Source organism: Bradyrhizobium sp. Mp27 (assembly GCF_029953005.1).
In the GTDB taxonomy this organism is placed as follows: domain Bacteria; phylum Pseudomonadota; class Alphaproteobacteria; order Rhizobiales; family Xanthobacteraceae; genus Bradyrhizobium; species Bradyrhizobium barranii.
In genome coordinates this window covers 1-57,671 of the sequence record NZ_JASAUS010000048.1, presented here as the reverse complement: position 1 = coordinate 57,671, position 57,671 = coordinate 1, and the positions used below count along the sequence as shown (strand labels likewise).

Here is a 57,671-nt window from a genome sequence, read left to right as displayed (position 1 = left end):
TTCTTCCACCGCGCGCCCGGCGATGACGATCGCGAATTGATGCTGGTCCCGGGCAGCGATCCCATGGTGATCGGCGTTCATATGAACTGGAAGGGCGATCGCGACGCGGACAAATTTCTGCGCAAGGAATTCTCCGGCATCGCCGACGCCGCAGCGGCTTTCCGCCGCCATGTCGCCAAGCTGGTCGCGGCCGGCTATGTCGAGACGGACCATACCAACTACACGCTGCGCGACCTCGGGCCCAATCCGCGAGCCAAGCCGGACTGGCAGAAGGGGCTCGATGAGCTGATGATCCTGGCGCTCAGCGCGCCGATGGCCGAGCAGGCCGCGCAGCTCGACGTGCTCAAGGGCACGCCGGCCGAGCACGAGCCGCTGTATCTCTGGCACGCCGCTCGCTGCGGCAAGGTCGCCGGTGAAGATCTCGCACAGGCGGTACGCCTTGCCGAACAGGCGCGCGATACGCTCGTTGCGCGGCGCGCTGCCGGGCAGCCGCATTATGCGTGGTCCATCTATGAGAACGACCTCGAGGGGCGCATCCTGGAATTGTTGAGCGACGTCTATCTTCAGGCCGACAATCCTGACGCCGCGCTGAAGACGATCGAGCATCTTTGCAAGACCGCGCCGAACCACACGCGCATCCTCAAGCGCGCCGAGCTGCTCTGCGGCTATTTTCCCGAGCGGCGGGAAGAGGCCTTTGACGACGCCTTTCAATGGTCGCGGTTCGGCGGCTATGAGGACATCATGGCGTTTCCCGGCTATGAGGACTACGAGGCCCAGCGCAAGGCGGGAACATCAAGCAAAGGCTGGCGCTGGAAACCCGGTACGCCGGCGAGCGAAGCGGATGTGAGCAAAGTTGAGCAGGTGCTCGGCGTCCGATTGCCCGATGACTATCGCAAGTTCCTGCTGACGCGCGGCGAGACCGAATTGCTGGTGCGGCTGCCTGAATCATCCTCCGAGCTCGCTTCTATGCGCCTGACGAACTCGCCACGCAGCTTCGCAATGTCCTGGACTTCATTGCCCATTCCGAGGACGAGTTCGAAGAGGCCTGCGCCTATTTCCGTCAGGAATACGGCGTCTCGCTGAAACATCTGGTGCCGGTTGCCGAGCCGTCGCAGCTCAGCCGCTGCCTGCTGCTCCATGTCGAGCCCGGCGAGCGCTATGGCCAGTGCTTTCAGTGGGACCATGACGGCGCGTGGGAGCTGGAGCAACAGCAGCCGAGTTTTGACGTTGCGTTGAAGGCGCTGACGGATGGCATCGAGCGGCGCGACGCGGCGCAGCTGGCGTTCTTCGATCTGTAGAATCTTATTCTGACGCGTTTTCTTGACGCGAACCGGCAACCACTTCGCTCGAAAACGCTCTGGCTCACTCCGCCACGCGCGCGGACTTGTCGGTCGAGGCTTCCGACCATTCGCCGACGACGCGATCGAGATCGCAGAGGTTCTGGTGCATCTGCTCCAGCGAGAAGCCGATCGCGAAGAAGCGCTCGGCGGTGTCGCCGGGCTGGCCGCGGATCAGGCCGTCATGACGGACGGCGGCGACGGCCTCGGCATAATGCTGGAGCGCGACGTGGACCGGATGGATCGCCGGCGCGCCGACGCCCTCGCGCAAGGCAGCAGCGGCGGAGCGAAGGAATCGCGCGATCACGGTCGAGACTTCCGTCAGCGGGGCTGCAAGCCGCATCTGCACCTCGGCCGGCAGCGGCACCACCGTGGCACGACCGATCATCACGACGTCATGGCGCAGCCGCAGCACGGTGCGCAGCAGCGGGCCGGTGTCGGGCCCGCTCAACAGTCGCGCGGAGCGCTCACGCTCGGCTTCGGCGCCGATGGCATTCATGCCCACCATTGCCGTGCCGATGCCGTCCTGGATCCGGTGCAGCGCGTCGTTGTCGCGGCCGCGCGTGAGCCCCGCGAGCAGTTCTGTGAAGGCATCCGCGATCAGCTCGAGCAGCGTGGCCGCGCTGGCGCGGATCTGCCGCACGGCGCGCGACGGTAGCACCAGGAATGAGACCAGCAGGCCAGTGATGGCGCCGACCCCGACCTCGCTGACGCGGTCGATCGCCGACGCCAGGGGATCGGAATGATGCATGGTCGGAACCAGCAATACGATGATCGCCGTCACTGTCGCCGCGTTGAGGCTCGGATTGATCGCGGCCACGAAGGCGAGTGGCGCGACCGCCAGCACCAGTAGCCCCAACAGGCCCGCCTCGGTCGAATAAGGGAGCAGGATCGCGATGGCGCCGCCATAGAGGGCGCCGCCGATGGTGCCGAGCACGTAATCGCGCGTCGCCTTCAACGAGCGGCCGACGCTCATCTGGGTCACGATCAGCGAGGTCAGGACGGCCCAGAGCGGCAATAGCAGATGCAGCGCGGTGGCGATCGCATAGGCCGCCACTGCGGCCACCGTGACCCGGATCGCCAATCCGAGTTGCGTCCGCCGTGATCGGATCCGGTCGAACAGCTGTTTTGCAAATGCCATCGTCAGACGTCCCGATCCTTTTGCAGCTAGGCAAAAGCATGGCTGATGCCCGCGGCCCCAAGGCCGCTTGAAAGGCCAAATCAGCCCGCCTAACTTGCGCGCCAAAACGAGGAAACACGATGGCTCACGAAACCGCAACGCTCGCCGCCTATGTCGTCAATCTGAAATACCAGGATATTCCGGCGGAGGTGCTGGATCGCGCCAAGGTGCTGACGCTGGACTTCCTCGGCAGCGCCATCCGGGCCCGCAGCGAGGCGGAATCCACCCCCTCGATCCTGAAGATGCTGAAAGCGCTCGCGCTCGACACCAAGGGCGAGTCCACCGTGTTCGGCGACAGCAAGACCTGGACACCGGCGGTCGCCGCCCTCCTCAACGGCGCGCTCGGCCATTCCCTCGACTTCGACGATACCCACGCCGATTCCTCGCTGCATCCGAGCGCGCCGGTGGTTCCGGCCGCCTTCGCCGTCGGCGAGATGGTCGGCGCATCGGGCCGCGACGTGCTGACCGCGATCGTGGCGGGCTATGAGGTCTGCTGCCGGCTCGGCAACGCGCTCGACCCGACCTCGCATTATGCGCGCGGCTTCCATCCGACCGCGACCGCCGGCACCTATGGCGCGGCGGCTGCGGCCGGCAAATTGTTCGGCCTGTCCGAGCAGCAGATCATCGCCGCGTTCGGCGTCTCCGGCAGCCAGGCCGCGGGCTCGCTGCAATTCCTGGTCAACGGCGCCTGGAACAAGCGCTACCAGGTCGGCGCCGCCGCGATGAACGGCGTGATCGCCGCGACGCTGGCGCGCAACGATTTCGTCGGCGCGACGGAATCGGTCGAGGGCAAGCACGGCCTGCTCGCCGGCTACACCGACGATGCGCATCCCGACAAGGCGGTGGCCGAACTCGGCAAGACCTATGAGACGATGAAGATCGGCGTCAAACCGTATCCGAGCTGCCGCTACACCCATGCGGCGATCGACGCGCTGATCGCGATGCGGCGCGAGCACAATCTGACGCCAGATCAGGTCAAGCGCGTCGAGATCGGCTTGCATCGGAACGGCATCACCCTGACCGGCGATGCCGCGACCAAGCGGCATCCGACCTCGATCGTCGGCGGCCAGTTCTCGATGTTCTTCACCGGCGCGCTCGCGCTCGACCAGGGCTCGTTCGGCTGGGACGACTACAACCGCCTTGGCGACGCCGCCATCGATGCGCTCGCGGACAAGTTCGACGTGGTGCAGGACGACCGCCTCGAGGTCGGCCGCACCCATCCGTTCGGCGCGCGCGTCAGCATCACGACGGACGATGGCGTGCATGAGCGGCTCTATGCTGATCCCTCGGGCGAGCCGAATTCGTTCCCCGATGCGCAGGCGATGCAGCAGAAGTTTCTGACGCTGGCGCGCCCGGTGCTGAACGCGCGCGCGGAGAAGTTTGCCGACGCGATCATGACGCTGGAGCGGTTCGACCGCGTGGCGAAGGCCACCGAGCTGGGGCGGTAGGAGATTCCCTCCGCGCAGACGGTGCACCCCCGCCCCTTGTGGGAGAGGGTGGATGCGCGAAGCGCAGCCGGGTGAGTGGTTCTCTCCGCGCGCGACTCTCTAGCGGTCTAATTCGCGGATAGAGACCCCTCATCCGGCGCTTCGCGCCACCTTCTCCCACAAGGGGAGAAGGGAAGAGGAGCTCGCAGCTCAATCCACCCCCGCCATTTTCCCCTTCTCGCGCGTGGCTGCCACCACATCCCGTACCAGATCGAACACGCCGTCCGCTTCCGGTGGCCAGTTCGGCGAGCGGCCCAACCGCACGATCACAAGCCGTTCCGAGGGAATGATGATCGTGTACTGCCCGATCGTACCCTTGGCGAAGAACGCATCGCGGGGCCAGCCGTGCTCCACGCGGAAATTCGCGCCAAAACTGTCGCCCTGGTTGGTCCAGAAGCCGGCGCCAATGCCGACCCAGGCATTCGGCGTGGCTGACGCCGCGTAATTCACCCAGCCCTCGGGGAGGATACGCTTGCCGCCGGCGACGCCGTCATTGAGATAGAGCTGACCGAAGCGGGCCCAGTCGCGCGCGGAGGCCAGCATCTCGCTCGATCCCTCGATCGTGCCGGCGCCGTCGAGCTGGAGCGTGACGTGGCGCATGCCGAGCGGCGCGAACAATTCGCGGCGCGCGAAGCGCAGCGCGTCAGCGGGGTTGCCGCCGGCGGCGTTGCGGATCAGGTGCGCGAGCATGATGGTGTTGCCGTCGTGATAATTCCACACCGTGCCCGGCGCGGTCGCAAGCGGCATGCTCGCGGTATAGGCAGCCATGTCGTCCTCGATGAATTTCATGCGATTGACCGGTTCGAAGGCGGAGCCGAGCGAAGCCTGCAGCGAGCTGCCGAGCGCGAGGCCCGCGGTGTGCCGCAGCAGCTGGTCGACGGTGATGGCGTGGCGGGGATCGTCCGGATTTGTCCAGGCGGCGACAGGCGCGGGCCCGTCGAGCTTGAGCTTGCCCTGACGCACGAGAATGCCTGTTAGCGCCGAGATCACCGACTTCGTCATGGAGAAGCCGAGCAGCGGCGTCTCGGGCCCAACACCATCCGCATAACGCTCGGCGATGACGCGGCCCGACTTCATGACGACGATGGTGCGGGTGCGGCGGGTGGGCGGCTGCGCGGGTTCGGCGAAGGCGCGATCGAGTGCGGCTGATAGCCCCTCGCTTTGCGGCGGCACGGTTGAAGGCCCCGCGATCTCGGGGAGCAATGCGGGCTGCTTGTCGTCGGCCGGCGGCGCGACGTCGGCGATATCAGCGCCGTGCTCGAGCGTGCAGCCCAGCCCGTCGCGATAGACGGCATGGCTGCGGCCGAGGCCGAACAGCGTCACGGTGACGTCCTTGCGCAGCCGGTCGATCCGGTAGTCCATCGCCCAGGTGATCAGGTTAGTCCCGGGCATCGCGTCGGTGGTCTCGGTGAAGGTGCGCTGCGGATCGAGGCCGGAGACAAATGTCTCGGCGCAGAGGATGTCGGCGAGGAAGCCGGTGGCGACCTGCGGCGCGTTGCGCGCGCGCGCCGCGCCGAATGCGAGGCCGATACAGGCGACGGCGGTGGTGAGGAGGATGATCTTGCGGCGGCGGGTCACGGGCTTTCTCCGGCGTCGGGGGACGTGTGCCGGGCAGGAAGCCGGAGCGGGCTGAGGAGTGCTCGCCGGATTTGGAAAATGGACTGGCTGAAACTGAACCGGGCTGGTCGATTCTGGAATTTCGGCGTGATTAGAAAGGGTTAGAACTTACGCCGCACTCACCTTCAGCCGGCGGTATTCCGTCGGCGTCACGCCCGTCACCGCCTTGAAGGCCCGGTTGAAGGGACCGAGCGACTGGAAGCCGGCGTCCATCGCGATGGTGATGACGGGGACCTCGGCCTGCGCGGGATCGGCGAGCGCGGCCTTGGCTTCCTCGATCCGGTGGTTGTTCAGGAACACATTGAAATTGCGGTAACCGAGCCGCTGGTTGATCAGCCGGCGCAGCCGGTATTCGGGAATTTTCAGCCGGCCCGCCAGCGCGCCGATGGTGATGTTTTCCTGGCGATAGATCCGCTCGTCCGCCATCAGCCGCATCAGGGCATCGATCAGCTTCTGATCGGCGGATTCATCGGTGGCTGCCGGATGGCTTAGAATGACCGCTGGCGTGATTCCGGCATTCGCCGGAAACAGGTCGGCGCCATCGACACGCATCATCGCGTAGGCGATGGCCGCGACGACGCAGGCCAGCACGCCGGCATTGATGGTGTTGGCGGCATCGCCGACGTCGCTGCCGGCGACGGCAATCTGGAGCAGCGCGTTCAGTCCGCCATAGAGCGCGGCGGCGCAGACGATGAAGACGCGGGCACGCCGCCGGCGCTCGACCAGATCGGCCGGCCACGAAGCGATCGTCTGCCCCACCGCGAGCGCGATGAAGCCGAGCACGATCAGGTTCACCACGGTGACAGAGAACCGCACATGGCCGCCCGGCGCGATCCAGACGCACCCGGCGAAGCTGAACGCTGTCACCAGAGCCCAAATCAACCCATGCCACCAACGCAGGCGAAAATCGTCGTCGAACAGCGCGCGCGTGAACAGCCAGAACACCACGATATTGCCGGTCGACAGTGCGATCAGCGGCGCATGCCAGGCCGGCACCAGCGACGTCACGCCGACCGAATAGCTCACCGCATGCGCGGCCGAGCCGAGCGCGAAGGCTGCGCCGAGGCGAGCCGCCAGCACGTTGCGGAAGTCCGAGAACAACGATGCCGCCAACACCAACAGCAGCGCCACGGCGCCGGCGCGAAAGGCAAGTTCGAGATTGGCAAGCAGCATCCGGTCGACCCGATCGCGCACGCACGCGCGTGACGCGAACCTAATTCAGATCAAAAACCGATTCAATTTCGCCGGGTCCATGCGGCGCGCGACGTGATCCAGGCGTCGGCCGGCTTGCCGAACAGATCGATCTCTCGCTCCTTCCGGGCTCCCAGGCTGCGCGCCACGCCCTGCGACGGCGTATTCGTGCTCTCGATACAGTGCATGATCTCGTCGATCTCAAAGCTGTCGAACACCCAGTCGATCGATGCGCTGGCCGCTTCCACCGCATAACCTCTGCCGCGAAATTCCCTGGCGATGCCCCAACCGACCTCGAAGCCGGGCCAGCCCGGCGGGCACCACGGACCAACCCGCCCGATGTAGCTGCCGCTCGATTTCTCCTCGACAGCAAACATGCCGAAGCCGTGGAGCGCCCAGTGCCCGGAGATCACGGCTGCGTTACGCCAGCCGGCAATCTCGGTCGTGACCGGCTTGCCGTCGGCGGCGATGAAGCGGGCGGTGCCGGGATCGGACAGCATCGCGGCGTTCGGTGCAATATCGCCCGCGCACCATGGCCGCAGGATCAAATGTTCCGTCTCGATTCTGGGGCCTGTGACCTCGAGCAGCCTGGCGCCTGGCTTGAGCGGTGGGATCATCGGTCTTCTCCCGTTCCCAACATTGTTCTGTTACGATCATACCAGCAAGAAACAGGAGACCACCATGAGCTGGCAACCCTCGAATGATCCCGTGCTCGGCGATCCCATGTCCTGCGACGCGCTCGATCTCGTCATCGTGCCGCGCACCCGCGACCTCGGCGACGGATTCGTGGTGCGGCGCGCGCTGCCGCATGGCAGGCGGCAGATGGTCGGGCCCTTCATCTTCTTCGATCATTTCGGCCCGGTGCAGTTCGTCTCCGGCAAGGGCATGGACGTGCGGCCGCATCCGCACATCGGGCTTGCCACTGTCACCTATCTGTTCGACGGCTCGATCATGCATCGCGACAGCGAGGGTAACGTCCAGGAGATCGCGCCCGGCGCGATGAACTTGATGACCGCCGGCCGCGGCATCGCCCATTCCGAGCGCACCCCGGACGCGCAGCGCGCCTCGGGCCAGCAGATGCTGGGCCTGCAAAGCTGGATCGCGCTGCCGGCCGGATCCGAGGAGATCGCGCCGTCGTTTCAGCATTACGGCGCCGGCGATCTGCCGATGATTTCCGAGCGCGATTTTACCGCGCGGGTGATCGCGGGCTCCGCCTTCGGCATCACCTCGCCGGTGACGATGGTCTCGCCCTGGTTCTACACCGAGGTCACCGCGGTCGCGGGCGCCAGCGTGCCGCTCGACCCCGACCATGAGGAGCGCGCGATCTATGTCGTCGACGGCGAGGTCGAGATCGCGACCGAGCGGTACGAGGGACCGCGGCTGCTGATCTTCCGGCCCGGCGACCGCATCACCGTGAAGGCGCTGAAGGCGACGCGCATGATGTTTCTCGGTGGCGATGCATTGGAAGGCCCGCGCCACATCTGGTGGAATTTCGTCTCCTCCAGCAAGGAGCGGATCGAGCAGGCCAAGCAGGACTGGAAAACCGGCCGCTTCGCCGCAGTTCCGCAGGAACATGAGTTCATTCCGCTGCCGGAATAGGCTATCCCGATTTAGGCCGTACCATCCAGTGCGGCCCGAATCTCCTGTCCGATGGACTTGTCTGCGAAGGCCCTGCCGATGACCGCCATGCTCTCCAGCGACCTGCCCCTGCCCAAGATCGGACGCGGCAAGGTGCGCGATATCTACGCCGTCGACGACGGCCGCCTGCTGCTGGTCACCACCGACCGCATCAGCGCCTTCGACGTCGTGATGGGCGAGACCATCCCGATGAAGGGCGCGGTGCTGACCCAAATCAGCGCATTCTGGTTCAACGAGCTCGAAGGCGTGGTGCCGCATCACATGATCAGCGCCGACGCCGACGAGATCATTGCCGCCGTGCCGGCCTTGAAGCCGCATCGCGCCGAGATCCTCGGCCGCGCCATGCTGTCGCGCCGCACCACCGTCTTCCCGATCGAATGCGTGATCCGCGGCTATCTCTCGGGCTCCGCCTGGAAGGAATATGTCGCCAGCGGCACGCTGGCCGGCGAGAAGCTGAAGGCGGGCCTCGTCGAGAGCGAGAAGCTGGAGCCTTCGATCTTCAGCCCGGCGACCAAGGCCGAGACCGGCCATGACGAGAACATCACCATCGCGAAGATGCGCGAAGTCGTCGGCGACGAGGTCGCCTACACGCTCGAGAGCATGACGCGCGCGGTCTATACGCTCGGCGAGGAGCTCGCCCGCGAGCAGGGCATCATCATCGCCGACACCAAGTTCGAGTTTGGCCGCGACAAGGACGGCCGTATCATCCTGATCGACGAAGTCATGACGCCGGATTCTTCGCGCTTCTGGGCGGTCGATGCCTACAAGCCCGGCCAGCCGCAGGCGAGCTTCGACAAGCAGCCTTTGCGCGATTATCTCGACGTCGAGCGCCACGCCGGCCGCTGGAACGGCGACGCGCCACCGCCCCCGCTGCCCGCCAGCGTCGTGGACGCAACCAGCAAGCGCTATCTCGAAGCTTACAGGCGCGTGACGGGGAAAGAGCTGAAGATCTAAGCCGGCTGTTTCGTCTCGCTCCGTCATTGCGAGCGAAGCGAAGCAATCCATGGTCTTTCCGCTGAGGGATTCTGGATTGCTTCGCTGCGCTCGCAATGACGATGGGGAGACAGACTCGCCCAGCCTCGACCGTCGTCGCCCGGCTTGACCGGGCGATCCAGTACTCCGAGACGCCTGTGATTCACCGAGAAGCCGCGGCGTACTGGATTCCCCGCTTGCGCGGGGAATGACAGCGGTGAGTGTGGAGGCTTCGTTTTTTCTGTCCACCATATGGTTGACCATTCACACGTCGTGAACGGAGATCCTCACCGCAAAACTGTCGGATATTTCACATCTACAAGAATCCAGTTGCGCTAAGTCCGTACTCGTCTACGTCTCGGGACGGGACTTTTCAGGGGCGAGCGCAACGGCGTGACCGATCCAGCAATTATTCTCAGTCCGGCTTCGCGATTCAATCCGGCCCTCAAGCGTGCGTTGAATGATATATTGGGCGGAACGGCGGCCAGCGTCCTGACCGTCACTTTCGGGCTGTCCTATTCGCTGCTGATCTTCGCCGGGCCGCTCTCGCCTTACCTGTCCTACGGAATCACGGCGACGTTCGTCAGTTCCGCGGTGCTTGCGGTCGTCATCGGCCTCGGCAGCTCCCTGCCCTTCGCAATTGGTGCTCCCGACAGCTCGACCGCGGCGGTGACAGGAATTCTGGCAGCCTCGGTGGTCGAACGCCTCGAGACGGCGAACCTGTCGGCACCGCTGCTCTCGCCGGTTCTGATCACGCTCGGCCTGTCGACGGTGCTGACGGGATTGGTGCTGTGCGGATTGGGCCTGACACGGCTGGGCCGCGCCATCCGCTACGTGCCCTATCCCGTCGTCGGCGGCTTCCTCGGCGCCACCGGACTTCTCATCGCCCTGGGCGCGGTGCGGGTGATCACCAACCACCCGCTCCAGTTCACGACGCTGCCGCACTTCACCAACGGCACCACATTGCTGGAGCTGGGCGCCGCCTGCGCGATGGCGCTGGTGCTGTACCTGACCTGGCATCGCTCGCGCAGCCCGTTCGGACTGCCGATCATCCTGGTCGGCGGCGTGCTCACGGCGCATCTGGCGTTCTGGATCACCGGCGTTTCATTCGATCACGCTCGCGCCCTGGGCTGGACGTTTCAGCCGCCACCGCAGGCGGTCTTCATGCTGCCCTGGCACACCGACGATCTCGCCCGCTATCCCTGGTTTGCCGTACCGGACCTGCTCGGCAACGTGGTTGCCGTCATCTTCGTCACGGCCTCGAGCACGCTGTTCAACACCACCGGCATCGAAGTTGCCGTGCATCGCGAGGCCAATCTGGAGCGCGAGCTGAACGTCACCGGCGCCGCCAATATCCTGACCGGCATGCTGGGTGGCTATGCCGGCTGCAGCTCGATCAGCCGCTCGATCCTCAATTTCTCCAGCGGCGGCCGCGGGCGCCTATCCGGCCTTACCGTCGCGGCACTGTCCCTGCTGATGCTTGCCGTCGCGCCCGATCTGCTCGGCTTCATCCCGAAATTCGTCATCGGCGGCCTTCTGCTCTATCTCGGCGCCGACCAGCTCCACAAATGGATCATCGAGTCGCGCAAGCGGCTCTCGAAGCTCGAATATCTGTCCCTGATCGCCATCATCGCGATCATCGTCGCCTGGGGCTTCGTGCCGGGCATCCTGATCGGCGTGATCATCGGCTGCGCGACGTTTGCGTTCAGCGCCGCACGGGTGGAGTCGATCAAATACAGTTTCGACGGCTCGGAATATCGTTCCTCGCTCGACCGCTCGCGCGACGACCAGGACGTGCTGCTGGCCCATGGCGGCAACATCCAGGGCCTCAACCTCCAGAGTTATCTGTTCTTCGGCTCCGCCAACCGGCTCTACCAGCACGTCAAGCAGCTGCTCCAGGAGCGCCCGGAGTGCCGCTATCTGCTGTTCGACTTCAAGCTCGTCACCGGCGTCGATTCCTCGGCCGCCTACAGCTTCGCCCAGATCAAGCGCAGCGCGCATGATCTCGGCGTCGAGCTGATCCTGGTGCACCTGTCGGCGGCGGCCGAGAAGGTGCTGCGCTCCAGCGACTTCATCGGCGAGGGCGTCACCATCATCGGCGAGCTCGATCATGCGCTGGAATGGTGCGAGAACGAGATCATCTCGCAGCATCAGGGGCGGGAGCAGGAAGAAGCCAGCCTGCGCGACTGGTTCACAGGGATACTCGACAGCGAGGCCGACGCCGACGCGCTGATCCACCGCTGCCAGCGCCTCGAGGTCGAGGCCGGCGACATCATCGTGCAGGCCGGCGACCCCGCCGATTCCATGCATTTCATCCTCGACGGCCGCGTCGGCATCATGGTCCCCGCGGACGACGACCGCACCACGCGCGTACGCAGCCTGGGGCGCTACACCACGATCGGCGAGATGGGACTGGTGTCGAACACGCCGCGCAGCGCGACGATCCAGGCCGAGGTCGCCAGCGTGCTCTACGTGCTCAACACGCACCAGTTCGACGCCATCAGGGACGAGGACCCCGCGCTCAGCCACAAGCTGCTGACCTACTTTGTATCGGTCATGGCCGAGCGGCTGACATTCGCGAACAGGACGATTGCGGTGCTGCGGCGGTGATGAACCCGTAGCCCGGATGGAGCGCAGCGCAATCCGGGATCGTGCCACAAGCGACAGAGGCCCCGGATTACGCTTCGCTCCATCCGGGCTACGAAATTTGAGCGACGACCGTGACGGATACGTCTCGCGTCAGATCAGCTCCGCAGACCAGGGCTCATGGCGGATCTCGAACGACTGTCCTTGCTTCGACAGCCTCGCGAACCCGGGGAAATTCAGGTGCATGCCTGCGACGAGTTCTCCGGTCGCGGACACTCTTTCCAGCATCTTCCTTCGCGTCTCTGCGGCCGACTGCGGATCCGCATCGAACGCAATCGTCACTTCGGGCCGGGACACCTGGATATCCGGATAATGAACAATGTCACCCCAGATGAGCAGGGACGCCCCGCCGCCATCGATCCGATAGCCGCTATGCCCCGGGGTGTGGCCGGGTAGATGTTCGATCTCTATGCCGGGCGCGACTTGCCCTGCGCTGACCGTCCGCCGCCGGGCGCCATATGCCTCGAATACGGTACGGGCGGCGTGAAAGAACGGCTTAACCGGATCCGGGGCCTGATTGAGGTTCGCGTCATCCGTCCAGAAGGCGAATTCGGCGTCATGCATCACGATCTCGGCGTTCGGAAACTGAGGCGCCGACGGCAAGGCCCCGACGAGACCTCCGATGTGATCCGGATGGGCGTGGGTCAGGAGGATCTGGTCGATTGCGAGCGGGTTCAAATTGGCAGCGGCAAGCGACGCGTGCAGTCGCCCTCCCCAACCGTTGATGCCGCCGCCACCGCCATCCACCAATATGGTCCGGCCTTTTCCTTCGATCAGATAGGTGCTGACGGTCATCGCAGACGACGACGGACGTCCCGCCGCCACCGTCATGCTCATCGCCTCATCGGGTCCCATCCCGGACAGGAGGTCGAACGGGACGGCTACGATGCCGTCGACGATAGCGGTGACGACATAGTCGCCGATCTTCCGCCGGTTCAGTCCGGGGGCCTGCCAGTGGTTCGAGTTCGTCATTCCATCACCCTTAACTGCGTTGCGCGTCTCAAACAGTGACGACGATCTTTCCGATCTGCTCGTTCGACTCCAGGAAGCGCGTCGCCTCCTGGATCTGTTCGAACTTGAAGCTTCGGGAGATCAGCGGCTTCAGCTTCCCGGATGAAAGGCCTTCCAAGATGAACGCCTTCGCACGCGCCAACGCTGCGTCGTCATGCACGACTTCGTTGTACAAATATCCCTTGATCGTCAGGCTCTTCCCAAGCACGGCGAATTGAGGGAACGCGCCAATGTCCGGGCTCAAGGCGCCGTACTCGAGCAAAATTCCCCGATGAGACATCACTTGCGTCAACTGCTCGATGGCGGGGCCGCCGATCGGATCGAATATGACGCGCGCTCCCTTGCCGCTCGTGATCTCCATCACCCTCGCGACGAGATCCTCTTCGGCGGTTGCGACGACGTGATGGGCACCTGCATCCAACAGAGCCTTGCTCTTCGCGCTGGTCCGCGTCGTCGCGATGACCGTCGCTCCCACCGCACGCGCGATCTGAAACGCCGCAGTCCCGACGCTGCTGGATGCCGCCGTTACGACCAAATAGTCGTCCGCCTTCAACTTCGCCTGCTCGATCAGCGCGCCCCACGCGGTGACGTATTTCATCCATGACGCAGCGGCTTGCTCAAAGGTGAGGTTTTGGGGATGCACCACCAAATGGCGCGCCGGAATATTGATGACTTCGCCGTATGTGCCCCATCGCGCCATGTCTTCGGTCGGAATGACACTCACCGACTGGCCCGGACGGAAATCGCGCACCGACGCGCCAACCGTTTTGACGACACCAGCCGCTTCGTAGCCCAATCGGCTGGGCAACTGTGTCTGTTGGACATAGGCGTTGCGGCGAAACATCACTTCGGCGCGATTGAGCCCGATCGCCCGCACTTCGATCTGGACTTCGTCAGCATCGGGAGCCGCGACATCGACGTCCTCGATCTTGAGAACGTCGGCATCACCATATTCGTGAAAGCGAACGACGCGCGCCATCTGCTGTCTCTCCGGATTATTCGGCGGCTTCGGAAATAGCTTCCCCCTTTGTTCGTCAGAAGCGATGAAATTCGAACTTGATTGTTATACCATTTGACAACAATTAAGGACGGGCTCGATTGACCCGGACGGAGAAGACGCGTGGATTTCCTGCAGCAATTGAGGGTCTTCGTGGCCGTGGCGGAGAACAGGAGCTTCACGCGGGCAGCCGAGGCCCTTCGCGCGACCCGTCCGACGGTAACGAACGCCGTGAACGAACTGGAAGAGTCGATCGGCGCAAGGCTGTTGCATCGAACGACGCGCCAGACCTCTCTGACGAGTGAAGGGCGGCTGTTCTATGATCGCTCGGTCGCAATATTGAACGAGGTCGGCCAGGCACGTAACCTGTTTGGCGGCGTGGGCGACGCTCCGAAAGGACGCCTGCGGGTCGATATCCCGGTCGCGATCGCGAAACCGCTGATCATTCCCAATCTTCCGGACTTCCAGGCGAAATACCCGGACATCGATCTCATTCTTGGCGTCAGCGATCAGCCGGTCGATCTGATCGCGGAGGGTGTCGATTGTGTCCTGAGGATAGGCGACCTGCCGGTCAGCAGTCTTGTCGGGCGCGTTCTCGCCAAGATGGCCATGCTGATCTGCGCATCACCGGTTTACCTCGACAGGTTCGGCATTCCGGAAACTGTCGAGGACCTGCGTGGACATCTCGCGGTCAACTATTTCTCAGGCAGGGGCCATATCGCCATACCTTGGCGCCTCCCGCGGGGGACTGACGAGTGCGAACTTCGCCTTAAAACCGGTATACTCGTGAACGACACGGAGGCCTTCATTGCGTGCGCTCTCGCCGGCATGGGGCTCATCCAGGTGCCCGGTTGCGTCGTCAAAGACTACTTGAACAGTGGAGAGCTCGTGCGAGTCCTCCCGAAGTTGCGGCCCGTCCATCGCCCGCTGTCGATCATGTTTCCGGCACGCGAGCATCTGGCGCCTCAAGTGCGGGTATTCATAGATTGGGCGAAGAGCATCGTCGCCGATGTGGACAGTCCCTGGCTCAGCCCACCTTGACCAACGGCATCGGGGATTCGAGGGTTGCGGGCCGAGATCGGCTGTAGCTGGCGTCTGCCACCAGCCGACCTCTTAGACACCATCGGCGCGTGTCCCAATAAACGCTGGGCCTACACCCCCGCCATCATCACGTATTTGATCTCGACATATTCTTCCATGCCGTGACGCGAGCCTTCGCGGCCAAGGCCGCTTTCCTTGACGCCGCCGAAGGGCGCGACTTCCGTGGTGATGAGACCGGTGTTGACGCCGACCATGCCGGATTCCAGCGCTTCGGCGACGCGCCAGACGCGGCCGAGATCGCGGGAGTAGAAGTATGAAGCCAGGCCAAACGGCGAGGCGTTGCACATCGCGATGACATCGGCTTCGTCCTTGAAGCGGATCACCGGCGCGAGCGGGCCAAACGTTTCTTCCCGCGCCACCAGCGAGTCCGGCTTGACGTCGGCAAGCACCGTCGGCTCGAAGAAGGAGCGTCCGAGCTCGCTGCGCTTGCCGCCGGTGACAACCTTGGCGCCGCGCTTGACGGCGTCCGCGATGTGGCGCTCGACCTTGTCGACCGCTTTCAAATTGATCAGCGGGCCCTGCGTGACGCCGCTCTCGGTGCCATCGCCGATCTTCATCGCCGCGACCTTCTTCGAGAGCTTCTGCACGAACTCGTCGTAAATCTTGTCCTGGGCGTAGATGCGGTTGGCGCAGACGCAGGTCTGACCCATGTTGCGGTATTTCGAGACGATCGCGCCTTCGACCGCGGCATCGATGTCGGCGTCGTCGAACACCACGAACGGCGCATTGCCGCCGAGCTCGAGGCCGAGCCGTTTCACCCCGACGGAGGCCTGCTGGTAGAGGATCTTGCCGACCGCGGTCGAGCCGGTGAAGCCGACGAAGCGCACCGCCGGATGCTCGCACAGCACTTTGCCGATCGGCGGCGCGTCACCGGTGATGATGTTGAGCACGCCCTTGGGCACGCCGGCCTTCTCGGCGAGCACGGCCAGCGCCAGCGCCGAGAGCGGCGTCTCATTGGCGGGCTTCAGCACCACGGTGCAGCCGGCCGCCAGCGCCGGCGAAACCTTGCGGGTAATCATCGAGTTCGGGAAATTCCACGGCGTGATCGCGCCGCAGACGCCGATCGGCTGCTTGATCGCGAGCAGGCGCGCATCGGGCCGCTGCGTCGGGATGGTCTCGCCATAGACGCGACGGGCTTCCTCGGCGAAGAACTCGATATAGGCGGCACCGATATCGACCTCGCCGAGCGCCTCGGAGAGCGGCTTGCCCTGCTCGGAGGTGAGGATCAGCGCGAGATCCTCGCGGTTGGCGATGATCAGCTCGAACCATTTGCGCAGGATGTTGGAGCGCTGCTTGGCGGTGTGCTTGGCCCAGGCGGGAAAGGCGCGCTCGGCGGCCTCGACCGCCTTGGTCGTATCGTCCGCACCGAGCTGCGGAACCTTCGCGAGCTCGACACCGGTCGCCGGATTATTCACCGCGAAGACCGGCGAGCCGACCCAGGCGCCGTCGATGTAGCAGGCCTCCTTCAGCAACGACGGATCCTTCAACCGGTCGCGCAGATTGGACGTGGCTTGCGGGGCGCGTGCGGCGGCAGTCGGGGTCATGGCGTTACTCCTCGGGGCGCGATCGGATCGGCCCCGAATATAGGGACAGACGGCGCGCAATGCACCGTCCCGCAACGCACATCTGCTGGGAGTTAAAGTGGCAACGGCGCGGTTATGCCGCGCCACTCATATACGTCTCGCGCCGGCCGATCATGCGCTCGGCGGCTGCCTTGGCGTCGGCCTTCGAGGACGTCGCGCACGTCCGGTATTCGAGATCGGGAACGTCGGAGGTGTCGCGGCGGCCGAACCAAGATTTCGAGCCCACCGGCAGCAGCGCCAGCGCCTGCGCCAGATTGTCGACGGCGCCGAACGAATAGAGCGCGCCGGTGCCGGCGATCCGGACCTCGTAGATGCCGGGCGAAATCGGCGCCTCGAGATTGTCGCCCCGTCCGGGACGGGGATAGCGCTTCCATTCGCTCCAGGTCGAAATCATCAGAGGTCCCCCTCGCGGTCATGAGCAACCGCCAATATTTGCATCAAGTCTTAACGTTGGCCGTCGATTGGCCGCGTGCGGAAACGCCGCAACGCACAAAATGTTTCAAGTGCTTCAAACACGTGAAACATATCGCCAGAGCCCATCCACGGTCACGGTGAGTTGCGGCCATCCACCGCAGATTGTGACGGAGTGTTGCAGTTCAGCCCTCTCTCGTCCTGCGCACGCCGCGGACCGTCAAGTCACGACATCGCGACCGGCGCGGGCATCTGGACGCGCTTGCCGCGCGGACCGTGCAGGAGGACAATCATTCGCTTCCAACAATAATCAAACCAGAGGAAACGCGTATGCAAAGCAAAGCCCAGATCGACGAGATCCTGCGCCAGAAGAGCGACGCCAAGGAGATTCCCGGCGTCGTCGCGATCGCCGCCAGCGGCAACGACGTGATCTATCAAGGCGCGTTCGGCAAGCGCGACCTGTCCAAGCCCGATGCGATGACTGACGACAGCGTGTTCTGGATCGCCTCGATGACGAAGGCGGTGACCTCAGCGGGCGCGATGCAACTCGTCGAGCAGGGCAAGCTGTCGCTGGATGCGCCGATCGGTTCGGTGCTGCCCGACCTCGCCAAGCCGCAGGTGCTCGAAGGTTTTGATGCCAAGGGCGAGCCGAAGCTGCGGCCGGCGAAGGGCGCGATCACGCTGCGCCAGCTCATGACCCACACCGCCGGCTTCGCCTACAACATGTGGAACGGAGATCTCGCGGTCTATCTGGAGAAGGCCGGGATTCCTCCGATCACCACCTGCCAGAACGCCGCGCTGAAGACGCCGATCATGACCGATCCCGGCACACGCTGGGAATACGGCACCAATATCGATTTCGTCGGCAAGGCCGTGGAGGCCGTCAGCGGCAAGCGGCTTGACGCATATCTGCGCGATAATCTGTTCGCCCCGCTCGGCATGAGCAACACCGGCTTCAAGATCACCGACGACATGCGCAAGCGGCTGGTCGGCATGCATGCGCGCGGCGAGGACGGCCAGCTTGGCGCGATTCCGTTCGAGCTCGAGCAGAACCCCGAATTCCACATGGGTGGCGGCGGCCTCTATTCGACCGCGGCGGACTACATCAAGTTCACCCAGATGATCTTGAACAAGGGCCGCGGCAACGGCAATCAGGTGCTGAAGACCGAGACGATCGCCATGATGGGGCAGAACCAGATGGGCGATCTCAACATGACCAAGCTGGCGACGGCGGCGCCGATCTACACCAACGACGTCGATCTCTACCCGGAGCAGGCGAAGAAATGGGGCCTCAGCTTCATGATCAACACCGCCAAGACGGCGGAAGGCCGCAGCGCAGGCAGCCTCGCCTGGGCGGGCCTCGCCAACACCTATTACTGGATCGATCCGGCGCGCGACGTCACCGGCGTGATCCTGATGCAGCTGTTGCCGTTCGCGGATGGAAAGTGCCTGGAGACGTTCGCGGGCTTCGAGCGTGGTGTCTATGCCGGGCTCGATGCGGGCAGCGGGAAGAAGGCGGCTTAAGGGCGAGCCGAGTTCTCCCCACACGTCATGGCCGGGCTTGTCCCGGCCATCCGCGCCTTACCTTGCTGCACGAAGAACGTGGATGCCCGGGCCTTCGCCGCGCCGAAGCGGCTTCGGCCGCGTAGGCGGGACAAGCCCCGGGCATGACGACCGAAAAAGATCGCACTGACTTTCTTTGACGAGAGGATTTCGAATTGTCAGACAAAGCCGACAGCTATGTTTGCGGCATCTCGGGCACGCCGCTGCTCGGCGAAACCATCGGTCGCAGCCTCGACCGCGCCGTGCGGCGCTGGGGCCATCGCGAGGCGCTGGTCTCGCCAAGCCACGGCGTGCGATGGACCTGGACCGAATTCGCCGAACGGGTCGATGCGCTCGCCGCCGGCTTTCTCGCGCTCGGCCTCGAGCGGGGGCAGCGGATCGGCATCTGGTCGCTGAACCGGCCGGAATGGACGCTGACGCAGTTCGCCGCCGCCAAGGCCGGCCTGATCCTGGTGACGATCAATCCCGCCTACCGCTTGAGCGAGCTGGAGTTCGCGCTGCGCAAGGTCGGCTGTAAGGCGATCGTCACGGCGACCGTGTTCAAAACCAGTCATTACATTGAGATGCTCAACACGCTGCTGCCGGAACTGGCCGGCGCCGAGCCCGGAAAACTCAACGCAGCGCGACTGCCGGACTTGCGGATGGTGATCCAGATCGGTGGCCCCGCGGCATCAGGTACGATCCCGTTCGAAGAGGTCGCGCGCATGGGCGGAGCGCAGCATCGCGAGCAGCTCACTGCACTCGGCGCTGCATTGCAATTCGACGATCCCGTCAACATCCAGTTCACCAGCGGTACCACGGGATCGCCCAAGGGCGTGACGCTGACGCACCACAATATCCTCAACAACGGCTATTTCACGGGACGTGCGATGCACCTGACCGAGCAGGATCGCATCTGCATTCCGGTGCCGCTCTATCACTGCTTCGGCATGGTGATGGGCAACCTCGCCTCCGTCACGCTCGGCACGACGATGGTTTATCCCGGCGAGGGTTTCGATCCGCTCGCGACGCTGCGCGCGGTCGAGCAGGAAAAGTGCACGGCGCTGTACGGCGTGCCGACGATGTTCATCGCGGAGCTCGATCACCCCGAATTCCCAAAGTTCGACCTGACATCGCTGCGCACCGGCATCATGGCGGGCGCCCCCTGCCCGATCGAAGTGATGAAGCGCGTCAACACCGAGATGAACATGCGCGAGGTCACCATCGCCTACGGCATGACCGAGACCAGTCCGGTCAGCTTCCAGAGCGCGACGAACGACCCGCTCGAACGGCGCGTCTCGACCGTCGGACGGATTCATCCGCATGTCGAGGTCAAGGTCGTCGATCTCGAGGGCAGGATCGTCAAGCGCGGCGAACGCGGTGAGCTCTGCACCCGCGGCTACAGCATCATGCTGGGCTATTGGGAGGAGAAGGAAAAAACGGCCGACGTGCTCGATGCCAATGGCTGGATGCGCACCGGCGATCTCGCCACCATCGACGACGAGGGCTATTGCAACATCGTCGGCCGCATCAAGGATCTGGTGATCCGCGGCGGCGAGAACCTCTATCCGCGCGAGATCGAGGAGTTTTTGTATCGCCACCCCAAGATTCAGGACGTGCAGATTTTTGGCGTGGCAGACACCCGCTATGGCGAGGAGCTCTGCGCCTGGATCCGCGTCAGGCCGGGCGAGACGCTGACGGCCGAAGAGGTTCGCGCGTTCTGCGACGGCCAGATCGCGCACAACAAGATCCCGCGCTATGTGGAGTTCGTCGACGAGTTTCCGATGACCGTGACCGGCAAGATCCAGAAATTCGTGATGCGCGATGCGGTGGAGCAGCGGCTGGGATTGAAGGCGGCGAAGACGGCGTGAGCTGAGTGCTCTCGCCACAGCATGACTGTCATTCCCCGCGAAGGCGGGGAATCCAGTACGCCGCGGCTTCTCGATGAACCACTAAGGTCTCGGAGTACTGGGTCGCCCGGTCAAGCCGGGCGACGACAGCGGAGAATGAGGCGGCGTCGCCTTAAACCGTCAGCCCGCGCTGCTGCGCCAGCTCCTTCAGCGATACCTGCGGCCGCGCGCCGATGTGCTGGATCACTTCGGCGGCCGCGAGCGCGCCGAGCTCGCCGCACTGCTTGTGCGCAAGGTTGCGCGCGAGACCGTACAGGAAGCCGGCGGCGAAGAGATCACCGGCGCCGGTGGTGTCCACCAGCTTCGCGATCGGTGAGGCCGGCGCAGCGACGGCCTCGGTCGGCGTCACCACCACGCAGCCCTTCTCGCTGCGGGTGACCACGCCGAGGCTGACGTCGTTGCGCAGCTGCTTCAGCGCGGTGTCAAAGTCCGAGGTCGTGTAGAGCGAATGCAGCTCGGACTCGTTGGCGAACACGATGTCGACGGTGCCGTTGCGCATCAGCCCCAAGAATTCGTCGCGGTAGCGATCGACGCAGAACGAATCCGACAGCGTCAGCGCCACCTTGCGCTTGGCATCATGCGCGATCTGGGCCGCCTTGACGAAGGCGTCCTTGGCGTTCTTGGGGTCCCAGAGATAGCCCTCGAGATAAACGATACCGGCGGCAGCGATCTCGGCCGGATCGATGTCGGCGGGCGACAAATCCTGCGCAGCACCGAGATAGGTGTTCATGGTGCGCTCGCCGTCGTCAGTGACCAGGATGTAGGAACAGCCGGTCGCAGGGCCATCCTTCGCAGCGGGCGTGTTGAAGGCGACGCCGGCAGCGCGGATGTCGTGGACATAGAGCTTGCCGATCTGGTCGTCCTTGACCTTGCCGACATAGGCCGCGCGGGCACCCAGGCTACCGATGCCGACGATGGTGTTGGCGGCCGAGCCGCCCGAGACTTCGGTCGCCGGGCCCATGTCCTTGTAGATGGCGGCGGCCCGCGCCTCGTCGATCAGGGACATGCTGCCCTTGGTCATGCCGTGCTTGGCCAGAAAAGCCTCGTCGGTCTTGACCAGCACGTCGAACAGCGCGTTACCGATGCCGAGAACTTCATATTTCACGTCAGCCATTCACCTTGATCCTGTTTGGCGGATTGCGATACCCGCGGAAATCCGCTTCCTGTCGGTCTGAAATCTGGCCCGCGGCCTATCACGACCGGCCCCAACCGGGCAAGCAACGGTATTATGTCGGCGCAATGATCCGCTCTTTCCTGACAGTTTCAACGGGAACACTAGCCTCGCGGCTGCTGGGCTTTGCGCGTGATTCCATAATTGCCGCTCTGTTGGGCACCGGCGCGGTGGCGGATGCGTTTCTGGCGGCGTTCCAGCTCGTCAATGTGGTGCGGCGGCTGCTCAGTGAGGGGGCGCTGAACACGGCCCTGATCCCGGCCTGGCTGCGCGTCCGTGACCGCGACGGCGAAGCGGCCGCTTCCGCCTTCGCGGGACGCGTGCTCGGCACGGTCAGCGCGGCGCTGATCGCGATCTCGATCGTCATCGCGCTTGTGATGCCACTGATCATCACGGTGATCGCGCCGGGTTTTCTCGGCAGCGGTACGCTCGATCTTGCTGTCGCGAACGCGCGGCTGATGCTGCCCTATCTCGCCTTCGCCGGCCCCGTCACGGTGCTGATGGGGCTGCTCAATGCGCAGGGGCGCTTTGCACTCACGGCATTCTCGCCGCTGCTGTTCAACATCGCGCTGATTGCGGCCATTGCGATGCTGCTCGTCTGGCATGCCGACGCCGGCTCCGCAGCATGGATGCTGGCAGCGACCGTCGGCGTGGCCGGACTGCTGCAATTGCTGATGCTGCTGTCGCAGCGAAGCGCGCGACTGGCGACGCCGCTGCGGATCAGCTTCGACCAGGAGATGCGCGCCTTCTTTGCCAAAGCCATCCCGGGCATGATCGCAAGCTCGGGCCCGCAATGGCTGATGGTTGCAGGCGCGATCATCGCCTCTGCAACGCCCTCCGCGGTTTCCTGGCTCTATTTCGCCAACCGCCTGATCGAGCTGCCGCTCGGTATCGTCGGTGTCGCCATGGGCACGGTGCTGGTGCCGGAGCTGACGCGCGCGGTGCGTAGCGGCGACCGTGACGCCGTGGCGCATGCGGAATCGCGCGCGCTGGAACTGGCGACCGGGCTGGCGCTGCCCGCGACGCTCGGCCTGATCGTTCTGGCCGAACCGATCGTGCGACTGCTGTTCGAGCATGGCGCATTCGGCGCGGACGACAGCACGGCCACCGCGCATGCGCTGATGTGGCTGGCGCTGGGCCTGCCGGCGCATGTGCTGATCAAGGCGCTGTCGCCGGCCTACTATGCCCGCAGCGACACGATGACGCCGCTGCTGGCGACCGCCAAGGGCTTTGTGGTCGCGATCGCCCTCGCTGTCGTGCTCGGACACGTCCTTGGCGCGAGCGGAATCGCTGCCAGCATCGCGGCCGGCGCCTGGAGCAGCGCGATCTCGCTGCTGCGGAAAGGCACCAGCGAGTTCGGCTTCTCGGTCGATGCGGCCGCTCGCAACCGGCTGCCGCGGATCGTGCTCGCCGCCGCTGCCATGGGCGCCCTGCTCTGGCTGACGACCGATCTGTCGCCCGCCGAGGCGCATGGGCTGATCCGCTTCATCGTCCTGGGCCTACAGATCGCCGCCGGAATCGCCGTCTATGGCGTGCTCCTGCAGGTCCTCGGCGCGGCCTCGTGGCGCGAGGCGGCTAACGTGCTGAAGCGCCCGGCCCGGACCGAGTCCGAGGCGTGACGCCATCGAATTACCCTTGACGGGGCAGCGCCGCTGTTGGAAACGACGGCCGAATACCTTCCAGGAAGACTTACCATGGCATTCGTTGAACGGGTCTTTTCGGGCGTCCAGCCGACGGGCAATCTGCATCTCGGCAATTACCTCGGCGCGATCGTCAACTTCGTGAAGATGCAGGAAACCCACAACTGCATCTATTGCGTCGTCGACATGCACGCGATCACGCAAGGGGTGGACGTCTGGGGCGGACCGGTCGAGCTCGCGCGCAACACCCGCGAGGTAACCGCGGCATTCATCGCGAGCGGCATCGATCCGAAGAAGCATATCGTGTTCAACCAGAGCCAGGTCTCCGGCCACGCCGAGCTCGCCTGGATCTTCAACTGCGTCGCGCGCATGGGTTGGCTGGGCCGCATGACCCAGTTCAAGGAGAAGGCCGGCAAGGACCGCGAAAACGCGTCCGTTGGCCTGTTCGACTATCCCGTGCTGATGGCCGCCGACATTCTGCTGTACCGCGCCACCCACGTTCCGGTCGGCGAGGACCAGAAGCAGCATCTCGAGCTCTCGCGCGACATCGCGCAGAAGTTCAACAACGATTTCGGCGACTCGATCCGCAGCCAAGGCGCTAATGACGGCCTGTTCTTCCCGCTGCCGGAGCCGCTGATCACGGGACCGGCGACGCGCGTGATGAGCCTGCGCGACGGCACCAAGAAGATGTCGAAGTCGGATGCGTCCGACAATTCGCGCATCAATTTGACCGACGACGCCGACACCATCGCGCAGAAGGTGCGCAAGGCGAAGACCGATCCGGAGCCGCTGCCGTCAGAGGAAAAGGGCCTGGAAGCGCGCCCCGAGGCCGACAATCTCGTCGGCATCTTCGCCGCGCTCTCCGGCCGCTCCAAGGCCGACGTGCTCAGAGAATTCGGCGGCGGCCAGTTCTCCAGCTTCAAGAATTCGCTGGTGGATCTGTGCGTCACGAAACTCTCGCCGATCGCCGGCGAGATGAAGCGCCTCGTCGCCGACCCCGGCCATATTGACGCGATCCTGAACGATGGCGCCGACCGGGCCCGCGCGATCGCCGACGAGACCATGAAGCTCTCGAAGGACATCGTCGGCTTCATCCGCCGGCGCTGATTTCCCGCATTTGCGAGACCCGGCCGGCGCCCACTGCGCCGGCCGCTTCTCCTCTCCCCAAGCGTGAGGGAGTGTGGCAGCATGCCCTCCGTGCACATTCCGGGACATGCATGACCAGCAAGCGACTTTGCTTCGAGCCGGGTCACAAGCCCAAATGCCTCGTGATCGTCGATGACACCGCCGAATGGGATCGCGCGGTCTACTATGCCAGCCGCTGGGCGATCCGCGCCGGCGGCGGCGTGGTGATGCTGCGCATCATCGAGCCCGAGCAGCAGAGTCAGGAATGGCTCGGGGTGGCCGAGATCATGCGCGCCGAGGCGCAGGAGGCGGCGGAAGCCGCGCTCGACCGCGCCGCCGGCCGCGCCAATGGCATCGCCGCGATCACGCCGGAGCGGGTGATCCGCGAAGGCGATGCGATGGAACAACTGCTCGCTGTGATCGACGAGGACCCCGACATCGCCATGCTGGTGCTCGCCGCCAATCCCGGCGCGGAGGGTCCGGGACCGCTGGTCTCGCTGCTCGCGCATGCGCTGGGCACGTTCCCGGTGCCGGTGACCATCATCTCGGGCGCGCTGAGCGATGGAAGCGTGGATTCGCTGTCGTAGGCGTCCCTATCTTGGACTGCGGCCAGCCAGATATCCGTCATGCCCGGGCTTGTCCCGGGCATCCACGTTCTTGGCGCCACGAAGCAAGGCGTGGATGGCCGGGTCAGGCCCGGCCATGACGGCGCGGGAATATTAAAGTGTCCTAACCCGCTGATATCGCAACGAAACGTTCTACCCACCCCTTGACCGTGCGTTCGCCGTCGCCATCTGCTACTGGATAGCTTGCGCGCCGGCCTTGAACCGGCGACGTCTGGAGAAAACCATGTTCATTCAAACTGAAGCCACCCCCAATCCCGCCACGCTGAAGTTCATTCCCGGCCGCGTCGTCGTCGACGGCGGCCCGATGGAATTTTCGAGCCGCGAATCGGCCACGCGCTCGCCGCTGGCCGAAAAGCTGTTCGACGTGCCCGGCGTCACCGGCGTGTTCTATGGATCGGATTTCATCACCGTGACCAAGGCGAACGGTGAATGGCAGCAGCTCAAGCCCGCGATCCTCGGCGCCATCATGGAGCACTACATGTCCGGCGCGCCGTTGCTCGCCGATGGCGCGGCTCCAAGCGATGCCGAGCTCGACGACGAGGATGAGTTCTTCGACGAGTCCGATGCCGAGACGGTCGACATGATCAAGGATCTGATCGAGACCCGCGTGCGGCCCGCGGTCGCCAATGACGGCGGCGACATCACCTTCCGCGGCTTCAAGGACGGTATCGTCTATCTCAACATGAAGGGCTCCTGCGCCGGCTGCCCGTCATCGACCGCGACGCTCCAGCACGGCATTCAGAATTTGCTGAAGCATTTCGTGCCTGACGTGGTCGAAGTTCGGCCGATGTAGGCGAAGTGCCGTAGGGTGGGCAAAGGCGCGCTTGCGCCGTGCCCACCGTGCAATCATCACGAAAAGAAGAGGTGGGCACGCTTCGCTTTGCCCACCCGACGAGATATCTCCTACGCCGCCTGGCCGATGCTCGCCGCCTCTTCCGCGGCCTTGCGCATGCTCGCCGACATCTCGCTGGTGACGGTGCTCTGCTCCTCGACGGCGGCGGCCGTTGACGACACATATTCGCTGACGCCCTCGATCGCGCCCCGGATCGCTCCCAGCGCGGCGACCACGTCGACCGAGATGCCGTTCAGATTGCCGATCTCCTGCTCGATCCGGTCGGCGGCCTGCTTGGCCTGATTGGCGAGGTTCTTCACCTCCGACGCCACCACGGCGAAGCCGCGACCGGCCTCGCCGGCGCGCGCGGATTCGATGGTGGCGTTCAGCGCCAGCAGATTGATCTGACCGGTGATGCTGCCGATCAGCTGCACGATCATGCTCATCGACTCCGCCGCCTGAGTCAGCCGCTGCGCCTGATGGTCCGCGGCCTCGACCCGATCGACCGCGGTCGATGCGGTCTCGCGCGACCGCGTCATGGCTTCGGCAATCTCGCGCACCGAGGCGTTGAGCTCCTCGGCGCCGGCGGCGACCGATTCCATCATGTCACGCACCTTCTCGCTGCGCTTGCGCGCGATCACCTGGGCGGTGGTGTCGGAGGCGTATTTCACGACCTTGAACGGATTGCCGTTGAGGTCGCGGATCGGGTTGTAGGAGGCCTGGATCCAGACCTGCCGGCCGCCCTTGCCGACGCGCTGATATTCGCCGGACTGGAATTCACCAGCGTTCAGCCTGGCCCAGAAGGCGCGATAGGCTTCGCTGTCGCGCTCGTCAGTGCCCACAAACATGCTGTGATGCTTGCCGACGATCTCGGACAGCGTATAGCCGAGCGCGCCGAGGAAGTTTTCATTGGCCGTCAAAACCCTGCCGTCCATGCTGAACTCGATCACGGCCTGCGACTTGCCGATCGCCTCGATCTGGCCGGCGAAATTCGCATTCGACTGCTTCTGCGCGCTGACGTCGGTGGCGAACTTCACCACCTTGAACGGCTTGCCGGTCTCATCGAGGATCGGATTGTAGGAAGCGAGAATCCAGACCTCCTTGCCGCCCTTGCCGAAGCGCTTGTACTCGCCGGACTGGAATTCGCCGCGGCCGAGCTTCGCCCAGAATTCGCGATAGGCCGCACTGTCGCGCTCGCCGTGTCCGACGAACATGCTGTGGTGGCGGCCCTGAATCTCGTCGAGCCGATAGCCCACCGTGGCCAAAAAATTCTCGTTGGCTGTGATGATGGTGCCGTCGAGATTGAACTCGATCACCGCCTGGGCGCGGCCGATCGCGGAAATCTTGCCGGCATCTTCGAGGCTGCGGATCTTGCGCGCGGTGATGTCGGTCGCGAACTTGACGACCTTCACCGGTTTGCCGGCTTCGTTGATGATCGGATTATAGGACGCCTGGATCCAGATCTCGCGACCGCCCTTGCCGAGCCGCTTGTATTCGGCTGATTGATATTCGCCGCGGCCGAGCCGCGCCCAGAACTCGCGATAGGCCGCGCCGCCCCGCTCCTCCGGCATCACGAACATGCTGTGGTGCTTGCCGGCGATCTCGTCGAGCCGGTAGCCCATCGCGTCCAGGAAATTCTGGTTGGCCGTGATAATGGTGCCGTCGAGATTGAATTCGATGACCGCCTGCGACTTGCCGAGTGCGATGACCTGAGCCAAGGCCTCCCTAGCCGAAGAACCGCTTCGCCAAAAAGACATAAATGAACCCTTCCAAATGACCGAACAGGCGCGGCTTGATCTGCCAAAGCGCCCCGTCTGAGTCGTCGTTGACTCACTCTCCCGCCCGTTGACGGTGTCATTGGCTTGCTAATGATTACTTAAAATGCCAACATTTCAATCACTTAGCTATCTCTAAGGTTGCAAATTGATGCATCCGCATCGAAAATGGGGAGCGAAAATTTTGTCGCCTTCGCGTCCACGTAGAATTACGGGGCCGATCGTGCGCCTGTCGAGAAATCAAACTTGGACTGGTTCGACCGCGGCTCGACCGACTAAGCTGATTCGATGCTGATCCTTGCCATCGATACCGCGCTGGAGGCGTGCGCGGCCGCCGTTCTCGACACCGACGCCGGCCAGCTGCTCGCGGAGGAATCGCTTCTGATGAAGCGCGGCCACGCCGAAGCGCTGATGCCGATGATCGCGCGCGTGATGCAATCGGCCGATCTTGCCTTCACCTCGCTCGACCGCATCGCCGTCACCGTCGGCCCTGGAAGCTTCACGGGCCTGAGGGTCGGCATTTCGGCGGCGCGCGGCCTTGCGCTTGCGGCGAAGCGGCCCGCCGTCGGGCTGACGACGCTTTCGGCCTATGCCGCCACCGTCGTCGGCCAGAGCGGAACGGCGCCGGTGATCTCGGCGATCGATGCGCGGCACGATCACGTCTACTTCCAGATCGTGGCCGGCGACGGCAGCCCGCTGGTGCGGCCGAGCGTCGTGCCAATTGACGCGGCGATCGCGGCCTCGCAATTCGGTGCGCCGCATCTGGTCGGCAATGCCGCAAAGATCCTCGCCGATCGCTGGCCAAAGGACGGTCCGCAACCCGTTGCGGTCGACGCCCAGCCCGCGCCCGACATCGGCTGGGTCGCCTGGCTCGGCGCCGCGGCCAATCCCGAAACCACGCCGGCGCGACCGTTCTATCTGAAGGCGCCCGACGCAAAGCCGGCCGCACAGCCACCGCTCGCCGCACAAGCCGCAACCTCATGATGGGATGGTTTTCGGAATGGTGGCGCGGCCCCACGGCCGCCGTCGAGCCGGCGACCACGCGCGACGCCGCGCGGCTGGCGCAGCTGCACGGACAATCCTTTGCCCGCGGCTGGGGCGAAAGCGAGTTCGAAGGCATGATCGGCGAGCGCAACACGCTCGTGCATCGGTTGCGGCTCGGCCGCAAGACAATCGGATTCGCGGTCTCGCGGATCGGCGCGGACGAAGCGGAAATCCTCTCCATCGCGGTCGACCAGGCTCACCGCGGCCGCGGCCTTTCCCACACGCTGCTGATGACACATCTCGGCCACCTCGCAGGGCGCGGCGTGCGCACAATATTTCTCGAAGTCGAGGAAAATAACCAGCCGGCGCGGCGGCTCTACGATCGGGCCGGATTCATGGTGGTCGGGCGCCGCGAACGCTACTATAAGCAGCCCAACGGGGAACAATTGAACGCACTTCTGATGCGACGTGACTTGTCGTAACATTGATGGCAGAAAGCGCCCCCGTCAGGCAGACACACTATGACTGGACTTAAACCTTCCTCCGCCTCCAAGGCGACCGGCATCGAGGCTCGCTGCGCCGCCACCGGCATGCGCATGACCGAGCAGCGCCGTGTCATCGCCCGCGTGCTGGCGGAATCGGTCGACCACCCCGACGTCGAGGAACTGTACCGGCGCTGCGTCGCCGTCGACGACAAGATCTCGATCTCGACCGTGTATCGCACCGTCAAGCTGTTCGAGGATGCCGGCATCATCGAGCGCCATGATTTCCGCGAGGGCCGCGCGCGCTACGAGACGATGCGCGACAGCCATCACGACCATCTCATCAATCTGCGCGACGGCAAGGTGATCGAGTTCACCTCCGAGGAGATCGAGAAGCTGCAGGCGGAGATCGCCCGCAAGCTCGGCTACAAGCTGGTCGATCACCGGCTCGAGCTGTATTGCGTCCCGCTCGACGACGACAAGCCGACGTCTTGAGTGGGCATGATCTTGTCGGAAAACCGCCCCACACTTTTCCGGATCATGCCTTCGTGTCGGTAGATCTCATCATCTTCGATTGCGACGGCGTGCTCGTGGACAGCGAGGTGATCTCCTGTCGCGCACATGCCGATGTGCTCACACGGCACGGCTATCCCATCACCTCGGAGCAGGTATTCGCACGCTTCCTCGGTCGCTCGACGCGGCAGGCCAATCTGGAGATCGAGACTGAGCTCGGCCGCAAATTGCCCGAGGCCTATCACAGCGATCTGCAGGACGAGCTGTTCCGCTCGTTCGAAGCCGACCTCGAAGCGATCCGCGGCATCCATGATGTGCTCGATGTCGTCACGCAGGCCGTCTGCGTTGCCTCGAGCGGCTCGCATCAGCGCATGCAGGTGAGCCTGGGAAGCACGGGCCTCTATGAGCGCCTCGCTCCGAATATTTTTTCGGCCTCGCAGGTCAAGAACGGCAAACCCGCGCCGGACCTGTTCCTGTTCGCGGCCAAGGAAATGGGCGTGGCGCCCGAGCGCTGCGTCGTGATCGAGGACAGCCTGGCCGGCATCGCCGGGGCGCGAGCGGCCGGCATGACCGTGTTCGGCTTCCATGGGGGCAGCCATTGCGGGGACGGCCATGCCGAGACCCTGCGCGAGGCCGGCGCCGACCTGACCTTTGCCGACATGCACCAGCTGCCGGACCTGGTCCGGCGGGTCGCGGCGAACGCGCTGGCGGGCTGATTTCGGCCTCGTCGTCATTCCCAGGCACGCGCAACGCGTGTGAAGCCGGAATCTCGTGCAAAACTTCTGGATTCCGGGTTCTCCCGCCTTGCGGGCGCCCCGGAACCACCCCGCTGGGTGTCAATCGCTGGATTTTCGCCCCTCCAGCCTATATCTGAGGGGCGTCCTCCACCTCAATTTCGGGTTCCATGACGCCGCCGCGCAAGCTGCACATCAAATCATATGGCTGCCAGATGAACGTCTACGATGCCCAGCGCATGGTGGACACGCTGGCTCCGGAAGGATTCGTGGAGACGGCCAACGCGGAGGATGCCGACCTCGTCATCCTCAACACCTGCCATATCCGCGAGAAGGCCTCCGAAAAGGTCTATTCCGAGCTCGGCCGGCTGCGCGTCGCCAAGGACGAGGCCGCGCGCGGGGGCCGGGCGATGCAGATCGCGGTGGCGGGCTGCGTGGCGCAGGCCGAAGGTGGGGAGATCACACGCCGCGCACCGGTGGTTGACGTCGTGGTCGGCCCGCAGAGCTATCATCACCTTCCGGAGCTTTTGAAGCGCGCGCGCGACGAAGGCCGTGCGATCGAGACCGAATTTCCCGCGGCAGACAAGTTCGGCTTCCTGGCCCAGCCAAAACCCGATGCGATCCGTGCGCGCGGCATTTCCGCTTTCGTCACGGTGCAGGAAGGCTGCGACAAGTTCTGCACCTTCTGCGTCGTGCCCTATACGCGCGGCGCCGAAGTCTCGCGTCCCGTGGCGAAGATCGTCGACGACGTGAAGCGGCTCGCCGACAACGGCGTGCGCGAGCTCACGCTGATCGGGCAGAACGTCAACGGCTATCACGGCGAGGGACCGGACGGGACAAGCTGGCCGCTCGGCCGGTTGCTCGAACACCTGGCGAAGATTCCCGGCATCGCACGGCTGCGCTATTCGACCAGCCATCCCCGCGATGTCGATGACAGTTTGATTGCAGCCCATCGCGATCTCGGCGAGCTGATGCCGTTCGTGCACCTGCCGGTGCAGTCGGGTTCGGACCGGATTCTCGCCGCCATGAACCGGAAACATACCGCCGATGATTATCGGCGTGTCATCGACCGTTTCCGCTCCGCGCGCCAAGATATTGCATTTTCATCAGATTTTATCGTGGGCTTCCCCGGCGAAAGCGAGCAAGATTTTCTCGCCACCCTCGCGCTTGTCACGCAAATCGGCTACGCTGCTGCATATTCGTTCAAATACTCCGCCCGGCCGGGAACGCCGGCCGCGGATATGCAGGAGACGGTGTCCCCCGCCGAGATGGACCAGCGATTGGAGCGGCTCCAGGAACTGATCGACAGCCAGCAATCGGCCTTCAACAAGGCCGCGATTGGCTCAACGGTCGATGTGCTGTTCGAGCGTCCGGCCCGCAAGGAGGGCCAGATCGTCGGCCGCACTGCCTTCCTCCAGCCTGCGCATGTGATGGCCTCGCCCGACATCATCGGACAAATCCTGCCGGTCCGGATCGACAGCCTCGAGCGCTATAGTTTCCTCGGTGAGCTCGTGACGCCGCGTAACGCGCGCGAGCCCGCTTTATCGCAAGCCATTGGAGCCTGAACCCTTGCCAAAAAGCGCATCGGATTCGTCTTCGTTCGCTCCCAGCCGCAAATTTGACCGCGACATGCAAGTTCCACCCGAGACCCAGGTCGTCATCGACTTCGACGACAACCGCGCCGCATCCGCGCTGGTCGGCCCCTACGGCCAGCATCTCGCCCAGATCGAGCGGCGGCTCGGCGTCGTGGTCGACTCCAAGGGCAACCACATCACCATCGGCGGCACGCGCGACGGCTGCGACGCCGCGCGCCGCGTGCTGGAGACGCTCTACGCGCAGGCCGTGAAGGGGCAGGATCTCGACCAGGGCGAAGTCGAAGGCGCGATCCGCGCCGTGATCGCACAGGGCTCGCTGTTCGAATTCGACGCCAAATCGGCCAAATCCACCTTCGACAGCATCAATTTGCGCAAGCGCCCGGTGCGCGCGCGCACCGCCGCGCAGGATTCCTACATCCGCGCGCTGAAGCGCCACGAGCTGGTGTTCGGCATCGGCCCCGCCGGCACCGGCAAGACCTGGCTCGCGGTCGCGCATGCCGCGCAGCTGTTCGAGCGCAAGGAAGTCGACAAGATCATCCTGTCGCGTCCGGCGGTCGAGGCCGGCGAGCGGCTCGGCTTTTTGCCCGGCGATCTCCGCGAGAAGGTCGATCCGTATCTCCGTCCAATCTACGACGCGCTTTACGACCTCATGGACGCGCGCATCGTCGAGCGGGCGCTGCAGACCGGCGAGATCGAGATCGCGCCGCTCGCCTTCATGCGCGGCCGCACGCTGACCAACGCCGCAATCATCCTGGACGAGGCGCAGAACACCACGTCGATGCAGATGAAGATGTTCTTGACCCGTCTCGGCGAGAACAGCCGCATGATCGTGACCGGCGATCCTTCGCAGATCGACCTGCCGAACGGCCAGACTTCGGGCCTTGCGGAAGCGACGCGCCTGCTGGGCGGCGTCGAAGGTATTGCACAAGTTCATTTCAAAGCCGAGGACGTGATCCGCCACGAGCTCGTGGCGCGGATCGTCGCCGCCTACGAAGGTTCGCCGCAGCGGCCGGCCACCGGTAAATCCTAGCGAGACAACAACCGGACCATACGGGCGCGGACAGGGCGTCCTTTGGTTCCGAACAGACAAGATGTCACATCCAAACCTTCCCATGACCGAGGTCCTCGTCGTTGCCGATTGCTGGCAGCGCGAGCCCGATTCCGAAGCGGTGATCCAGCGTGCGGTGGCGGCCGCCGCCGAAAGTGTCGACGAGGACGTTGCCGACGCCGAAGTGGCCGTGATGCTGACCGATGATGCCGGCATCCGCACGCTCAACAGCAACTGGCGCGGCATCGACAAGCCGACCAACGTGCTGTCGTTCCCCGCGCTCCAGCCGGAGGGCGAGTGGAAGGAAGGCGATGCGCCGCGCATGCTCGGCGACATCGCGATCGCCTACGAGACCATGCGGCGCGAGGCGGACGAGGAACAGAAGCCGTTCGATCATCATTTGAGCCATCTCGCCGTGCATGGTTTCCTGCACCTGGTCGGCTACGACCACGAGAACGATGGCGACGCGGAGGAGATGGAAGCGCTCGAACGAGAGATCCTGTCTCATCTCGGCATACCCGATCCCTATGCAGACCGCCCGGGGACGCATTGAGATGCCCGATTCCGACCCTATTCACGACAATCCGCGCAATACCGCGAATTTGCCGGTCGTGGTGACATCAGGCGAGGTGATGCGGCCGACCGCGGAAGGCTGGCTGCTGCGTGCCATTCGCACCCTGTTCGGCTGGAAGGCGGGCTCGGTGCGCGACGATCTCCAGGTCGTGCTCGACGCCACGACGCCTGACGACACCGGCTTCTCGACCGTCGAGCGCACCATGTTGCGCAACATCCTCGGTCTGCACGAGCGCCGCATCGCCGACGTCATGGTGCATCGTGCCGACATCATCGCGGTGAAGCGCGACATCCCGCTCGGCGAGTTGATGGACCGCTTCGAAAGCGCCGGCCATTCGCGCCTCGTCGTCTACAACGAGACGCTGGACGACCCCGTCGGCATCGTCCACATCCGCGATCTGCTCGCTTTCATGACCGCGCGCGCACGGGTGTCCGAGGCCACGAAAACCAAGCGCAAGAAACCGCTGCCGGCCGGCCTCGACCTGCGTACGGTCGACCTAGCGTTACCGCTGCAGGATGCGCGCATCATCCGCAAGCTGCTCTACGTGCCGCCGTCGATGCGGGCGATCGACCTGCTGGCGCAGATGCAGGCGACGCGCATCCATCTGGCGCTGGTGGTCGACGAATATGGCGGCAGCGACGGGCTGGTCTCGCTCGAGGACATCGTCGAGCAGATCGTCGGCGAGATCGACGACGAGCATGACAGCGACGAGTCGCCCTCGATCGTGCGGCTGCCCGACAACGCCTTCATTGCAGACGCCCGCGCCAGCCTCGACGACGTCCGCACGGTGATCGGCGAGGATTTCGTCACCGGCGAGGCCGGTGAGGAAGTCGAGACGCTCGGCGGCTATCTCGTCAGCTTCGTCGGGCGCTTGCCGGTGCGCGGCGAGGTGATCTCCGGCCCCGGCAATTACGAGATCGAGGTGCTCGATGCCGATCCGCGCCGCGTCAAGCGGTTGCGCATCTCGACACGGAAGGAGCGCCCCGCGCCGCGTACCCAGCGCGAGAGCCGCCGCCGCGAAGCCACGCCGGAGAGCGGTCAACCGCCTTCCAGCGACACGCCCGTCCCGCCGCCAAGCGACGGGACCGGTTCGCAGTGAGCCTGTTCCAGCGGTTTCGGCAGATTGCGCTTGCCATCATCCTCACCTGGGGATGGAAGCGTGCGCTCATCGCGATGGGATGCGGTGCGCTGTCGGTGCTGGCGCTGGCGCCATTCAATGTCTTTCCGGTGCTGTTCATCACCTTCCCGGTGCTGGTCTGGCTGATCGATGGCGCGGGCGCCGGACGATATCGCGGCGTCCCCGCCGCGGCACTGACGGGCTATTGGTTCGGGCTCGGCTATTTCGTCCCCGGCCTCTACTGGATCGGCTACGCCTTCTTCGTCGACGCCGATGTGTTCGCGTGGCTGACACCGTTCGCCGTGCTTGGCCTGCCGGCCTATCTCTCCATCTTCACCGCGATCGGATTCGCGCTGGCCCGCCTGCTCTGGACCAAGGATGCCACGCGCATCCTCGCGCTCGCCGCTAGTCTCACCATCGCCGAATGGCTGCGTGGTCACGCATTGACCGGCTTCCCCTGGAACGCGTTCGGCTATGCCCTGTCCGAGCCGCTGCCGCTGGCGCAGACGGCGTCGCTGATCGGCCTGTGGGGCATGACGTTCCTTAGCGTCGCGATCTTCGCAAGTCCCGCGGCGCTGATCGACCGCACGCCCGATCGCCGCCCGGCATGGCGCGCGCCGGCGGCTGCGATTGCCCTTCTGATTGTCATGAGCATCTTCGGCGTGATCCGCCTGTCGCTGCATCCGACCACGATGGTCGCGGGCACGAAGCTGCGCCTGATGCAGCCGGACCTCCAGCAGGATGCGAAATTCAACTACGCCGCCAAGGCGGAGGTGATGAAGAAATACCTGGCGCTGTCGGACCGCGCCTCGGGGCCGCAATCCACCGGCGTGCGCGATGCCACCATCCTGATCTGGCCGGAATCCGCCTTTCCGTTCTTCCTGACCCGCGAAGCCGACGCGATGGCGCAAATCGCCGAGCTGCTGCCGAAGGGCACGGTGCTGATCACGGGCTCGGTCCGCGCCCCCGACCTGCCGCGGGGCACGCCGATCACGCGCGCCTACAACTCGATCTACGTGATCGATCACGACGGCAGCGTGCTCTCGGTCTACGACAAGCTGCACCTCGTGCCGTTCGGCGAGTTCCTGCCCTACCAGGACCTGATGGAGAAGCTCGGCTTCGAGCAACTCACGCGCGTGCGCGGCGGCTTCATTCCGGGCAGCGTGCGACATGCGCTGCAAGTGCCCGGCGCGCCGCCCGCGCTGCCGCTGATCTGTTACGAAGCAATTTTTCCAGGCGAGGTCGCCGGCCGCAATGAGCGTCCGGGCTGGATCGTGAACCTCACCAATGACGGCTGGTTCGGCATATCGACCGGTCCCTATCAGCATCTCGAGCAGGCCCGGATGCGCGCGATCGAACTCGGATTGCCGCTGGTCCGGTCCGCCAATACCGGCGTGTCAGCGGTGATCGATCCGGTGGGACGAACGGTTGCCAGCCTCGGCCTCGGCGTCGAAGGCATTTTGGATGCAAGCCTGCCCGCGGCTATCCCGCCGACGATCTATGCGAGGGTCGGCGACGTGCCTGCGGCCATGCTCGTCGCGCTGGCTGTGATTCTCGCCGTCAGGCGACGTGTTGCCAAACGGCACCCCTGATCACGCCGTCGCCGCCGAAGCGGCCGGAATCCTTTGACAACCGTAGTCCCACGGTTGACAGACTGCACGCGCCCTCCTCATTCTGCACCGGCTGCAAAAGACAGTGGGCGTTGCTAAATTTCTCCGCAATGTTTCCCAATAACAGGGTTTGATTTTGACGATGCTGGCACCGGAGGCATTCTTGTGATTGCGCCGAAGGTGATGTTTGGAGGCTGAGGAAATGTCGAAAGCGCCCAACCCTGTTGACAAATATGTCGGCAGCCGCGTGCGTATGCGCCGCATCATGTTGGGCATGAGCCAGGAAAAGCTCGGTGAAGCTTTGGGCCTGACTTTCCAGCAGATCCAGAAGTACGAGAAGGGCACGAATCGCGTCGGCGCGAGCCGCATCCAGCAGATCGCCGAGATTCTGCAGGTGCCGGTATCGTTCCTGTTCGAGGGCGGACCGAGCGGCGTGGCCGGCCCGGACGGCTTCGCCGAAGGCGCCTCGCCTTCCTATGTCTCGGACTTCCTCGCGACCTCCGAAGGTCTCGCTCTGACCAAGGCGTTCACCCGAATCACTGATTCGAAGATGCGCCGTTCGATCGTCGATCTCGTCGAGCAGATCGCCGCCCGCGAAGGTCCCGACAAACGCTGACGCGACGGCTCAATCCGATTTGAGACTGCGTCAAATCTGGCCTATGTCGTCATTTGCGGACGCGTTTTTGGTGCGCGCCCTCTTCGATGATGCGGTTCAAAGGCACAGATGCGTTCATGACCAAGTCCAATTGGTTCGATTCACAAACTATTCTCGATGGCATCCGCCGCTGGGTGGAGATCGAGACGCCGACGGACACACCTGAACAGGTCAACAAGCTGATCTCCGTGGTCGCGGAGCAATACCGCGATCTGCCGGTTACGCTCGAGCGCGTCGCCGGCGCCGATGGTTGCGGCGATCATCTCGCTGCACGCTCGACCTGGGGCCAGGACCGGCCGGGCATTTTGGTGCTGAGCCACCTCGATACCGTTCATCCCATGGGATTCATCGAGCGCCTGCCGTTCAAGGTCGAAGGCGACAGGGCGTTCGGTCCCGGCATCTACGACATGAAGGGCGGCGCCTATATCGCCCATCACGCCTTTCGCGCACTCTGCGCCGCCGGCGATCGTTCGCCGCTCGGCATCACCCATTTGTTCACCTCCGATGAGGAGATCGGCAGCCCGACCTCGCGCGCGCTGATCGAGGCGGAAGGGCGCAAGGCCAAATACGTGCTGGTGACGGAGCCCGCGCGCGACGGCGGCAAGATCGTCACCGGACGCAAGGGCGTCGGGCGATTCGAAGTATTCATCAAGGGCGTGCCCGCACATGCCGGCACGCGGCCCCAGGATGGCCGCAGCGCGATCCGCGAGCTTGCCAACGTCATCCTGGCGCTGGAAGCGATGAACGATCTGGCACGTGGCGTTACGGTGAATGTCGGCGTGGCGCGCGGCGGCACGCGCCCCAACGTCACGCCGGAGGAGGCCTATGCCGAAGTCGACCTGCGCGTGCCAGGCTTTGCCGACGCGGAAGAGTTCGTCGGCAAGATCCTCGGGCTGACGTCGAAGACGGATGGCGTCACGGTCAAGGTCACGGGCGGGCTCAACCGTCCACCTTACGAGAAGAGCAATGCAGGCGCCTCGCTGTACGAGCATGCGAAGTCGCTTGCCACCGAGATCGGCTTCGATCTGATCGACACCCACACCGGCGGCGGCTCGGATGGCAATTTCACCGCCGCCCACACCGCAACGCTCGATGGACTCGGCGTCGACGGCAAGGGCGCACACACCCATTATGAGCAGATCTACGTCTCGTCGCTCGAACCCCGCGCGCGGCTGCTCCATCGCCTGTACCAGACGCTGCGATGAGCGAACGAAAATCAGATCCCGATCGCGATGACAGCGAGCGCGCCTTCTTCGGGCGCCGCAAGGGCCACAAGCTCAGGCAGCACCAGGCCGAGCTGATCGATCATCTGCTACCGCATCTTTCGCTCGACATCGAGGGCGAGAAGCCGGCGAATGCCAACGAGATCTTCGACCCCGCGGCGGACGATGTGCGGCTCGAGATCGGCTTCGGCGGCGGCGAGCATCTTGCGGCCGAGGCACAGAACTTCTCCACGACCGGCTTCATCGGCTGCGAGCCCTATGTCAACGGCATGGCAAAGATCCTCGCGCAGATCGAGGCCGCCAACATCAGCAACATCCGTCTGTTCGCGGGCGATGCCGCCGAGCTCCTGGCCTGGCTGCCGCAGGCATCGCTGTCGCGGATCGACCTGATCCATCCCGATCCCTGGCCGAAGCGGCGGCACTGGAAGCGGCGCTTCGTCCAGGACCGGACCATCGCTGCGATGGCGCGCGTGCTGAAAGCGGGCGGCGAATTCCGCTTCGTCTGCGATATCGACGATTACTGCGCGTGGACGCTGATGCATCTGGCGCGGTCGACGGATTTTCAGTGGCTCGCCGAATGCGCCGATGATTTCCGGCAGCCATGGGCCGGCTACACCATGACGCGCTACGGCCGGAAGGCCACGCGCGAAGGGCGCAAGACGACGTATCTGCGGTTCAGGCGCGCATAGATCCTTCGCGCGATCCATCGATAATCGTCATGCCCGGGCTTGTCCCGGGCATCCACGTACTTTCCTTCTGTGGGCAGCAAGAACGTGGATGGCCGGGACAAGCCCGGCCATGACGACGAAGATCCGTACTTTGATTAGATCGTCTGGCGGTTGCGCCAGAATTTCACGACGCGTTCGGCCGTCGACGGCATCAGGCGCGTGAAGTTCACGCGCGCCTGCTCGAGATCGGCATCGGCCGGCGCGCGATGCGGGCCGTGCCACATCAGGATCAGCGCGCGCACCGTGGGCCAGCCGAGATTGAGCACACGCCCCAGAATCAGGATCGGATCGTAGCGGTCGCCCGCGACCAGGCGATCGAGGATCGAGAGACGGACACCGGACATCGCCGCGAGCGAGGCGATCGATTCCTCGTATTTGAGCGCCTTGGCGAAGCCGAGCAGCGCGCTCTCGCCGAGATGACCCTCGCGATGCAAGATCAGCACCGTGCGCTGTGCATCCGAGAAATCGCGCCGCGGCCCCGGCGGCAGCGCGGCCTCCTCGATCGCCGCCATGGCGCGCTTGATCTCGACCTGACGCACGGGATTGACCACGCTCGAGAGGCGGCGGCGGATGACGTCGAGCGTGCCGTCGAGCAGCTGTTTCAGGTGCTCGCCCGAGAGATCGTTGCGCTGGCCGATCTTGAGCGTCAGCACGCCGTCCTGCGACGCACGCTTGATCAGCTCGGAATAGCTGCCTTGCGAGAAAACCGCACCGGCATTGCCCGCGGCGCGACGCACCACGTCGCGATCGCCGCGCTCGACCAGCACGTCGGTGATGGCTGCCGACAGTGCGGGGCGCTCGGTCATCGCCAGCAGATGGCCCTGGCCCTTCAGCCGCGCGATCTCGACGAGAGCGGCGTCGTCGAGCACCGGCGAGCGGCGCAGCACGGGGCCCGCCACCACGATCTCGTTTTCGCGCGCGAGCTGGTTCACCAGATGCGGCGGCGCATTGTTCAGGTGGGAGAAGCGCTCGGCGAGGTCGACGCGCGAGGCAAGCTCGGCATGCGGAACGAGATCGATCAGCAGATTGTCGAAGAGATCGACGAGATCGGGACGGAACTTCTCGGCGTCCTGGAAGAACAATTGGGCGATGGCGCGCGCGATCTCGCCGCGACGCCGGGGGTCGCCGCGTTTGACGATCTCGTCCAGTCCGGGAATGAGCGACGTGGCAGCGGTCATGAAAACGCAACTCGTACAGGGCACGCCGCGGGTGCGCCCTTGGTCCAAGTCGCCCCACAATCAGAGAATTTAGGCCTCCTAGATGAAGGAAGCGTTGCGCGGGGGGCCTCAGGCCGGGCGCAAAAAGCCTTGTCTTTCCCGCGATGGGCCTTGTCCGGGAGGACGGAAAGGGCTATATCAGCGCCAATTCATCTTCTCATACGATCCGCGTAGTGAGAGTGGGCCCGAAAGGACCCGCTCTTTTTTATTACCTGAACGCGGCTTGGTGGAAGATATGCGGCCCGGCGAGCTGCCGGGATAAAGAGTTCCGAAACAGGCTCTGCAGATCCTAACCTGCTCAAGTCCTTAACCAAGCCTTAACCATCGAGCGCCTTGACCCCTGATATGACCGAACCGAACACTGGTTCCACGGATGCCGAGTTGCTGGCCGAGCCGAGGCTCGTGGTCGAGCCGGGCGTGGCGGCACGTGTGTCCGCGGTCGCAGGTCCGGTGCTCGAGGGCATGGGCTACCGCCTGGTGCGGATCCGCATTTCCGGCGAGGCCGGCTGCACGGTGCAGATCATGGCCGAGCGGCCAGACGGATCGATGCAGCTCGAGGATTGCGAAGCGATCTCGCGGGCGCTGTCGCCGGTGCTCGATGTCGCCGACCCCATCGATCGCGCTTACCGGCTGGAAATCTCCTCGCCGGGGATCGACCGTCCGCTGGTGCGCCGCTCGGATTTCGAACGCTATTCCGGCCATCTGGTGAAGATCGACATGGCGGTCGCCCATGAGGGGCGGAAGCGGTTCCGTGGCGTGCTTGGTGCCGTCGAAGGCGACCGCGTGCATCTGCACCGCGACGACGCCAAGGCGAGCGATAATCCCGACGTTCTCCTGACGATGGAAGACATCGGTGAGGCACGCTTGGTGCTGACCGACGAGCTGATCGCGGAATCCATGCGCCGCGGCAAGGCCGAAGAGCGCCAGATGCGCCGCGAGCTCGGCATCGAGCCGCCGGCTGCACCGCACGCGGAAATCAGTGCGAAGATCACCAAGAACACCAAGCCGCAAAAAAAGAAGCCGGCCCCGACCAATACGAAGAAGCACCGCCTGGCCGCCGAACGCGCGCGGCGGGGCGAGATCGAGCCTGACGAAGGAGACTAGCCATGGCAGTCAGCGCCAATCGACTTGAATTGCTCCAGATCGCCGATGCCGTTGCGCGCGAGAAATCGATCGACCGCGGCATCGTCATCGCGGCGATGGAAGACGCCATCGCCAAGGCGGCACGGGCACGTTACGGCAGCGAGACTGACGTTCATGCCGAGATCGACCCAAAGAAGGGCGAGCTGCGGCTGTCGCGCCACATGCTGGTGGTCGAGAAGGTCGAAAATCATTCCAACCAGATCTCGCTGGTGGATGCGCAGCGCGCCAATCCCGGCGCCCAGGTCGGCGACACCATCGCCGATACGCTGCCGCCGCTGGAATATGGCCGCATCGCCGCGCAATCGGCCAAGCAGGTGATCGTGCAGAAGGTCCGCGAGGCCGAGCGCGACCGGCAATATCAGGAATTCAAGGACCGCATCGGCGACATCGTCAACGGCGTCGTCAAGCGCGTCGAATATGGCAGCGTGATCGTCGACCTCGGCCGCGGTGAAGCCATCATCCGCCGCGACGAGATGCTGCCGCGCGAAGTGTTCCGCAACGGCGACCGCGTCCGCGCCTACATCTTCGACGTCCGCCGCGAGACCCGCGGCCCGCAGATCTTCCTCTCCCGCACCCATCCGCAGTTCATGGCGAAGCTGTTCGCGCAGGAAGTGCCTGAGATCTATGACGGCATCGTCGAGATCAAGGCGGTGGCCCGCGATCCCGGCTCGCGCGCGAAAATCGGCGTGATTTCCCGCGATTCCTCGGTCGATCCGGTCGGAGCCTGCGTCGGCATGCGCGGCTCGCGCGTGCAGGCCGTGGTGAACGAGCTGCAGGGCGAGAAGATCGACATCATTCCGTGGTCGCCCGACATCGCGACCTTCGTGGTCAACGCGCTGGCGCCGGCCGAAGTCTCAAAGGTCGTCATCGACGAAGACCGCGAGCGCATCGAGGTCGTCGTGCCCGACACCAACAACCAGCTCTCGCTGGCGATCGGCCGCCGCGGCCAGAACGTGCGTCTGGCCTCGCAGCTTACCGGCTGGGACATCGACATCCTGACCGAGCAGGAGGAATCGGAGCGCCGCCAGGCCGACTTCGAGAACTCCACCCGCGTCTTCATGGAATCGCTCAATGTCGACGAAGTGGTCGGCCAATTGCTGGCGTCCGAAGGCTTCACCTCGGTCGAGGAACTCGCGATGGTGGATCTCAAGGAACTCGCCGGCATCGAAGGCTTCGACGAGGAGACTGCGCAGGAGCTCCAGAACCGTGCCCGCGAATATCTCGAGCAGCAGGAGGCCGAGATCGAGGCCAAGCGCAAGGAGCTCGGTGTCGAGGACGCCGTCAAGGACGTGCCGGGCGTCACCTCCAAGATGCTGGTGAAGTTCGGCGAGAACGACATCAAGACCGTCGAGGACCTCGCCGGCTGCGCCACCGACGACCTGGTCGGCTGGACCGAGCGCAAGGAAGGCGGCGAGCAGACCAAATTCCCTGGTGCGCTCGACGGTATCGAGATCTCCCGCGACGATGCCGAAGCCATGATCATGCAGGCCCGCGTCAAGGCCGGCTGGATCACCGAAGCCGATCTCGCGAAGCCCGCCGAAGAGGCTGAGGCGACCGAAGATCAGCCGGCTTAAGGACGAAGGAGAATGTCGCCCGGATGCTCGCAGATACTGACCACGATCTCGACCATGGACCGCGGACCGAAAGGTCCGCGACCATGCGGATGTGCGCGGTCAGTCGCGAGGTCCGGCCGATCGACGAGCTGATCCGCTTCGTCATTTCGCCGCAAGGCGACATAGTTCCCGATCTCAAGCGCAAGCTGCCCGGACGCGGCATGTGGGTCACTGCCTCGCGCGAGGTGGTTGCGGAAGCCGTGCGGCGTCACCAATTTAGCAAAGCCTTCAAGCGCGAGCTGCGCACTCCCCAGACGCTTCCCGCCGACATCGAGGCGCTCCTGGTTCGGAGCGTGACCGAAGCCCTTGGGATTGCCGCCAAGGCGGGCCAGATTGTGGCCGGCTTCGGCAAGGTCGAAAGCGCCCTGCGGGAAGGCACGGCCGAGGCCCTGATCCATGCCAGCGACGGGGCCGCGGACGGAATCCGCAAATTAGACATGCTGGCACGTCAAAATGACGGGAATCGCGGCGCCAAGCCGCAGATTCCCGTCGTCACTGCGCTGAAATCGATAGAATTGGATTTGGCACTTACCCGGTCAAATGTGATACATGCTGCCCTGCTCGCGGGCCCGGCGAGCAAGTCATTCCTGTCACGTAGCCAGATGCTGGTCCGATACCGGATGGCGGACGATGACAAGACTGCCGAAAAGCCCGGCCAGGATTTCTGAGAGACAACGACGACCCGATAGGACGGTGCGGCAACGCACAATGCTAACAGATCAGGATTAGGACTACTGAATGGTTGATACCAAGACCCCTGACGACAAGAAGCTGAGCGTTCCGAGCAAGACGCTATCGCTCAAGCCGCGCGTCGAAACGGGCACTGTGCGTCAGAGCTTCAGCCATGGCCGCAGCAAGCAGGTCGTGGTCGAGAAGCGCGGCAAGCGCCGCATCGACGGCAGCCCCGAACCGCAAGCTCCCGCGGTTGTTGCAAAGCCGGCACCGGCCGCGCCTGCTCCCGCTCCGGCACGCCCGGCTCCGCCCCGCAACGCCGGCTCCGGCGTGGTGCTGCGCACGCTGACCGAGGACGAACGTTCCGCCCGCGCCAGCGCGCTGGCCGACGCCAAGGTGCGCGAAGTCGAAGAGCGCCGCCAGGCCGAAGACGAAGCCCAGCGCCGCGCTGTCCGCGAAGCCGCCGAACGCGTCGAGCGCGAAGCCGCCGAGGCCCGCCGCAAGGCCGAGGAAGAGCGCCACCGCCACGAAGAGGAAGCCAAGCGCAAGGCCGAAACCGAGGCCAAGAAGCGTTTTGGCGAAGGCGAACAGCCGGCGTCAGCCGCGCGCCCTGCAACTGCCGCCCCGGCCGCTCCCGCGCCACGTCCTGGCGCGCCCGCAGCACGCCCCGGCACCACCACGACCACGGCACGCCCGGGAACAACCACCGCGCGCCCTGGAACGACCACCGCGAGGCCGGGAGGCGGCCCGTTGGGTCGCGCTCCCGCGGTTGCAGCCGGACCGGACGAGGACGATGGTCCGCGCCAGATCCGTCGCGGTCCCGGCGGCGCCGCGCGTCCCGTGGTAGCCCCCAAGCCCACCCACAAACCCGGCCCGCAGAAGGAGCGCGGTCGCCTGACGGTCGTGACCGCATTCAATGCCGACGACGTGCGCGAGCGCTCGATCGCCTCGTTCCGCCGCCGCACTCAGCGCCTGAAGGGCCACGCCGCGAACGAGCCGAAGGAAAAGCTCATCCGCGAGGTGGTCATTCCGGAAGCGATCACCATCCAGGAGCTCGCCAACCGCATGGCCGAGCGCGCGGTCGAAATCATCCGCATGCTGATGAAGCAGGGCGCGATTCACAAGATCACCGACGTGATCGACGCCGACACTGCGCAGCTGATCGCCGAAGAGCTTGGTCACACCGTCAAGCGCGTTGCCGCGTCCGACGTTGAAGAAGGCCTGTTCGACGCCACCGACGATTCCACCGACACCGAGACGCGTTCGCCCGTCGTGACCGTGATGGGTCACGTCGACCACGGCAAGACCTCGCTGCTCGACGCGCTCCGCCATGCCAACGTCGTCTCCGGCGAAGCCGGCGGCATCACCCAGCATATCGGCGCCTATCAGGTGCTGTCGCCCGATAGCGGCAAGAAGATCACCTTCATCGACACGCCCGGCCACGCCGCGTTCACCGCGATGCGCGCCCGCGGCGCCAAGGTGACCGACATCGTCGTGCTGGTGGTTGCTGCCGATGACGGCGTCATGCCGCAGACGATCGAAGCCATCAACCACGCCAAGGCGGCGCGGGTGCCGATCATCGTTGCCATCAACAAGATCGACAAGCCCGATGCGAAGCCCGAGCGCGTGCGCACCGAGCTGCTCCAGCACGAGGTGCAGGTCGAATCCTTCGGCGGCGAAGTCGTCGACGTCGAAGTGTCAGCCAAGAACAAGACCAATCTCGACAAGCTGCTCGAGATGATCGCGCTCCAGGCCGACATCCTCGACCTGAAGACCAATTCGGAGCGTCCGGCCGAAGGCACCGTGATCGAAGCCAAGCTCGATCGCGGCCGTGGCCCGGTCGCGACCGTGCTGGTCCAGCGCGGCACGCTTCGTGTCGGTGACATCATTGTCGCCGGCGCCGAGATGGGCCGCGTCCGCGCGCTGATCTCGGATCAGGGCGAGACGGTGCATGAGGCCGGTCCTTCGGTTCCGGTCGAGGTGCTCGGCTTCAACGGTCCGCCGGAGGCCGGCGATCGTCTCGCGGTGGTCGAGAACGAAGCCCGCGCCCGCCAGGTCACCAGCTATCGCGCGCACCAGAAGCGCGAGAACGCGGCTGCCTCGATCTCCGGCATGCGCGGCTCGCTCGAGCAGATGATGTCGCAATTGAAGACGGCGGGCCGCAAGGAATTCCCGCTGATCATCAAGGCCGACGTGCAAGGCTCGCTGGAAGCGATCCTCGGCTCGCTGGAGAAGCTCGGCACCGACGAAGTCGCAGCCCGCATCCTGCATGCCGGCGTCGGCGGCATCTCGGAATCGGACGTGACGCTCGCGGAAGGCTTCAACGCCGCGATCATCGGCTTCTCGGTTCGTGCCAACAAGGAGGCGGCTGCGGCCGCCAAGCGCAACGGCATCGAGATCCGCTACTACAACATCATCTACGACCTCGTGGATGACGTGAAGAAGGCGATGAGCGGCCTGCTCGCGCCGACCCTGCGCGAAACCATGCTGGGCAACGCCTCGATCCTGGAGATCTTCAACATCTCCAAGGTCGGCAAGGTCGCCGGCTGCCGCGTCACCGACGGCACCGTGGAACGCGGCGCCAATGTGCGCCTGATCCGCGACAACGTCGTCGTGCACGAAGGCAAGCTGTCGACGCTAAAGCGCTTCAAGGACGAAGTGAAGGAAGTGCAGTCCGGTCAGGAATGCGGCATGGCCTTCGAGAACTACCACGACATGCGTGCCGGTGACGTGATCGAGTGTTATCGCGTGGAGACGATCCAGCGCTCCCTGTAAGTCCAAATCTTACCGAAGCGCCCGGATCTTTTTGAGCTGAAATTGCGGGAGTGCGATGGCCGGATTTATTCCGGCCATCGCGCCGCATTCGTTTCAACAGGACAAATGACAATGCTCGTGTCCCAAACGCGGGCACGACGAGGTGATTTTCAACCATGCCCCGCCACCATCAGAAGAAAAGTTCCGCGCCGGGCGGCTCGCAACGCCAGTTGCGTGTCGGCGAGCAGGTTCGCCACGCGATGGCCGAGATTCTGGCGCAAGGCAATGTGCATGATGCGGACCTCGAAGGTCACATCATCACCGTGCCGGAGGTACGGATGTCACCCGACCTGAAGCTCGCGACGGTTTACGTGATGCCGCTCGGTGGCCGCGACACCGAGGTCATCATCGCTGCGCTCGAGCGCAACAAGAAATTCCTGCGCGGCGAAGTCGCGCGGCGCGTTAACCTGAAATTTGCACCTGACCTTCGTTTCCGCGTCGACGAACGATTCGACGAAGCGGAACGGATCGAGAAGCTTTTGCGAACACCTGCGGTGCAGAAGGACCTGGAACAGGATCCGGATTCGGATCGGGAAGAAGAGCGATGACGATGGACCCGGCTCACGGCACGATCGGCGGCGAAGAGACCGATCAGCGCGACGTGCAGAAAAATAATTTTGCGGATCTCGGCGGCGATTCCCAGCCGCATCAGGAGCCGCGCCGCGTCAACAACGATCCCCGCGCCAACAAGCAGAAGGGCAACCAGCCGCGCCGCGACCGCCGCGACGTCCATGGCTGGGTCGTGCTCGACAAGCCGATCGGCATGACCTCGACGCAAGCCGTCGCCGTGCTCAAGCGCCTGTTCAACGCCAAGCGCGCGGGACACGCCGGCACGCTCGACCCGCTCGCCTCCGGCGGCCTGCCGATCGCGCTCGGCGAGGCCACCAAGACGGTTCCCTTCGTGATGGACGGCCGCAAGCGCTACCAGTTCACCGTGTGCTGGGGCGAGGAGCGCGATACCGATGATATCGAGGGCCGGGTCACTGCGACCTCCGACCAGCGCCCGACACGGGAGGCCATCCTGGCCCTGCTGCCTCGCTTCACCGGGGTGATCGAACAGATCCCGCCGCGCTATTCCGCGATCAAGGTCCAGGGTGAGCGCGCCTATGACCTCGCCCGCGACGGCGAGGTCGTGGAACTGGCCCCCCGTCCGATCGAAATTCACCATTTAAACCTTGTGGATCAACCGGATAGCGACCGGGCGGTGTTCGAGGCCGAGTGCGGCAAGGGCACCTATGTCCGGGCGCTGGCCCGCGATATGGGCCGGATTCTCGGCACTTACGGCCATATCTGCGCGCTGCGGCGGACCCTGGTCGGCCCATTTGACGAGAACGACATGATTCCGCTGGATCAGTTGGAGGCTTTATGCGATAGAGCCGCGTCCGGCGAGGGCAGCCTCGCCGACGCGCTTTTGCCCGTTGAGACCGCGCTGGACGACATCCCGGCACTGGCCGTCACTCGGGCTGATGCGGCAAGGCTCCATCGGGGCCAGGCCGTTTTATTGCGCGGACGGGATGCGCCCACTAGTAGCGGCACAGTCTATGTCACGGTGGCAGGCCGTCTATTGGCGCTTGCTGAAGTCGGCAACGGCGAAATCATCCCCAAGCGTGTGTTCAACCTGACCGGTCTGACTGCCAGCACCGGTCGCAACGAGAGAAATTGACGATGTCGATTGCCGCAGAACGCAAAGCGGAAGTCATCAAGACGAATGCCAACAAGGCCGGCGACACCGGCTCGCCGGAGGTTCAGGTCGCGATCCTGTCGGAACGCATCAACAACCTCACCAACCATTTCAAGACCCACGTGAAGGACAACCATTCGCGTCGCGGCCTCTTGAAGCTGGTTTCGACCCGCCGCTCGCTGCTCGACTACCTCAAGAAGAGGGACGAGGCGCGTTACAAGGCGCTGCTCGAGAAGCACAACATTCGTCGTTAAGTGTTCCTGCGCGCGCCACTGGCGCGCGTTTTCGTGCGCGGTTTCGAGCGAAAGCGTTTGTTTAAAGGTTTTTGATCGAGGTTGCGTGCGCGTTGGGTGCGAGCCGTTGACGGCTAGCACCCGGGCACGATGGGCGAGGACCGCAATCCGGTGTTCGCGTTCGTGCCGACTGACAGTCCAGCAGCAATCCGGCGGCTGGGCACAACGGGCAAGGCGCCCGTATGACCCGAAAGGATGGACGCCATCCGAAATCCGAAAACCATGGCAGGATCGCAGGACGCTGATCGCCCGCTTCGATCAACGTCCCGCAATCTTGCGCATGGTTTTTGTTTTTCGGACCGTCCTTCTTTCGAGAACCCATGAAAGAAGACCTCTATGTTCAATAAGCATTCAGTCGAGATCGACTGGGGTGGACGCCCTCTCAAGCTCGAAACCGGCAAGATCGCGCGTCAGGCCGACGGCGCCGTCGTCGCCACCTATGGCGAGACCGTGGTGCTCGCCACCGTCGTCGCGGCGAAGGCGCCGCGCGAAGGCGTCGACTTCCTGCCGCTGACGGTCGACTACCAGGAGAAGACCTACGCAGCCGGCCGCATTCCCGGCGGCTATTTCAAGCGCGAGGGTCGTCCGACCGAGAAGGAGACGCTGGTCTCCCGCCTGATCGACCGTCCGATCCGTCCGCTGTTCGTCGACGGCTGGCGCAACGAGACCCAGGTGATCGTCACCGTGCTGTCGCACGACATGGAGAACGATCCCGATATCGTGGCGCTGGTGGCCTCGTCGGCCGCGCTGACCCTGTCCGGCGCGCCCTTCAAGGGCCCGATCGGCGCAGCGCGCGTCGGTTTCGCCAATGACGAGTTCATTCTCAACCCAACGCTCGACGAGATGGTCGACACCCAGCTCGACCTCGTCGTCGCCGGCACGGCCGACGCCGTGCTGATGGTGGAATCGGAAGCCAAGGAGCTCAACGAGGACATCATGCTCGGCGCCGTGATGTTCGGTCACCGCCACTTCCAGCCGGTGATCAACGCCATCATCGAGCTCGCCGAGAAGGCCGCCAAGGAACCGCGCGAAGTCACGGTGATCGACAATTCGGCGCTCGAGAAGGAAATGCTCGGCCTCGTCGAGCAGGAGCTGCGCGCCGCCTACGCCATTCCGGTCAAGCAGGATCGCTACGCTGCGGTCGGCAAGGTCAAGGAAAAGGTGATCGCTCACTACTTCCCTGAGGGCCAGGAGCCGAAATACGACAAGCTGCGCGTCTCCGGCGTGTTCAAGGAGCTGGAAGCCAAGATCGTTCGCTGGAACATCCTCGACACCGGCAAGCGCATCGACGGCCGCGATAGCAAGACCGTGCGCAACATCATCGCCGAAGTCGGCGTGCTGCCCCGCGCCCACGGCTCGGCGCTGTTCACCCGCGGCGAAACCCAGGCGCTGGTCGTGACCACGCTCGGCACCGGCGAGGACGAGCAGTATATCGACGCGCTGTCCGGAACGTACAAAGAGACGTTCCTGCTGCACTACAACTTCCCTCCCTACTCGGTCGGTGAGACCGGTCGCCTCGGCGGCACCAAGCGCCGCGAGATCGGCCACGGCAAGCTGGCCTGGCGCGCGATCCACCCGGTGCTGCCGCCGCATCACGAATTCCCCTACACCACGCGCGTGGTGTCGGAGATCACCGAGTCGAACGGCTCGTCCTCGATGGCTTCGGTCTGCGGCGCTTCGCTCGCGCTGATGGATGCCGGCGTGCCGTTGAAGCGGCCGACCGCGGGTATCGCGATGGGCCTGATCCTCGAGGACAAGCGCTTCGCGGTGCTCTCGGACATCCTCGGTGACGAGGATCATCTCGGCGACATGGACTTCAAGGTGGCCGGTACGGAAGCGGGCATCACCTCGCTCCAGATGGACATCAAGATCGAGGGCATCACCGAAGAGATCATGAAGGTCGCGCTCGGTCAGGCCAAGGATGGTCGTATCCACATCCTCGGCGAGATGGCCAAGGCGCTCACCAACGCCCGCGCCGAGCTCGGCGAATACGCGCCGCGCATCGAGACCTTCAAGATCGCCACCGACAAGATCCGCGAAGTGATCGGCACCGGCGGCAAGGTGATCCGCGAGATCGTCGAGAAGACCGGCGCCAAGGTCAACATCGAGGACGACGGCACCGTGAAGGTCGCCTCCAGCGACGGCGAGGCGATGAAGGCCGCGATCAAGTGGATCAAGTCGATCGCGTCCGATCCGGAAGTCGGCCAGATCTATGACGGCACCGTCGTCAAGGTGATGGAGTTCGGCGCCTTCGTGAACTTCTTCGGTTCCAAGGACGGTCTCGTCCACATCAGCCAGCTCGCTTCGGCGCGCGTGCAGAAGACCTCCGACGTCGTCAAGGAAGGCGACAAGGTCAAGGTCAAGCTGCTTGGCTTCGACGACCGCGGCAAGACCCGGCTGTCGATGAAGGTGGTCGACCAGACCACCGGCGAAGACCTCGAGGGCAAGGGCGGCGACGGCGAGAAGGCCCCGCGCGAAGCGGCCGGCGAGTAATCGCTCCGCACATCAGAAACACGAAGGGCGGCCTCTCGGCCGCCCTTTTTGTTTGTCGCTTGGCTTAAGCCCAGGGATCAGGCCGCGAGGTCGTACCGGTCGAGGTTCATCACCTTGGTCCAGGCCTTGGCGAAGTCCTGCACGAACTGCTGCTTGGCGTCCGACGAGGCATAGACCTCGGCGAAGGCGCGGAGCTGCGAGTGCGCACCGAAGATCAGGTCGGCGCGCGTGCCGGTCCACTTCACCGCGTTGGTCTTGCGGTCGCGGGCCTCGTAGGTGCCGTCAGCCGCCGGCGTCCACTGCGCGCTCATATCGAGCAGGTTGACGAAGAAGTCGTTGCTCAGCGTGCCCACCTTCGCGGTGAGGACGCCGTGCTTCGAACCGTTCGCATTGGCGCCGAGCACACGCAGGCCGCCGACCAGCACGGTCAGCTCGGGTCCGCTCAGCTTCAGCAGCTGCGCGCGATCGACGAGGGCTTCCTCCTGCTGCAGGAACTGATGCTTCTTGCCGACGTAGTTGCGGAAGCCATCGGCCCGCGGCTCCAGCGGGGCGAAGGAGTCCGTGTCGGTCTGCTCCTGCGAGGCATCCATGCGGCCCGGCGTGAAGCCAACCTTCACGTCAACGCCGGCATCCTTCGCGGCCTTCTCGACCGCGGCAGAACCGCCGAGGACGATGAGGTCGGCGAGCGAGACCTTCTTCGCACCGGCCGATGCGTTGAAGTCCTTCTGGATCGCTTCGAGCTTGCCCAGAACCTTGGAGAGCTGAGCCGGCTGGTTCACCTCCCAGTCCTTCTGCGGGGCAAGACGGATGCGCGCGCCATTGGCGCCGCCGCGCTTGTCCGAACCGCGGAACGTCGAGGCCGACGCCCAGGCGGACGAGACCAGCTCGGAGATCGAGAGGCCCGAAGCCAGGATCTTGGTCTTCAGCGCGGCGATGTCCTGATCACCGACCAGCTCGTGGTCGACCTTCGGAATCGGATCCTGCCAGATCAGCGTTTCCTTCGGCACCAGCGGGCCGAGATAGCGCTGGATCGGACCCATGTCGCGGTGGGTGAGCTTGAACCAGGCGCGGGCAAAGGCGTCCGCGAACTGATCCGGGTTTTCGAAGAAGCGACGCGAGATCTTCTCGTAGGCCGGATCGAGACGCAGCGAGAGGTCGGTCGTCAGCATCGTCGGCCGGTGCTTCTTCGACTTGTCGAAGGCATCCGGAATGATCGCGTCGGCACCCTTGGCCGTCCACTGATTCGCACCGCCCGGGCTCTTCGTCAGCTCCCATTCGTACTTGAACAGGTTCTCGAAGAAGTTGTTACTCCACTTCGTCGGCGTCGTCGTCCATGTCACCTCGATACCGCTGGTGATGGAATCGCCCGCCAGGCCGGAAGCGTACTTGCTCTTCCAGCCGAGGCCCTGATCCTCGAGTGCACCCGCTTCCGGCTCCGGACCGACCAGCGACGGATCACCCGCGCCGTGGGTCTTGCCGAAGGTGTGGCCGCCGGCGATCAGCGCGACGGTTTCCTCGTCGTTCATCGCCATGCGGGCGAACGTCTCGCGGATGTCCTTGGCCGCGGCGACCGGGTCAGGCTTGCCGTTCGGGCCTTCCGGGTTGACGTAGATCAGGCCCATCTGCACCGCGCCGAGCGGCTCGGCGAGCTCGCGTTCGCCGCTGTAGCGCTCGTCGCCCAGCCACGTGCCTTCAGGTCCCCAATAGAGCTCTTCCGGCTCCCACACGTCGGCGCGGCCGCCGGCGAAACCGAAGGTCTTGAAGCCCATCGATTCCAGCGCGACGTTGCCGGCGAGCACCATCAGATCGGCCCAGGAGATCTTGCGGCCGTATTTCTGCTTGATCGGCCAGAGCAGACGGCGCGCCTTGTCGAGATTGGCGTTGTCGGGCCAGCTGTTGAGCGGTGCGAAACGCTGCTGACCGGCACCGGCGCCACCGCGGCCGTCCGTGGTGCGATACGTGCCGGCGCTGTGCCAGGCCATGCGGATCATGAGGCCGCCATAGTGGCCGAAATCGGCGGGCCACCATTCCTGCGAGTCCGTCATCAGAGCCGTCAGGTCCTTGATGACGGCGTTCAGGTCGAGCGACTTGAACTCCTTGGCATAGTCGAACTCCTTGCCCATCGGGTCGGACAAGGTGGAATTCTTGTGCAGCATCTCGATGCTGAGCTGGGTCGGCCACCAGTCGCGGTTCACGCGCGTGGGTTTTCCGCCCGAAAACGGGCACTTCGAAGTGTCATCCATGAATACCTCCTCTGGTGGCGTCGAACTCGCGCCTTTGACCAGGTAGAATTACTCTAGGCTTCGCATTCGATCAGGGGAAGTTGACTTTAATGATCGCTGCGATAGGATTTTCTGATGGCCAACGTGACGATGCGCCAGCTCAGATATTTCGACGCGCTGGCGCGTCACGGCCATTTCGGCCGCGCCGCGGAGGCAAGCTCGATCTCCCAGCCGGCCCTGTCGATGCAGATCAAGGAACTGGAGGAGGCGCTCGGCGGCCTGCTGCTGGAGCGCAGCGCCCGGCAGGTGGCGCTGACCCGGTTCGGCGAGGAGCTCGCACCGCGCGTCCGCGACATCCTGCGCTCGGTCGATGAGCTCGGCGATTTCGCACGCGCCTCGCAGGACCGCTTTGCGGGCCGGCTGCGGATCGGCATGATCCCGACGATCGCGCCCTATCTGCTGCCCAAGATCACCAAGAATCTGACGCGCATGCATCCCGAGCTCGACATCCGCGTGCGCGAGACGATGACGCCGCGGCTGATCCAGGAACTGGTCGAAGGCCGGCTCGACACGGCCATCGTCGCATTGCCGGTGTCCGAGCCTTCGCTCACCGAAGTCGCGCTGTTCGACGAAAAATTCCTGCTGGTGCGGCCGGGCTCCGACGAAGGCACACCGGTGCCATCGCGCGAGATGATGCGCGAGATGCGGCTGCTGCTGCTCGAAGAGGGGCACTGCTTCCGCGATCAGGCGCTGTCGTTCTGCAACATGCAATCGGCGCCGCCGCGCGAGATGCTGGATGCGAATTCGCTGTCGACGCTGGTCCAGATGGTCAGCGCCGGCATCGGCGTCACCTTGATCCCGGAAATGGCGGTGTCGGTGGAGACACGATCGGCCTCGGTCTCACTGTCGCGCTTCCGTGATCCCGAGCCCTCGCGCACCATCGGCATGGTCTGGCGCAAGACCAGCCCGCTGGCGCGCCAGCTGCTGCAGATCTCCGAGGTGGTGTGCCTGTCGGCCGGCAAGGCGCGCCCGCGGCAAGCCACGCGCGGCCAACGTGGGTAGGCGGGAATTTTCCTGGATAGCCGGAATCATTCGAGCGAGCCCCCGCCGAAGGCGGGCGGATCGAACCGAGAGCACCAATGTCTGATCCCGTCATCCGCCCCGCCCGCGCCGACGAATATGACGAGATCGGCCGCGTCTGGATGGAAAGCTGGGTCTCGACCGGCCTCGCCGAGGCGAGTGAGTTCCTGCTGGCAAATCTGCGCGCACGCATCAGGCGCGAGACCGAGAACGGCTGGAGCCTGTTCGTCGCCGACGACAGCGGCACGATCGCCGCCATGCTGGCGCTGCATCTGCCAAAACTCTATCTCGACATGCTTTTCGTCGGCCCAGCCTACCAGGGGCAATCGCTCGGACGGCAATTGCTCGCCTTCACCCGCACGCAAATGCCGGATGAAATGCACTTGCGCTGCGTCCGTGAGAACGAAAAAGCCTGGCGCTGGTACGAGCGCGAAGGCTTTGTGTTCGAGAAGGAAGAGATCGAGCCGTCGAATGGGTTCGTGATGAAGTATTATCGGTGGAAGCGGCAGCGGCCCACCGAATAGACGGCGACCTCCGGGTGCAGCTTGCGATTGTCACGATCCCACCCTAGTGTGGCGTATCCGATGACCTCCCGCCTCTGATCCTTGGAATCCATGTTTCGACTTGCTGCCCCGGTGCTCATCCTGCTGTCCTTCCTGACTTCGGCAGCAGCGCAAACCCCTCCCGCAACCACCGCTCCCGCCGCTCAGACCGCACCACAGGCAAAGCCGACAGCCAAGAAAGCGACGACGAAGCCTAAAGCGACAGCCAAGCCTGCGGAGTCGGCGACGGCCGGTCCTTGCGGCGTCGGCGTGATTGCGGGGACCGGGGACATCTTTGTCGTCCAGAAGATCGGTCTGACCGTGTTCGGCAACGACTATGCCGAAGTCCCGGTATCCTGGGGCCTTGACGACCTCGTCTTTGCGCGGGCGCGGGCCGCAGCAGGCAACACGCCGGTGCGACGGATCACTTACGCCAAGGGCGCGCTCGATTCCTACTACCACCCCAAATCCGGCCTGTTCCGCAATCAGCGCGAGGAGTTGTCGAACCTGATCCGGCAGGTCGCGGGCAGTGCCGGTTGCGAGCGCTATCTCGTCATCATGCGCAGCGAAGGACAGCTTGACGGGACCAATCAGTCGCTCAGCGGCGTCGGCATCTTCAGCCGGGGCGTTGGTCTCATCTCATATGCATATGTCTTCTCCTATATCGGCGTGACATGGGTCGATGGCCGCACCTTCGAAATCATGAAGGGCCCCGCCGTAACGTTCGAAGGTGTCATGAAGCATATGGCAGACAACTTCGTTTCGAACGAGCTTTTGCAGAAGGTGGACAAGTCCATGTTTCCGGAGACGGCGGCGGACTCCGCCAACAACACCGTCCTGCGCGACACCACCCGCGACTTCCTGACCCAACGGCTGGACAAGATCTTGCCGCCGTATTTCGCGCAATAAGGCGCGTTGGCGTACGACGATGAATCTGCTTGCCGCCGCATTGGTATCATACGCGCTGCTGTCGCCGACAGACGGGCAGGTGCAACCGGCGCCAAAGCCGGAAGTGGTCAAGCCCGCGATCAGGAAACCGGCAGGCGTCAAGCCAAGCGGACCGGTTGAAAGCGGCCCGTGCCAGATCGGCGTGATACCGGTCGGCGGTGACCTATTCGTGGTCGAGAAGTTCGGGCCTTTCACATTCATGGACAAACGTGCGCGGGTCTCGATTGCGGCGTGGGCGCTCGACGACCTCGTCGTCTCGCGCGTTCGCGCCGCTGCGGCCGGCAGTTCCGTGAAGAGAATTCCCTACACCGTCGAAGAGCTCAAGTCCGGTGGTCGCGAAAAGCAGCATCCGTTTTTCTACAGCGCGGCGACCGACATCGGAAACTTCGTTCGCTTCCTCGCGCCCAAAATGCGGTGTGAGCGCTACATCGTCGTCCACCGGAATCACGGAACGCATCGGGAATCCGGCATCGGTATCTCACAATACCCTTACGGTGGGCCAGTCCATCTCTTCGCGATGATGTACATCCGGGTCTATGACGGTGCCACCTTCGCGTTGATCAAGGAGGCACCCGCCTTGATGACCGAGGACACGTATGTAGAGCGCTTGCTGCACAATCCGCTCGGCGGTCCGTCAAGCGAGCTGGATCGCGCGATGTTTCCGGAGAAGCCGGCGGACGCAGTCAACAACCCGGTACTGCGCGACGGGGTACGCACGATGCTTGACGAAGAGTCTCGACAAGACGCTGCCGGCCCTGCTGCAACGTCCGTCGCCGTCACGTTGACCAAGATATCGCTCGCAGAACGGCGCATCCATCTAGGCATAGTGCGTTGCGCGTCGGGCGCAAACACGCAATGAATCTGCCCTCGCCCGCCGTTACGCCAATGGAAAGTTCTCGCCATGATCAAGCTCTATTGGTCGCCACGCTCGCGCTCGTTCACGACGCTCTGGCTGATGGAAGAGAGCGGCCTGCCCTATGAGCGCGTGCTGACCGACATCTCGACCGGCGCGCAGAAGGCGCCGGAATATTTGAAGGTTAATCCGATGGGCAAGGTGCCGGCGCTCAGCGACGGCGATGCCGCGCTCGGCGAAGCCGCGGCGATCTGCGCCTACATCGCCGACCGCTATCCCGAAGCGAAGCTCGCGCCCGCGGTAACCGATCCCCGTCGCGCGCGCTATTTGCAATGGCTGTTCTTTTCGCCAGGCTGCATCGAGCCTGCCATCATCCAGATCTTCACCAAGATCGAGATCCCGACCTCGACCGCGGCCTGGGGCAGCGCCACGCAGGTCTTCGACGTGCTGGAAGCGGCGCTCGCGAAGGGGCCGTGGATCCTCGGCGATCAGTTTTCCGCCGCAGATATCACGGTCGGCTCCGGCCTGAATTTTGCGGTGCGCCTGTTCAAGATGGTGCCGTCGCGCCCGGCCTTTGACGCCTATCTCGCGCGTTGCATGGCGCGGCCGGCGTTCCAGCGGGCAGAGCAGATCGCAGCGGGTTGAGGCAGCCGGCCTACAGCTTGATCTTGAGGACCGCTAGCCCGGACTGCTGCAACAGTCCGGAGGATGTCGCGGCAAGACCGTAGCGGATGCCGAGATCAAAACCCTTGCCATCGGCTGCGACCAGTCCCAGCGCCGTCGAGTAGATCCATGGCGACAGCGCAAGACCGCTGGTGACGAACGTATCGCCGCCGCCGGCAAATGCCGATTTGATCTGAAGCCCGTGGTTCAAGGCATTGTAGCCGACGCCGACATCGCCGGTGAGATAGATTTGCTTCGCAAGCCGGTAGGCGCCCCGCGGGTCACTTCAAATTCCTCCGGGTGTGGTCAGTCAAATTCCTCCACCCGCGAGGCAGGACAAGGGACTGTTAGTTTGAGTTTGTTTCCCGGGCAAGAGCTTCAG

General features: G+C 64.4%; 51 protein-coding genes (1 of these 51 running past the window's edge). 38 read left to right on the top strand and 13 right to left on the bottom strand.

The genetic code is table 11. The features are described 5' to 3' along the window. Together QJT78_RS23800 and QJT78_RS23795 are read left to right on the top strand one after the other, a co-directional pair. On the top strand, positions 1–1,083 hold the 3' portion of the coding sequence (locus tag QJT78_RS23800) for an SMI1/KNR4 family protein (RefSeq protein ID WP_281460334.1). It extends 15 nt beyond the left edge of the window; only the last 1,083 of its 1,098 coding nucleotides appear in the window; the start codon falls outside the window, past its left edge; the stop codon is at positions 1,081–1,083. A gap of 8 nt (positions 1,084–1,091) precedes the next feature. Continuing rightward, a complete protein-coding gene (locus QJT78_RS23795; RefSeq protein WP_281460333.1) occupies positions 1,092–1,298 on the top strand; it encodes a hypothetical protein in 207 nt (68 codons plus the stop codon). Positions 1,299–1,362: 64 nt separating this feature from the next. Here QJT78_RS23795 and QJT78_RS23790 read toward each other — a convergent pair whose 3' ends face one another. Continuing rightward, on the bottom strand, positions 1,363–2,478 hold the full coding sequence (locus QJT78_RS23790) for an FUSC family protein (RefSeq protein ID WP_281460332.1): 1,116 nt from the start codon (positions 2,476–2,478) through the stop codon (positions 1,363–1,365). Between the two features lie 119 nt (positions 2,479–2,597). Between QJT78_RS23790 and QJT78_RS23785 the strand changes: the two genes are divergently transcribed. Further along, positions 2,598–3,965 (top strand): MmgE/PrpD family protein, encoded by a 1,368-nt coding sequence (locus tag QJT78_RS23785; RefSeq protein ID WP_028150609.1) that lies wholly within the window; start codon positions 2,598–2,600, stop codon positions 3,963–3,965. 189 nt (positions 3,966–4,154) lie between these two features. Here QJT78_RS23785 and QJT78_RS23780 read toward each other — a convergent pair whose 3' ends face one another. The 3 genes from QJT78_RS23780 to QJT78_RS23770 form a co-directional block, all read right to left on the bottom strand. Continuing rightward, entirely contained in the window at positions 4,155–5,582 is a 1,428-nt protein-coding gene (locus QJT78_RS23780; protein ID WP_028150608.1) for a serine hydrolase, read from the bottom strand. Positions 5,583–5,729: 147 nt separating this feature from the next. Further along, positions 5,730–6,794 carry a helix-turn-helix domain-containing protein gene (locus tag QJT78_RS23775; protein ID WP_028150607.1) on the bottom strand — a complete coding sequence of 355 codons (1,065 nt, stop codon included), beginning with the start codon at positions 6,792–6,794 and terminating at the stop codon, positions 5,730–5,732. Positions 6,795–6,856: 62 nt separating this feature from the next. Beyond that, complete coding sequence (locus tag QJT78_RS23770; RefSeq protein ID WP_028150606.1) at positions 6,857–7,429, bottom strand: GNAT family N-acetyltransferase; 573 nt, start codon at positions 7,427–7,429, stop codon at positions 6,857–6,859. A gap of 64 nt (positions 7,430–7,493) precedes the next feature. On the opposite strand from QJT78_RS23770, the gene QJT78_RS23765 reads away from it, so the two are divergent. From QJT78_RS23765 to QJT78_RS23755, 3 genes are all read left to right on the top strand, one after another. Further along, positions 7,494–8,411 carry a pirin family protein gene (locus tag QJT78_RS23765; RefSeq protein WP_028150605.1) on the top strand — a complete coding sequence of 306 codons (918 nt, stop codon included), beginning with the start codon at positions 7,494–7,496 and terminating at the stop codon, positions 8,409–8,411. A 78-nt stretch (positions 8,412–8,489) separates the two neighbouring features. After that, positions 8,490–9,404, top strand: coding sequence for a phosphoribosylaminoimidazolesuccinocarboxamide synthase (locus QJT78_RS23760; protein WP_028150604.1), 915 nt, complete (start codon positions 8,490–8,492; stop codon positions 9,402–9,404). Positions 9,405–9,815: 411 nt separating this feature from the next. After that, the gene (locus QJT78_RS23755; RefSeq protein ID WP_028150603.1) at positions 9,816–12,032 is read left to right on the top strand and encodes a SulP family inorganic anion transporter; all 2,217 of its coding nucleotides are present in this window, start codon (positions 9,816–9,818) and stop codon (positions 12,030–12,032) included. Between the two features lie 129 nt (positions 12,033–12,161). Here the strand turns inward: QJT78_RS23755 and QJT78_RS23750 are convergent, their stop codons facing one another. Together QJT78_RS23750 and QJT78_RS23745 are read right to left on the bottom strand one after the other, a co-directional pair. After that, complete coding sequence (locus QJT78_RS23750; RefSeq protein ID WP_028150602.1) at positions 12,162–13,040, bottom strand: MBL fold metallo-hydrolase; 879 nt, start codon at positions 13,038–13,040, stop codon at positions 12,162–12,164. A 28-nt stretch (positions 13,041–13,068) separates the two neighbouring features. Further along, positions 13,069–14,058, bottom strand: coding sequence for a zinc-dependent alcohol dehydrogenase family protein (locus tag QJT78_RS23745; protein WP_038944837.1), 990 nt, complete (start codon positions 14,056–14,058; stop codon positions 13,069–13,071). A 141-nt stretch (positions 14,059–14,199) separates the two neighbouring features. On the opposite strand from QJT78_RS23745, the gene QJT78_RS23740 reads away from it, so the two are divergent. After that, the gene (locus QJT78_RS23740; RefSeq protein ID WP_038944838.1) at positions 14,200–15,117 is read left to right on the top strand and encodes a LysR family transcriptional regulator; all 918 of its coding nucleotides are present in this window, start codon (positions 14,200–14,202) and stop codon (positions 15,115–15,117) included. 110 nt (positions 15,118–15,227) lie between these two features. Here QJT78_RS23740 and QJT78_RS23735 read toward each other — a convergent pair whose 3' ends face one another. Together QJT78_RS23735 and QJT78_RS23730 are read right to left on the bottom strand one after the other, a co-directional pair. Further along, complete coding sequence (locus QJT78_RS23735) at positions 15,228–16,721, bottom strand: NAD-dependent succinate-semialdehyde dehydrogenase (RefSeq protein WP_028150599.1); 1,494 nt, start codon at positions 16,719–16,721, stop codon at positions 15,228–15,230. 112 nt (positions 16,722–16,833) lie between these two features. After that, positions 16,834–17,154, bottom strand: coding sequence for a hypothetical protein (locus QJT78_RS23730; protein ID WP_028150598.1), 321 nt, complete (start codon positions 17,152–17,154; stop codon positions 16,834–16,836). Positions 17,155–17,501: 347 nt separating this feature from the next. Between QJT78_RS23730 and QJT78_RS23725 the strand changes: the two genes are divergently transcribed. Both QJT78_RS23725 and QJT78_RS23720 read left to right on the top strand, forming a co-directional pair. Beyond that, positions 17,502–18,695, top strand: a complete 1,194-nt coding sequence (locus QJT78_RS23725; protein ID WP_028150597.1) for a serine hydrolase domain-containing protein — start codon at positions 17,502–17,504, stop codon at positions 18,693–18,695. A gap of 194 nt (positions 18,696–18,889) precedes the next feature. Then, a complete protein-coding gene (locus tag QJT78_RS23720; protein ID WP_028150596.1) occupies positions 18,890–20,584 on the top strand; it encodes an AMP-binding protein in 1,695 nt (564 codons plus the stop codon). A gap of 151 nt (positions 20,585–20,735) precedes the next feature. On the opposite strand, the gene QJT78_RS23715 is transcribed toward QJT78_RS23720, so the two are convergent. Further along, a complete protein-coding gene (locus QJT78_RS23715; RefSeq protein WP_028150595.1) occupies positions 20,736–21,737 on the bottom strand; it encodes an adenosine kinase in 1,002 nt (333 codons plus the stop codon). Positions 21,738–21,862: 125 nt separating this feature from the next. Here QJT78_RS23715 and murJ point away from each other — a divergent pair, with 125 nt between their 5' ends. From murJ to QJT78_RS23695, 4 genes are all read left to right on the top strand, one after another. Then, positions 21,863–23,413, top strand: coding sequence for a murein biosynthesis integral membrane protein MurJ (gene murJ, locus QJT78_RS23710; RefSeq protein ID WP_028150594.1), 1,551 nt, complete (start codon positions 21,863–21,865; stop codon positions 23,411–23,413). 75 nt (positions 23,414–23,488) lie between these two features. Next, positions 23,489–24,541, top strand: a complete 1,053-nt coding sequence (gene trpS / locus QJT78_RS23705; RefSeq protein ID WP_028150593.1) for a tryptophan--tRNA ligase — start codon at positions 23,489–23,491, stop codon at positions 24,539–24,541. Positions 24,542–24,651: 110 nt separating this feature from the next. After that, positions 24,652–25,146, top strand: coding sequence for a universal stress protein (locus QJT78_RS23700; RefSeq protein WP_014490984.1), 495 nt, complete (start codon positions 24,652–24,654; stop codon positions 25,144–25,146). Between the two features lie 262 nt (positions 25,147–25,408). Further along, positions 25,409–25,978: a NifU family protein gene (locus QJT78_RS23695; RefSeq protein WP_028150592.1), complete on the top strand. Its 570-nt coding sequence runs from the start codon at positions 25,409–25,411 to the stop codon at positions 25,976–25,978. 110 nt (positions 25,979–26,088) lie between these two features. Here the strand turns inward: QJT78_RS23695 and QJT78_RS23690 are convergent, their stop codons facing one another. Next, a complete protein-coding gene (locus QJT78_RS23690) occupies positions 26,089–27,774 on the bottom strand; it encodes a PAS domain-containing methyl-accepting chemotaxis protein (RefSeq protein ID WP_038944016.1) in 1,686 nt (561 codons plus the stop codon). Positions 27,775–28,080: 306 nt separating this feature from the next. Here QJT78_RS23690 and tsaB point away from each other — a divergent pair, with 306 nt between their 5' ends. The 12 genes from tsaB to trmB all read left to right on the top strand — a co-directional run bounded on the left by tsaB (position 28,081) and on the right by trmB (position 39,016). Further along, positions 28,081–28,776, top strand: a complete 696-nt coding sequence (gene tsaB, locus QJT78_RS23685; RefSeq protein WP_028150590.1) for a tRNA (adenosine(37)-N6)-threonylcarbamoyltransferase complex dimerization subunit type 1 TsaB — start codon at positions 28,081–28,083, stop codon at positions 28,774–28,776. Further along, positions 28,773–29,258, top strand: a complete 486-nt coding sequence (gene rimI, locus QJT78_RS23680; protein ID WP_038944017.1) for a ribosomal protein S18-alanine N-acetyltransferase — start codon at positions 28,773–28,775, stop codon at positions 29,256–29,258. Before tsaB ends, rimI begins: the two co-directional genes overlap by 4 nt. A 39-nt stretch (positions 29,259–29,297) precedes the next feature. Then, complete coding sequence (locus tag QJT78_RS23675) at positions 29,298–29,753, top strand: Fur family transcriptional regulator (protein WP_028150589.1); 456 nt, start codon at positions 29,298–29,300, stop codon at positions 29,751–29,753. Positions 29,754–29,806: 53 nt separating this feature from the next. Then, positions 29,807–30,487 carry an HAD family hydrolase gene (locus QJT78_RS23670; RefSeq protein ID WP_028150588.1) on the top strand — a complete coding sequence of 227 codons (681 nt, stop codon included), beginning with the start codon at positions 29,807–29,809 and terminating at the stop codon, positions 30,485–30,487. A 188-nt stretch (positions 30,488–30,675) separates the two neighbouring features. Then, the gene (gene miaB / locus QJT78_RS23665) at positions 30,676–32,070 is read left to right on the top strand and encodes a tRNA (N6-isopentenyl adenosine(37)-C2)-methylthiotransferase MiaB (protein ID WP_028150587.1); all 1,395 of its coding nucleotides are present in this window, start codon (positions 30,676–30,678) and stop codon (positions 32,068–32,070) included. A gap of 64 nt (positions 32,071–32,134) precedes the next feature. Then, positions 32,135–33,130 (top strand): PhoH family protein, encoded by a 996-nt coding sequence (locus tag QJT78_RS23660; protein WP_028150586.1) that lies wholly within the window; start codon positions 32,135–32,137, stop codon positions 33,128–33,130. An 82-nt stretch (positions 33,131–33,212) separates the two neighbouring features. Beyond that, positions 33,213–33,701 (top strand): rRNA maturation RNase YbeY, encoded by a 489-nt coding sequence (gene ybeY / locus QJT78_RS23655; RefSeq protein WP_223153827.1) that lies wholly within the window; start codon positions 33,213–33,215, stop codon positions 33,699–33,701. A gap of 1 nt (position 33,702) precedes the next feature. Next, positions 33,703–34,821 carry a hemolysin family protein gene (locus QJT78_RS23650; RefSeq protein WP_028150584.1) on the top strand — a complete coding sequence of 373 codons (1,119 nt, stop codon included), beginning with the start codon at positions 33,703–33,705 and terminating at the stop codon, positions 34,819–34,821. Next, on the top strand, positions 34,818–36,431 hold the full coding sequence (gene lnt / locus QJT78_RS23645; protein WP_028150583.1) for an apolipoprotein N-acyltransferase: 1,614 nt from the start codon (positions 34,818–34,820) through the stop codon (positions 36,429–36,431). The genes QJT78_RS23650 and lnt overlap by 4 nt, the downstream gene beginning before the upstream one ends. Before the next feature lie 220 nt (positions 36,432–36,651). Further along, the gene (locus QJT78_RS23640; RefSeq protein ID WP_008131807.1) at positions 36,652–37,065 is read left to right on the top strand and encodes a helix-turn-helix transcriptional regulator; all 414 of its coding nucleotides are present in this window, start codon (positions 36,652–36,654) and stop codon (positions 37,063–37,065) included. An 86-nt stretch (positions 37,066–37,151) separates the two neighbouring features. Next, on the top strand, positions 37,152–38,309 hold the full coding sequence (locus tag QJT78_RS23635) for a M20 family metallopeptidase (RefSeq protein WP_038944018.1): 1,158 nt from the start codon (positions 37,152–37,154) through the stop codon (positions 38,307–38,309). Further along, positions 38,306–39,016 (top strand): tRNA (guanosine(46)-N7)-methyltransferase TrmB, encoded by a 711-nt coding sequence (trmB, locus tag QJT78_RS23630; protein ID WP_028150581.1) that lies wholly within the window; start codon positions 38,306–38,308, stop codon positions 39,014–39,016. Before QJT78_RS23635 ends, trmB begins: the two co-directional genes overlap by 4 nt. Positions 39,017–39,150: 134 nt before the next feature. Here trmB and QJT78_RS23625 read toward each other — a convergent pair whose 3' ends face one another. Then, the gene (locus QJT78_RS23625) at positions 39,151–40,233 is read right to left on the bottom strand and encodes a DUF2336 domain-containing protein (protein ID WP_281460331.1); all 1,083 of its coding nucleotides are present in this window, start codon (positions 40,231–40,233) and stop codon (positions 39,151–39,153) included. 384 nt (positions 40,234–40,617) lie between these two features. Here QJT78_RS23625 and rimP point away from each other — a divergent pair, with 384 nt between their 5' ends. The 8 genes from rimP (at position 40,618) to pnp (ending at position 50,981) form a co-directional block, all read left to right on the top strand. Continuing rightward, positions 40,618–41,376, top strand: coding sequence for a ribosome maturation factor RimP (gene rimP, locus QJT78_RS23620; RefSeq protein WP_028150579.1), 759 nt, complete (start codon positions 40,618–40,620; stop codon positions 41,374–41,376). Between the two features lie 2 nt (positions 41,377–41,378). Next, complete coding sequence (gene nusA / locus QJT78_RS23615; RefSeq protein ID WP_028150578.1) at positions 41,379–42,989, top strand: transcription termination factor NusA; 1,611 nt, start codon at positions 41,379–41,381, stop codon at positions 42,987–42,989. Positions 42,990–43,012: 23 nt separating this feature from the next. Next, positions 43,013–43,696 carry an RNA-binding protein gene (locus tag QJT78_RS23610; protein WP_028150577.1) on the top strand — a complete coding sequence of 228 codons (684 nt, stop codon included), beginning with the start codon at positions 43,013–43,015 and terminating at the stop codon, positions 43,694–43,696. Between the two features lie 70 nt (positions 43,697–43,766). Beyond that, entirely contained in the window at positions 43,767–46,475 is a 2,709-nt protein-coding gene (infB, locus tag QJT78_RS23605) for a translation initiation factor IF-2 (RefSeq protein ID WP_028150576.1), read from the top strand. Positions 46,476–46,630: 155 nt separating this feature from the next. Next, complete coding sequence (rbfA, locus tag QJT78_RS23600; protein WP_028150575.1) at positions 46,631–47,062, top strand: 30S ribosome-binding factor RbfA; 432 nt, start codon at positions 46,631–46,633, stop codon at positions 47,060–47,062. Next, complete coding sequence (gene truB, locus QJT78_RS23595) at positions 47,059–48,177, top strand: tRNA pseudouridine(55) synthase TruB (protein ID WP_028150574.1); 1,119 nt, start codon at positions 47,059–47,061, stop codon at positions 48,175–48,177. The genes rbfA and truB overlap by 4 nt, the downstream gene beginning before the upstream one ends. A gap of 2 nt (positions 48,178–48,179) precedes the next feature. Then, entirely contained in the window at positions 48,180–48,449 is a 270-nt protein-coding gene (rpsO, locus tag QJT78_RS23590; protein WP_008131787.1) for a 30S ribosomal protein S15, read from the top strand. Between the two features lie 375 nt (positions 48,450–48,824). After that, entirely contained in the window at positions 48,825–50,981 is a 2,157-nt protein-coding gene (gene pnp / locus QJT78_RS23585) for a polyribonucleotide nucleotidyltransferase (RefSeq protein WP_038944019.1), read from the top strand. Positions 50,982–51,058: 77 nt separating this feature from the next. Here the strand turns inward: pnp and katG are convergent, their stop codons facing one another. Then, positions 51,059–53,224 carry a catalase/peroxidase HPI gene (gene katG, locus QJT78_RS23580; RefSeq protein WP_028150572.1) on the bottom strand — a complete coding sequence of 722 codons (2,166 nt, stop codon included), beginning with the start codon at positions 53,222–53,224 and terminating at the stop codon, positions 51,059–51,061. Positions 53,225–53,338: 114 nt separating this feature from the next. Here katG and QJT78_RS23575 point away from each other — a divergent pair, with 114 nt between their 5' ends. From QJT78_RS23575 to QJT78_RS23555, 5 genes are all read left to right on the top strand, one after another. Then, on the top strand, positions 53,339–54,265 hold the full coding sequence (locus QJT78_RS23575; RefSeq protein WP_028150571.1) for a hydrogen peroxide-inducible genes activator: 927 nt from the start codon (positions 53,339–53,341) through the stop codon (positions 54,263–54,265). Between the two features lie 77 nt (positions 54,266–54,342). Continuing rightward, entirely contained in the window at positions 54,343–54,807 is a 465-nt protein-coding gene (locus tag QJT78_RS23570; protein WP_028150570.1) for a GNAT family N-acetyltransferase, read from the top strand. 90 nt (positions 54,808–54,897) lie between these two features. Continuing rightward, entirely contained in the window at positions 54,898–55,734 is an 837-nt protein-coding gene (locus QJT78_RS23565) for a hypothetical protein (RefSeq protein ID WP_038944020.1), read from the top strand. A gap of 19 nt (positions 55,735–55,753) precedes the next feature. Continuing rightward, entirely contained in the window at positions 55,754–56,632 is an 879-nt protein-coding gene (locus tag QJT78_RS23560; protein WP_038944021.1) for a hypothetical protein, read from the top strand. Positions 56,633–56,674: 42 nt separating this feature from the next. Next, positions 56,675–57,271, top strand: coding sequence for a glutathione S-transferase family protein (locus QJT78_RS23555; protein ID WP_038944022.1), 597 nt, complete (start codon positions 56,675–56,677; stop codon positions 57,269–57,271). 10 nt (positions 57,272–57,281) lie between these two features. Here QJT78_RS23555 and QJT78_RS23550 read toward each other — a convergent pair whose 3' ends face one another. Beyond that, positions 57,282–57,500, bottom strand: a complete 219-nt coding sequence (locus QJT78_RS23550) for a hypothetical protein (RefSeq protein ID WP_281460330.1) — start codon at positions 57,498–57,500, stop codon at positions 57,282–57,284. Between the last annotated feature and the right edge of the window lie 171 nt (positions 57,501–57,671).

Coding starts and splice junctions, on each gene's coding strand:
- QJT78_RS23790 (WP_281460332.1), bottom strand. CDS start 2,478: ATGGCATTTGCAAAACAGCTGTTCGACCGGATCCGATCACGGCGGACG.
- QJT78_RS23785 (WP_028150609.1), top strand. CDS start 2,598: ATGGCTCACGAAACCGCAACGCTCGCCGCCTATGTCGTCAATCTGAAA.
- QJT78_RS23775 (WP_028150607.1), bottom strand. CDS start 6,794: ATGCTGCTTGCCAATCTCGAACTTGCCTTTCGCGCCGGCGCCGTGGCG.
- QJT78_RS23770 (WP_028150606.1), bottom strand. CDS start 7,429: ATGATCCCACCGCTCAAGCCAGGCGCCAGGCTGCTCGAGGTCACAGGC.
- QJT78_RS23765 (WP_028150605.1), top strand. CDS start 7,494: ATGAGCTGGCAACCCTCGAATGATCCCGTGCTCGGCGATCCCATGTCC.
- QJT78_RS23760 (WP_028150604.1), top strand. CDS start 8,490: ATGACCGCCATGCTCTCCAGCGACCTGCCCCTGCCCAAGATCGGACGC.
- QJT78_RS23750 (WP_028150602.1), bottom strand. CDS start 13,040: ATGACGAACTCGAACCACTGGCAGGCCCCCGGACTGAACCGGCGGAAG.
- QJT78_RS23745 (WP_038944837.1), bottom strand. CDS start 14,058: ATGGCGCGCGTCGTTCGCTTTCACGAATATGGTGATGCCGACGTTCTC.
- QJT78_RS23735 (WP_028150599.1), bottom strand. CDS start 16,721: ATGACCCCGACTGCCGCCGCACGCGCCCCGCAAGCCACGTCCAATCTG.
- QJT78_RS23730 (WP_028150598.1), bottom strand. CDS start 17,154: ATGATTTCGACCTGGAGCGAATGGAAGCGCTATCCCCGTCCCGGACGG.
- QJT78_RS23725 (WP_028150597.1), top strand. CDS start 17,502: ATGCAAAGCAAAGCCCAGATCGACGAGATCCTGCGCCAGAAGAGCGAC.
- QJT78_RS23715 (WP_028150595.1), bottom strand. CDS start 21,737: ATGGCTGACGTGAAATATGAAGTTCTCGGCATCGGTAACGCGCTGTTC.
- murJ (WP_028150594.1), top strand. CDS start 21,863: ATGATCCGCTCTTTCCTGACAGTTTCAACGGGAACACTAGCCTCGCGG.
- trpS (WP_028150593.1), top strand. CDS start 23,489: ATGGCATTCGTTGAACGGGTCTTTTCGGGCGTCCAGCCGACGGGCAAT.
- QJT78_RS23700 (WP_014490984.1), top strand. CDS start 24,652: ATGACCAGCAAGCGACTTTGCTTCGAGCCGGGTCACAAGCCCAAATGC.
- QJT78_RS23695 (WP_028150592.1), top strand. CDS start 25,409: ATGTTCATTCAAACTGAAGCCACCCCCAATCCCGCCACGCTGAAGTTC.
- QJT78_RS23690 (WP_038944016.1), bottom strand. CDS start 27,774: ATGTCTTTTTGGCGAAGCGGTTCTTCGGCTAGGGAGGCCTTGGCTCAG.
- tsaB (WP_028150590.1), top strand. CDS start 28,081: ATGCTGATCCTTGCCATCGATACCGCGCTGGAGGCGTGCGCGGCCGCC.
- rimI (WP_038944017.1), top strand. CDS start 28,773: ATGATGGGATGGTTTTCGGAATGGTGGCGCGGCCCCACGGCCGCCGTC.
- QJT78_RS23675 (WP_028150589.1), top strand. CDS start 29,298: ATGACTGGACTTAAACCTTCCTCCGCCTCCAAGGCGACCGGCATCGAG.
- miaB (WP_028150587.1), top strand. CDS start 30,676: ATGACGCCGCCGCGCAAGCTGCACATCAAATCATATGGCTGCCAGATG.
- QJT78_RS23660 (WP_028150586.1), top strand. CDS start 32,135: ATGCAAGTTCCACCCGAGACCCAGGTCGTCATCGACTTCGACGACAAC.
- ybeY (WP_223153827.1), top strand. CDS start 33,213: ATGACCGAGGTCCTCGTCGTTGCCGATTGCTGGCAGCGCGAGCCCGAT.
- QJT78_RS23650 (WP_028150584.1), top strand. CDS start 33,703: ATGCCCGATTCCGACCCTATTCACGACAATCCGCGCAATACCGCGAAT.
- QJT78_RS23640 (WP_008131807.1), top strand. CDS start 36,652: ATGTCGAAAGCGCCCAACCCTGTTGACAAATATGTCGGCAGCCGCGTG.
- QJT78_RS23635 (WP_038944018.1), top strand. CDS start 37,152: ATGATGCGGTTCAAAGGCACAGATGCGTTCATGACCAAGTCCAATTGG.
- trmB (WP_028150581.1), top strand. CDS start 38,306: ATGAGCGAACGAAAATCAGATCCCGATCGCGATGACAGCGAGCGCGCC.
- QJT78_RS23625 (WP_281460331.1), bottom strand. CDS start 40,233: ATGACCGCTGCCACGTCGCTCATTCCCGGACTGGACGAGATCGTCAAA.
- rimP (WP_028150579.1), top strand. CDS start 40,618: ATGACCGAACCGAACACTGGTTCCACGGATGCCGAGTTGCTGGCCGAG.
- nusA (WP_028150578.1), top strand. CDS start 41,379: ATGGCAGTCAGCGCCAATCGACTTGAATTGCTCCAGATCGCCGATGCC.
- QJT78_RS23610 (WP_028150577.1), top strand. CDS start 43,013: ATGCTCGCAGATACTGACCACGATCTCGACCATGGACCGCGGACCGAA.
- infB (WP_028150576.1), top strand. CDS start 43,767: ATGGTTGATACCAAGACCCCTGACGACAAGAAGCTGAGCGTTCCGAGC.
- rbfA (WP_028150575.1), top strand. CDS start 46,631: ATGCCCCGCCACCATCAGAAGAAAAGTTCCGCGCCGGGCGGCTCGCAA.
- truB (WP_028150574.1), top strand. CDS start 47,059: ATGACGATGGACCCGGCTCACGGCACGATCGGCGGCGAAGAGACCGAT.
- rpsO (WP_008131787.1), top strand. CDS start 48,180: ATGTCGATTGCCGCAGAACGCAAAGCGGAAGTCATCAAGACGAATGCC.
- pnp (WP_038944019.1), top strand. CDS start 48,825: ATGTTCAATAAGCATTCAGTCGAGATCGACTGGGGTGGACGCCCTCTC.
- katG (WP_028150572.1), bottom strand. CDS start 53,224: ATGGATGACACTTCGAAGTGCCCGTTTTCGGGCGGAAAACCCACGCGC.
- QJT78_RS23575 (WP_028150571.1), top strand. CDS start 53,339: ATGGCCAACGTGACGATGCGCCAGCTCAGATATTTCGACGCGCTGGCG.
- QJT78_RS23570 (WP_028150570.1), top strand. CDS start 54,343: ATGTCTGATCCCGTCATCCGCCCCGCCCGCGCCGACGAATATGACGAG.
- QJT78_RS23565 (WP_038944020.1), top strand. CDS start 54,898: ATGTTTCGACTTGCTGCCCCGGTGCTCATCCTGCTGTCCTTCCTGACT.
- QJT78_RS23560 (WP_038944021.1), top strand. CDS start 55,754: ATGAATCTGCTTGCCGCCGCATTGGTATCATACGCGCTGCTGTCGCCG.
- QJT78_RS23555 (WP_038944022.1), top strand. CDS start 56,675: ATGATCAAGCTCTATTGGTCGCCACGCTCGCGCTCGTTCACGACGCTC.